Source organism: Rossellomorea sp. H136, assembly GCF_056838065.1.
Genome location: NZ_CM166371.1, coordinates 3,129,839 through 3,187,509 on the forward strand (window position 1 = coordinate 3,129,839; position 57,671 = coordinate 3,187,509).

At 42.1% G+C, this 57,671-nt stretch carries 51 protein-coding genes, 1 pseudogene and 1 other annotated feature (1 of these 53 cut by a window edge); of the genes and pseudogenes, 8 read left to right on the forward strand and 44 right to left on the reverse strand.

The window, feature by feature from the left end:
• Positions 1-46 precede the first annotated feature (46 nt).
• Together ACYH0O_RS16050 and ACYH0O_RS16055 are read right to left on the reverse strand one after the other, a co-directional pair.
• The gene (locus ACYH0O_RS16050) at positions 47-832 is read right to left on the reverse strand and encodes a glucose-1-dehydrogenase (protein WP_482629503.1); all 786 of its coding nucleotides are present in this window, start codon (positions 830-832) and stop codon (positions 47-49) included.
• A 12-nt stretch (positions 833-844) separates the two neighbouring features.
• Positions 845-1,696 (reverse strand): GRP family sugar transporter, encoded by an 852-nt coding sequence (locus tag ACYH0O_RS16055; protein WP_482632588.1) that lies wholly within the window; start codon positions 1,694-1,696, stop codon positions 845-847.
• Positions 1,697-1,846: 150 nt separating this feature from the next.
• Between ACYH0O_RS16055 and ACYH0O_RS16060 the strand changes: the two genes are divergently transcribed.
• Positions 1,847-2,032: a YqzH family protein gene (locus ACYH0O_RS16060; RefSeq protein WP_482629504.1), complete on the forward strand. Its 186-nt coding sequence runs from the start codon at positions 1,847-1,849 to the stop codon at positions 2,030-2,032.
• A 195-nt stretch (positions 2,033-2,227) separates the two neighbouring features.
• Here the strand turns inward: ACYH0O_RS16060 and ACYH0O_RS16065 are convergent, their stop codons facing one another.
• Genes ACYH0O_RS16065 through ACYH0O_RS16075 form a run of 3 tightly spaced genes read right to left on the reverse strand, consistent with a single transcriptional unit; the run spans position 2,228 to position 4,572 of the window.
• A complete protein-coding gene (locus tag ACYH0O_RS16065) occupies positions 2,228-2,752 on the reverse strand; it encodes a DUF3221 domain-containing protein (RefSeq protein WP_482629505.1) in 525 nt (174 codons plus the stop codon).
• A gap of 49 nt (positions 2,753-2,801) precedes the next feature.
• The gene (locus ACYH0O_RS16070; RefSeq protein ID WP_482629506.1) at positions 2,802-3,596 is read right to left on the reverse strand and encodes an SDR family NAD(P)-dependent oxidoreductase; all 795 of its coding nucleotides are present in this window, start codon (positions 3,594-3,596) and stop codon (positions 2,802-2,804) included.
• A gap of 16 nt (positions 3,597-3,612) precedes the next feature.
• Complete coding sequence (locus ACYH0O_RS16075; RefSeq protein WP_482629507.1) at positions 3,613-4,572, reverse strand: MBL fold metallo-hydrolase; 960 nt, start codon at positions 4,570-4,572, stop codon at positions 3,613-3,615.
• A gap of 257 nt (positions 4,573-4,829) precedes the next feature.
• Positions 4,830-5,052, forward strand: a binding site (T-box leader).
• A gap of 50 nt (positions 5,053-5,102) precedes the next feature.
• On the opposite strand from ACYH0O_RS16075, the gene proC reads away from it, so the two are divergent.
• The 3 genes from proC (at position 5,103) to namA (ending at position 8,262) form a co-directional block, all read left to right on the forward strand.
• On the forward strand, positions 5,103-5,921 hold the full coding sequence (gene proC, locus ACYH0O_RS16080; protein WP_482629508.1) for a pyrroline-5-carboxylate reductase: 819 nt from the start codon (positions 5,103-5,105) through the stop codon (positions 5,919-5,921).
• Positions 5,922-5,994: 73 nt separating this feature from the next.
• A complete protein-coding gene (locus ACYH0O_RS16085) occupies positions 5,995-7,146 on the forward strand; it encodes a glycosyltransferase (protein WP_482629509.1) in 1,152 nt (383 codons plus the stop codon).
• A 99-nt stretch (positions 7,147-7,245) separates the two neighbouring features.
• A complete protein-coding gene (gene namA, locus ACYH0O_RS16090) occupies positions 7,246-8,262 on the forward strand; it encodes an NADPH dehydrogenase NamA (protein ID WP_482629510.1) in 1,017 nt (338 codons plus the stop codon).
• Between the two features lie 56 nt (positions 8,263-8,318).
• On the opposite strand, the gene ACYH0O_RS16095 is transcribed toward namA, so the two are convergent.
• From ACYH0O_RS16095 to rnz, 3 genes are read right to left on the reverse strand one after another with little or no spacing between them, the layout of a single operon-like run.
• Positions 8,319-9,074: a GNAT family N-acetyltransferase gene (locus ACYH0O_RS16095; protein WP_482629511.1), complete on the reverse strand. Its 756-nt coding sequence runs from the start codon at positions 9,072-9,074 to the stop codon at positions 8,319-8,321.
• 26 nt (positions 9,075-9,100) lie between these two features.
• The gene (locus ACYH0O_RS16100; protein ID WP_482629512.1) at positions 9,101-9,640 is read right to left on the reverse strand and encodes a histidine phosphatase family protein; all 540 of its coding nucleotides are present in this window, start codon (positions 9,638-9,640) and stop codon (positions 9,101-9,103) included.
• A 10-nt stretch (positions 9,641-9,650) separates the two neighbouring features.
• Positions 9,651-10,577 (reverse strand): ribonuclease Z, encoded by a 927-nt coding sequence (gene rnz, locus ACYH0O_RS16105; RefSeq protein ID WP_482629513.1) that lies wholly within the window; start codon positions 10,575-10,577, stop codon positions 9,651-9,653.
• Between the two features lie 309 nt (positions 10,578-10,886).
• Between rnz and zwf the strand changes: the two genes are divergently transcribed.
• Positions 10,887-12,395, forward strand: a complete 1,509-nt coding sequence (gene zwf / locus ACYH0O_RS16110) for a glucose-6-phosphate dehydrogenase (protein WP_482629514.1) — start codon at positions 10,887-10,889, stop codon at positions 12,393-12,395.
• Positions 12,396-12,411: 16 nt separating this feature from the next.
• On the forward strand, positions 12,412-13,032 hold the full coding sequence (locus tag ACYH0O_RS16115) for a cyclase family protein (RefSeq protein ID WP_482629515.1): 621 nt from the start codon (positions 12,412-12,414) through the stop codon (positions 13,030-13,032).
• Positions 13,033-13,223: 191 nt separating this feature from the next.
• Here the strand turns inward: ACYH0O_RS16115 and ACYH0O_RS16120 are convergent, their stop codons facing one another.
• From ACYH0O_RS16120 to mce, 10 genes and pseudogenes are all read right to left on the reverse strand, one after another.
• Positions 13,224-14,060 carry a DUF2935 domain-containing protein gene (locus tag ACYH0O_RS16120; RefSeq protein ID WP_482629516.1) on the reverse strand — a complete coding sequence of 279 codons (837 nt, stop codon included), beginning with the start codon at positions 14,058-14,060 and terminating at the stop codon, positions 13,224-13,226.
• Between the two features lie 133 nt (positions 14,061-14,193).
• Positions 14,194-14,757: an ATP-binding protein gene (locus ACYH0O_RS16125; RefSeq protein WP_482629517.1), complete on the reverse strand. Its 564-nt coding sequence runs from the start codon at positions 14,755-14,757 to the stop codon at positions 14,194-14,196.
• A 98-nt stretch (positions 14,758-14,855) separates the two neighbouring features.
• A pseudogene (locus tag ACYH0O_RS16130) lies at positions 14,856-15,014 on the reverse strand (N-acetyltransferase); the annotation flags it as partial.
• Positions 15,015-15,141: 127 nt separating this feature from the next.
• The gene (locus ACYH0O_RS16135; RefSeq protein WP_482629518.1) at positions 15,142-15,705 is read right to left on the reverse strand and encodes a GNAT family N-acetyltransferase; all 564 of its coding nucleotides are present in this window, start codon (positions 15,703-15,705) and stop codon (positions 15,142-15,144) included.
• Between the two features lie 212 nt (positions 15,706-15,917).
• Entirely contained in the window at positions 15,918-17,324 is a 1,407-nt protein-coding gene (gene gndA, locus ACYH0O_RS16140) for an NADP-dependent phosphogluconate dehydrogenase (RefSeq protein ID WP_482629519.1), read from the reverse strand.
• Between the two features lie 199 nt (positions 17,325-17,523).
• Positions 17,524-18,777 carry a DNA polymerase IV gene (locus ACYH0O_RS16145; protein WP_482629520.1) on the reverse strand — a complete coding sequence of 418 codons (1,254 nt, stop codon included), beginning with the start codon at positions 18,775-18,777 and terminating at the stop codon, positions 17,524-17,526.
• A gap of 21 nt (positions 18,778-18,798) precedes the next feature.
• Positions 18,799-19,269, reverse strand: a complete 471-nt coding sequence (locus ACYH0O_RS16150) for a chemotaxis protein CheW (protein WP_482629521.1) — start codon at positions 19,267-19,269, stop codon at positions 18,799-18,801.
• Positions 19,270-19,432: 163 nt separating this feature from the next.
• A complete protein-coding gene (locus ACYH0O_RS16155) occupies positions 19,433-20,557 on the reverse strand; it encodes a tripeptidase T (RefSeq protein ID WP_149157712.1) in 1,125 nt (374 codons plus the stop codon).
• 76 nt (positions 20,558-20,633) lie between these two features.
• Positions 20,634-22,181: an acyl-CoA carboxylase subunit beta gene (locus ACYH0O_RS16160; RefSeq protein WP_482629522.1), complete on the reverse strand. Its 1,548-nt coding sequence runs from the start codon at positions 22,179-22,181 to the stop codon at positions 20,634-20,636.
• A 4-nt stretch (positions 22,182-22,185) separates the two neighbouring features.
• Positions 22,186-22,599, reverse strand: a complete 414-nt coding sequence (gene mce, locus ACYH0O_RS16165; protein WP_482629523.1) for a methylmalonyl-CoA epimerase — start codon at positions 22,597-22,599, stop codon at positions 22,186-22,188.
• A gap of 190 nt (positions 22,600-22,789) precedes the next feature.
• Here mce and prli42 point away from each other — a divergent pair, with 190 nt between their 5' ends.
• Entirely contained in the window at positions 22,790-22,885 is a 96-nt protein-coding gene (gene prli42, locus ACYH0O_RS16170; RefSeq protein ID WP_148969555.1) for a stressosome-associated protein Prli42, read from the forward strand.
• Positions 22,886-22,934: 49 nt separating this feature from the next.
• On the opposite strand, the gene ACYH0O_RS16175 is transcribed toward prli42, so the two are convergent.
• From ACYH0O_RS16175 to ACYH0O_RS16260, 18 genes are all read right to left on the reverse strand, one after another.
• The gene (locus tag ACYH0O_RS16175) at positions 22,935-23,438 is read right to left on the reverse strand and encodes a L,D-transpeptidase (RefSeq protein WP_149157715.1); all 504 of its coding nucleotides are present in this window, start codon (positions 23,436-23,438) and stop codon (positions 22,935-22,937) included.
• A 20-nt stretch (positions 23,439-23,458) separates the two neighbouring features.
• On the reverse strand, positions 23,459-24,445 hold the full coding sequence (locus tag ACYH0O_RS16180) for an aromatic acid exporter family protein (RefSeq protein WP_482629524.1): 987 nt from the start codon (positions 24,443-24,445) through the stop codon (positions 23,459-23,461).
• 107 nt (positions 24,446-24,552) lie between these two features.
• Entirely contained in the window at positions 24,553-25,269 is a 717-nt protein-coding gene (locus tag ACYH0O_RS16185) for an amino acid ABC transporter ATP-binding protein (RefSeq protein WP_149157717.1), read from the reverse strand.
• Positions 25,262-25,921 (reverse strand): amino acid ABC transporter permease, encoded by a 660-nt coding sequence (locus tag ACYH0O_RS16190; RefSeq protein WP_149157718.1) that lies wholly within the window; start codon positions 25,919-25,921, stop codon positions 25,262-25,264. Before ACYH0O_RS16190 ends, ACYH0O_RS16185 begins: the two co-directional genes overlap by 8 nt.
• Before the next feature lie 76 nt (positions 25,922-25,997).
• The gene (locus tag ACYH0O_RS16195; protein ID WP_482629525.1) at positions 25,998-26,780 is read right to left on the reverse strand and encodes a transporter substrate-binding domain-containing protein; all 783 of its coding nucleotides are present in this window, start codon (positions 26,778-26,780) and stop codon (positions 25,998-26,000) included.
• A gap of 387 nt (positions 26,781-27,167) precedes the next feature.
• Entirely contained in the window at positions 27,168-27,605 is a 438-nt protein-coding gene (locus ACYH0O_RS16200) for a BrxA/BrxB family bacilliredoxin (protein WP_148969561.1), read from the reverse strand.
• 104 nt (positions 27,606-27,709) lie between these two features.
• Entirely contained in the window at positions 27,710-28,759 is a 1,050-nt protein-coding gene (meaB, locus tag ACYH0O_RS16205; RefSeq protein ID WP_482629526.1) for a methylmalonyl Co-A mutase-associated GTPase MeaB, read from the reverse strand.
• Positions 28,759-30,915, reverse strand: coding sequence for a methylmalonyl-CoA mutase (gene scpA, locus ACYH0O_RS16210; RefSeq protein WP_482629527.1), 2,157 nt, complete (start codon positions 30,913-30,915; stop codon positions 28,759-28,761). Before scpA ends, meaB begins: the two co-directional genes overlap by 1 nt.
• Positions 30,902-32,683, reverse strand: a complete 1,782-nt coding sequence (locus ACYH0O_RS16215) for a methylmalonyl-CoA mutase family protein (RefSeq protein WP_482629528.1) — start codon at positions 32,681-32,683, stop codon at positions 30,902-30,904. The genes scpA and ACYH0O_RS16215 overlap by 14 nt, the downstream gene beginning before the upstream one ends.
• A gap of 211 nt (positions 32,684-32,894) precedes the next feature.
• Complete coding sequence (locus ACYH0O_RS16220; RefSeq protein ID WP_482629529.1) at positions 32,895-37,244, reverse strand: S8 family serine peptidase; 4,350 nt, start codon at positions 37,242-37,244, stop codon at positions 32,895-32,897.
• A gap of 515 nt (positions 37,245-37,759) precedes the next feature.
• Positions 37,760-39,079, reverse strand: coding sequence for a dihydrolipoamide acetyltransferase family protein (locus tag ACYH0O_RS16225; protein ID WP_482629530.1), 1,320 nt, complete (start codon positions 39,077-39,079; stop codon positions 37,760-37,762).
• Between the two features lie 45 nt (positions 39,080-39,124).
• Positions 39,125-40,108 carry an alpha-ketoacid dehydrogenase subunit beta gene (locus ACYH0O_RS16230; protein ID WP_149157725.1) on the reverse strand — a complete coding sequence of 328 codons (984 nt, stop codon included), beginning with the start codon at positions 40,106-40,108 and terminating at the stop codon, positions 39,125-39,127.
• A gap of 14 nt (positions 40,109-40,122) precedes the next feature.
• Positions 40,123-41,121: a thiamine pyrophosphate-dependent dehydrogenase E1 component subunit alpha gene (locus ACYH0O_RS16235; RefSeq protein ID WP_482629531.1), complete on the reverse strand. Its 999-nt coding sequence runs from the start codon at positions 41,119-41,121 to the stop codon at positions 40,123-40,125.
• Positions 41,122-41,346: 225 nt separating this feature from the next.
• Positions 41,347-42,771 (reverse strand): dihydrolipoyl dehydrogenase, encoded by a 1,425-nt coding sequence (gene lpdA, locus ACYH0O_RS16240; RefSeq protein WP_482629532.1) that lies wholly within the window; start codon positions 42,769-42,771, stop codon positions 41,347-41,349.
• Positions 42,772-42,790: 19 nt separating this feature from the next.
• Entirely contained in the window at positions 42,791-43,912 is a 1,122-nt protein-coding gene (buk, locus tag ACYH0O_RS16245; RefSeq protein ID WP_282138834.1) for a butyrate kinase, read from the reverse strand.
• A gap of 135 nt (positions 43,913-44,047) precedes the next feature.
• Entirely contained in the window at positions 44,048-45,145 is a 1,098-nt protein-coding gene (gene bcd, locus ACYH0O_RS16250; protein WP_148969571.1) for a branched-chain amino acid dehydrogenase, read from the reverse strand.
• A 41-nt stretch (positions 45,146-45,186) separates the two neighbouring features.
• Entirely contained in the window at positions 45,187-46,095 is a 909-nt protein-coding gene (gene yqiS, locus ACYH0O_RS16255) for a phosphate butyryltransferase (protein ID WP_482629533.1), read from the reverse strand.
• A 136-nt stretch (positions 46,096-46,231) separates the two neighbouring features.
• Complete coding sequence (locus ACYH0O_RS16260; RefSeq protein ID WP_482632589.1) at positions 46,232-48,301, reverse strand: sigma 54-interacting transcriptional regulator; 2,070 nt, start codon at positions 48,299-48,301, stop codon at positions 46,232-46,234.
• Between the two features lie 133 nt (positions 48,302-48,434).
• Between ACYH0O_RS16260 and ACYH0O_RS16265 the strand changes: the two genes are divergently transcribed.
• Positions 48,435-48,674: a DUF2627 domain-containing protein gene (locus ACYH0O_RS16265; protein ID WP_149157731.1), complete on the forward strand. Its 240-nt coding sequence runs from the start codon at positions 48,435-48,437 to the stop codon at positions 48,672-48,674.
• Between the two features lie 14 nt (positions 48,675-48,688).
• On the opposite strand, the gene ACYH0O_RS16270 is transcribed toward ACYH0O_RS16265, so the two are convergent.
• From ACYH0O_RS16270 to dxs, 8 genes are all read right to left on the reverse strand, one after another.
• A complete protein-coding gene (locus ACYH0O_RS16270) occupies positions 48,689-49,423 on the reverse strand; it encodes a glycerophosphodiester phosphodiesterase (protein WP_482629534.1) in 735 nt (244 codons plus the stop codon).
• Between the two features lie 181 nt (positions 49,424-49,604).
• On the reverse strand, positions 49,605-49,796 hold the full coding sequence (locus tag ACYH0O_RS16275) for a hypothetical protein (RefSeq protein WP_482629535.1): 192 nt from the start codon (positions 49,794-49,796) through the stop codon (positions 49,605-49,607).
• 230 nt (positions 49,797-50,026) lie between these two features.
• Positions 50,027-50,806 (reverse strand): sporulation transcription factor Spo0A, encoded by a 780-nt coding sequence (gene spo0A, locus ACYH0O_RS16280; protein ID WP_299738282.1) that lies wholly within the window; start codon positions 50,804-50,806, stop codon positions 50,027-50,029.
• Between the two features lie 369 nt (positions 50,807-51,175).
• The gene (spoIVB, locus tag ACYH0O_RS16285) at positions 51,176-52,465 is read right to left on the reverse strand and encodes a SpoIVB peptidase (RefSeq protein ID WP_482629536.1); all 1,290 of its coding nucleotides are present in this window, start codon (positions 52,463-52,465) and stop codon (positions 51,176-51,178) included.
• Positions 52,466-52,591: 126 nt separating this feature from the next.
• Positions 52,592-54,301, reverse strand: a complete 1,710-nt coding sequence (gene recN / locus ACYH0O_RS16290) for a DNA repair protein RecN (protein ID WP_482629537.1) — start codon at positions 54,299-54,301, stop codon at positions 52,592-52,594.
• Positions 54,302-54,423: 122 nt separating this feature from the next.
• Positions 54,424-54,873, reverse strand: a complete 450-nt coding sequence (ahrC, locus tag ACYH0O_RS16295; RefSeq protein ID WP_044340153.1) for a transcriptional regulator AhrC/ArgR — start codon at positions 54,871-54,873, stop codon at positions 54,424-54,426.
• A gap of 267 nt (positions 54,874-55,140) precedes the next feature.
• On the reverse strand, positions 55,141-55,974 hold the full coding sequence (locus ACYH0O_RS16300; protein ID WP_482632590.1) for a TlyA family RNA methyltransferase: 834 nt from the start codon (positions 55,972-55,974) through the stop codon (positions 55,141-55,143).
• A 2-nt stretch (positions 55,975-55,976) separates the two neighbouring features.
• Positions 55,977-57,671, reverse strand: partial view of a 1-deoxy-D-xylulose-5-phosphate synthase gene (gene dxs / locus ACYH0O_RS16305; protein ID WP_482629538.1) — the 3' portion only. Its footprint extends 198 nt past the window's final position; the window shows 1,695 of its 1,893 coding nt (coding positions 199-1,893); its start codon lies beyond the right edge, outside the window; its stop codon occupies positions 55,977-55,979.

A 57,671-nucleotide genomic window follows, 5' to 3' on the forward strand; every position in this document is an offset into this window, starting at 1 on the left:
AAAGAGCAAACATCACATTATGATATTGCCTCCCCCTATACATACATCAACCTCTCCCGGCTTGGAATCCTGGATATTTCGTCATGCCCCCATCAGCGATGAGGGTAGTCCCTGTGACATAACTTGCTTGCTCTGAAGCCAAAAAGGCTACACAGGAAGCAATTTGCTCCGGTTCCCCGATATAGCCTATTGGAATGAGCTTTTCCACACCTTTTTTCTTTTCGGGATCGGAAAATTTCTCGGCATTGATGGGAGTATCAATGGCTCCGGGAGCAATATTGTTTACCCGGATTCCATCGGGTGCGAATTCTAATGCAAGACTTTCCATTAATAATTTTACCCCACCCTTACTGGCCGCATAATGAGCAAAGTGAGGCCAGGGAATGATTTCATGTACAGACGAAACGTTGATAATCGAGCCTTTGATTTTATGATCAAGCATGTATTTCGCTGCTTCACGGCACCCGAGAAATGTACCGGTCAGATTGGTGTTGATGACTCTTTGCCAATCTTCAATGGGAAGGTTTTCAGAAGGGACTTCATTTTCAATCCCGGCGTTATTCACGTATATGTCGAGGCGGCCATACGTATCATGCGCCAATTGGACAAAGCTTCGAACGTCTTCTTCTTTTGAAACGTCGCCTTGAATAATGGAGGCAGTCCCCCCTGCTTCTTCCATCTCCTTTACTAATTCTTCCGGATTTTCTTCTTCTTTGAAATAGTTAATGACCACTTTACAGCCTTCCTCTGCAAATCGTTTCGCAATGGCCTTTCCGATACCCGTAGCACCACCTGTTATGATGACAACCTTACCTGTTAAATCCGAATACATGTCCATTCCTCCTTAATCTTTTGTAAAGCCCAGTAATACACCACCGATAATGATCATAATACATCCTGCAATGACAAGAAGAATCTGCTTCCTGGATTTCTTTTCACCTAAGAAAAACAAACCTCCAAGGGTAGAAATAACGATCCCTGTTTGAGATAGGGAAAAGCTCGTTGCCACCCCGATGCGTGGAAGAGCAAGCAGCAAGCCCAGATTCCCCGATGCCCACATCAGGCCGGTTAAGATATTTCTTACCGTATATTTGGTAAAGGGCTTATGCCTGAAAGTAATGACAGCCGCCCCGATAAACATACCAATCGCCTGTGGCAAAATCGCTTCCCATCCATCAATATCAAACCATCTTAAAATGACGACATAGGCTATGTATCCACAACTGGATAGCAATAAAGTGAGTAGACCCTTTTTCAGTTGGGACTCTTCGTCTCCCTCGGATTTTTGTGTGAATGATGTTAACACCACACCGATAATCAGAGCTAAAACGGCTCCGCTACCGAGGAGAATCGTTTCTGTCGTTTTCCATTCCTTAAACACTAAAACGCCAAAGAGAGTCGTTCCGATCAGCTGCATTCCAGTTGAGATCGGAACGGTTTTCGAAACACCGATGTATTTCACACTCGCTAACTGATTCACTTGTCCGACTGCCCAGAAGACGCCGGAAATAAAGCCGATTCCCCACACAAATAACGTCAACTCCGGGGATTTGATGAAGAAAACGCCTACCGCAAACAACAATGACCCAATGGTGATCCCCACCGTTTGACTGTAGGCGTTCCCTCCTAGTTTTACACTTACAAACACAAGACTTCCCCATGCTACTGCGGGGATCAGGGCTAAAAGAATCCCTATCATATAGCCACATCCTTTTTCCAACAATAATCATAGTTTTCCTCTGAAAAGAACATTCTAGCCATATATGCCAGGAAAACCACTGTTTTTCCCACTCTCTGGTGCATACCCTCATTTTGTCGATATAATCTCGGAGGGTGAGGTGGAAATATGGATAGGCAAAGGATCATGAAGATGATCGACAGGACGATTCAACAATATGAACATACGAAAGAAACCGTCCCCCTCAATCATAGGGATTACGAAGCCTTTACGGCAGAAATTGAGCTCCGATACCAAGTAGAACCCGATTCGGAGCTCCATGAAACATTGAAGACGTCATATATGAGTTTCTAGTCGGTTAAACCTCTCTATAAATTAGAAGGTTTTTTCTGTTTTTGTTGAAATATGGATAATCAGTATGCGAGGAGAGAAGTACATGGGCACATGGATACAATATGCCATTACAGCATCCTTAATCAAATAGAGAAATTAAAGGTAATTGAAAACAAATAAGAAAGCGTTGGTATATAATCAACGCTTTCTTATTTGTCATTTTGTAGAGGTATGTATCGGCACAATCACTCTTTCATTCTCGACATTCACAATGACATGTACATCTCTGTCGATGGAAAGATCCTTGAATCGTAATGAATATAAGCCGGTGGGATTTTTTTCAATGGACTGGATGACGACCTGTGAAAACCGGGGATCTTTTATGACTAATCTGACGGCACTTCCCTCGGTTTTACTTTGTTGATCCGTCAGAAATACCAATTGATTCGCGGAAGCTCTTCGGGGATAGGATTCCTGGAGCTCACCATCAAACGTCACATTCACTTTTTTGCCCATCTCTATATCATCTCTATGCAATTTTTTATCTTTATCTGTCTTTATGACGGTTTGGTCACTGAAAGAAAACCAAACATCATTAATAAGCACTTGATTGCCTTCAAGCTGGGTAACAAAGCCTATGAAATTTGCGGTGGCTTGTGATGAATTTACAGATGTTGAAGGTCCGCAACCGGTAAACAGAAAACAGAAACTAAGGATCAGAACAGTCAAACACTTCTTCATAGACTCCCCCCTTATTAGATTAGACGAATGAGAGCATGATTTGGTTTCACTATTTTTTGAAGAAAAGGTTATTCCCTACTTTTTCGACAAAAGATGGGAATAATTGATAGATGACACTCCCCATATTCATCCATCGCGGCAGATTGATTTCCCTCCTATTTGTAAAAAGGGCTTCCACGACTTTTTGAGCGACATATGCCGGATCAAGCATAAATTTTTCTACATTCTTCACATACGTCCCGGATTCATCGGCAATGGAGAAAAAGTCTGTGGCAATCGGCCCGGGATTCACCGCAGTAACCCTCACACCGTACCTTTTCGCTTCCATCCTTAAACTGTTCGTATACCCCAGTACAGCATGCTTAGAGGCAGAGTACGCACTCGACTTTGGTGAAGCGAACTTACCTGCCTGAGAGGCAATGTTGATGATATGACCAGATCCTTGTTGACGCATATAGGGAAGGACTTCTCCCGTACATGCCATAAGTCCAAGAACATTCACATCCATCATTCCCTTTACATCCTGGAATGACGTTTCGTGTGCTTCCTGAAATACTCCATAGCCTGCATTATTGATCAATGCATGAATCGCTCCAAAGTCCTTCAGGATGGCGTTGAAGGTGCCTGGGATTTCGTCATAATCCGTTACATTTAACGGATACACTTCCACCTTACAATTGTATTCGGTTATGAGCTTTTCTTTTAATGTTTCAAGCAGCTGGACGCGACGTGCAATCAAGGCGAGATTGCCGCCGTTTTCTGCTACTTTAATGGCCATCTGTTCACCGATTCCTCCAGAGGCACCGGTAATGACAATGGTTTTTCCTGTTATTCTACTGTTCATGTCTGGTCACATCTTTCTAGGCAAAATAATAATAGATTCCTTCATGACATTCTATCTTTATGTAGTGAAGTGACTCAAGATAATCCAATTGTCCGATTGTTTCAGAGAGTGTCAGGCCAAGTTCCTTTTGATAGACGGTAGGAAAAAGTGTCTTACAGATGTCGAATACGGTCAGACGGTTACCTTTGATCATTTCGAGTACACCACGTGCTCTTTCATCCTGTTTCCCTAACCGCTTGGGAATTAATCCATGAACATCCGTAATATTGTCCCCATGACCGGTGTAGGCAAGGGAAATAGGAATATCCAATAACTTTTTCAAAGACGCATTGTATTGTAGCAATGGCTTTGAACGTTCCAGCTCCCCTTCAAAAGGAGGTTCAATAAGTGGATTAGGGGAAATATTCGCGAGTATATGATCTCCGGCTATCAGAGTACCATCACTCTCCCTGTAAAAAGACAAGTGACTCTGGGCATGCCCTAACGTTTCAATGATCTTCCATTCTTCCATTCCGGGAATGACGTCCCCTTCCTTTATTTCAATATCCAGTTTTCGATTCCCCATAAATTTCAAAGGACTCTTGAATTTATGGATTGCCCGAACATACTCTTGAGGTAAACCGGATTGTATCGCCAATTGATGGAAGAAGCGATCATACACTTCATGAAAATGGTCGTTGCGATCCAACCAAAACTTGTTATAAGGGTGCCCATATATTTTGACCGAGGAAGAGAACCGATCAAGTAACCCCGCGTGATCGGGATGATGATGGGTCAAAACGATTTGTTCAATATCTTGAGGTGTATACCCCAAACGGGATAATTGCTCGGTCAACTGTACCCAGGCTGTGTCTGTAAGCGGCCCTGCATCCACCAATGTCAAGGCGTCCCCTTTCACCAAATAAACATTCACATCTCCAACGGCAAATGGAGTTGATAGAGTAATTTTTGCAATATCATTCACTAAGGTTGTCATAAATTCACCACATTCTTCATAATAAAAGGGGTAGGCAGCCAAAACGACATCCCCTTCCCTTACAGGCATTCATTTCTTTGATGTTAACAAAAAATGAATGACTCTTCATTTAATAGTGTACATTTTTTCCTAACAAATGTCATTTTTAAAATGATTGAATATACTGAAATAAACACTTGACAGATAAGCTGTCTTTCTATGATAATCACCTATAATATATGTTTACTATTGAAAAGTCACCTTACATAACAAAAAATGAAAAAGCGATGATAAAGAATAGTAATGAATAGATGATGATAGAGATCGGTGCCCACCGGCTGAAAGGCACCGTCATCCCCTCTATTTGTGAACCTGCCTTTTGAGCGTCTTGAATCAGAACGTTTTTCCAGCGTTACTTGGAAGTGAAGTGTGTTCATTTCGTCCATTGAGGAATGAACAAAACAAGGTGGTACCACGGAAGCAGACCCTTTCGTCCTTTATGGATGAGAGGGTCTGCTTTTTTTTTCGAAAAATGGAGGAGGAATGAACGAATGAAGACATTGTTTATTGGAGCAGGGTCAATGGCTTACGCTTTAATGAGTGGAGCACTGAAGGCAGGGGTCCTGAAGAATGAAAACGTACATGTCACCAACCGGGCCAACCAAGAGCGTTTAAACGAAATCGTGCACGAATTCGGTGTGCGTCATGTAGAACATGATTCACCATACGACGCCGTCATTCTGGTCATGAAACCAAAAGATTTTCATGAGGCAGCAGATTCAATCAGGACCCACCTTTCAAGGGATACAGTGGTCATTTCTGTTTTAGCAGGGATCACTATGGAACATATTAGCGATAAACTCTCCTTTAGCGGAGCCGTTGCAAGAGCCATGCCCAATACTAGTGCGGCCATGGGAAAATCAGCTACCGCGGTATCGTTCAACCCGTACCTCTCTGACTCCCAGAAAGAATGGACGACAACATTATTCCAATCCGTCGGCACAGCAGTGGAAGTAGCGGAAGAACAATTAGACCTTATAACGGCTTTATCAGGCAGCGGCCCTGCTTATATTTATTACGTAGCTGAATTACTTAAGAATGCGGCAGTAGAGTTAGGTTTGCAGGAGGAACTCGCTAAAAGCCTCGTTACCCAAACGATTGCAGGGGCAAGTGCGATGCTTGAAGAATCCGGTTTGGAAGCCCGGGAATTAAGGAGAAACGTGACCAGTCCAGGTGGAACGACAGAGGCGGGAATCACCATTTTGGAAGATTACCAGGTTAGAGATGCGTTTTTCCAATGTGTCTCATCTGCGAAAAGCCGTTCTGAAGTTCTTGGGAAGGAATTAAAAAAACAATCTTTGAAAAAATAAGGTGAAAACCCATCATCATTCGCAAATTTCATTTTCCATTGATACAATCAAAGCAAAAAAGAAGGTCGGCACAATGATTTCCCTACTCATTCTACTTTACACTGTACTTACTGTCTGGCTGGTTCTTACCATAGATGTGTGGAGGGGCTTATCAAAGCTCTCTTCCATACAAGACTTCTCCCCTACAGATCAAGGGCCGCTCCTATCTGTCATCGTACCGGCGAGAAACGAAGAAGAAACGATAACAGACAGCATCCTGTCGCAGCTGAAACAGGACTATCACCAAATTGAATGGACCGTAGTCAATGATCGTTCAACAGATGGAACTTCTGAAAAGCTTGAAGCTTTGGCCGAACTGGATAAACGAATCAGCGTCCTTCATAACGACTCACTGGAACAGGGATGGCTGGGGAAAAATCAGGCATTATATAAAGGGTATCAAATGGCAAAAGGAGACCTGATCCTTTTCACCGATGCCGACGTCATCTTTAAAGACCCCACCATCTTATCCAGAGCGGTGTCCTTTCTTCAATCACAGAAACTGGACCACGTTACCCTGGCTCCTTATATTCGATCGGAAACCTTTTGGCTAAAAAGCTTTGTGGCTTTTTTCTTATTCGGTTTCACTTTTTATAAAAGACCATGGAAAGCGAACGACCCCTCCTCTAAGACAGGTATGGGCATCGGAGCCTTCAACCTCATCACCCGACAGGCATATGAGGAAATCGGTACTCACGAAGCAATTAAGCATATGCCCGATGATGATCTGCAGCTGGGAGTTCAGTTAAAGAAACACCATAAAAAACAATTCTTCCTCACGGCCCTTCAGTCTCTGGAAGTGGAATGGTATCGATCCTTGAAAGAAGCCTTCAACGGATTGGAAAAAAACACATTTGCCGGCCTGCACTACTCCATGCTTCTCGTTGTGTTTGCCATGTTTGGGATCTTCTGCTCTACGGTACTCCCTTTCATCACGATTTTTTCAGCGTCACCCCCAATTCGAATCGTGAGTCTGTTGATCATTTTATTCATTGGCATCACTTATTTCAAAGTCATAAAGCAGATGACGAATGAGTCTTCTCTTCTTTTTCTTACATTACCCGTAACAGCCCTATTATTTATCTACTCCATTGGACGAGCTACGTTTTTAACCTTTAAACGAGGCGGAATCGAATGGCGTGGAACGGTTTATTCGTATAAGGAACTGAAGCAGAAAAGAAAGTAAAGCACATTACTTTTCTAACAAAAAAGGTGTTGTTATAATTCATGTGCAGTACTATTTAGCAACCCGAAACAAATACAACGTCATGGAAGGTGATCGGAAATGAACGCAAAGCTATTTCAACCATATGCACTTAAAGATGTAGAATTGAAGAACAGAATTGTAATGGCACCTATGTGCATGTATTCTTCTCATAACGGAGATGGAAAAGTCGAGAATTGGCATCGTACTCACTATACAAGCCGTGCAGTGGGTGGCGTTGGGCTCATCATTCAGGAAGCTACAGCTGTCACGCCCCAAGGAAGAATCTCCCCGCAAGATTTAGGGATTTGGGATGACGAGCATATTGAAGGATTAAAAGAGTTAGTCGGATTAATCAAAGAACACGGTACGAAGACAGGCATACAGCTTGCTCATGCAGGAAGAAAGGCCGTTCTCGAAGGAGATATTCTTGCTCCATCTGCGATCCCGTTCAACGATGAGATGAAAACGCCTGTTGAAATGACGAAGAATGATATTAAAGAGACCATCACTGCCTTCATCAAAGGAGCCGAAAGAGCGAAGAAAGCGGGCTTTGATGTGATTGAAATTCACGGGGCACATGGATATCTCATCAACGAATTCCTGTCCCCGCTTTCCAATAAACGTACGGACGAATACGGCGGATCTGCTGAGAACCGCTACCGATTCCTTCGTGAAGTCATTGATGGAATTCAACAAGTATGGGACGGACCTCTCCTTGTTCGTGTTTCCGCCAAAGATTATAACGAAGAAGGACTGGACGTTGAAGACTATGTGGTGTTCTCCCAATGGATGAAGGAACAAGGAGTCGATTTAATCGACGTAAGCTCCGGTGCCATCGTACCCGCGCGAATCCCTGTGTTCCCTGGTTATCAGGTGAAGCTTGCTGAAACCATTAAAAAAGAAGCGAAAATCGATACAGGTGCAGTCGGGCTGATTACGACAGGCATACAAGCAGAAGAAATCCTGCGAAACGAGCGTGCCGACCTCGTCTTACTCGCACGTGAATTACTTCGTGACCCATACTGGCCAAGAACGGCAGCCAAAGAGCTTGGTGTAGAGATCGAAGCTCCTAAACAGTATGATCGCGCCTGGTAAAAAATTTTGTCAGACTTAATAAGAGTTGCATGCCAACAGGCATGCAACTCTCTTTTTTATTCATACACTTTTTGTACTTCATACCTAAACCCTAAACAATGGTAGTTTTGTTTTTGATACATCAATCTCGGTGTATCCTCTCCATCCGCTACCAGAATCACGGTTTTTTCGGCGAATTGTCTCATGACGAACTGTTGCAGCCTGCTTGCGATCCCCTTCTTTTGAAACGATTCACGAACCACCAGTCCATCGATTTCTGCTGTCTCGTCTTCAACGATCACATCCACTGAACCGGCCGGAGTCCCCTTATAGAATGCGAGGAGCTGCATCAAACGGGGATTTTGAAAATTCCTCTTATGCATGTCGACCTTTTGATTTGCAAAGGCTTCACCGTACTCAAGATCATGCCGATATTGAAATGCCAGGTACGCATCCAATTCCCTGTCGGTCACCACTTTCACTTGAATATCAGAATTGTCTTCTATAGAAGGAAATTGACCAGGTTCTATACTGTATAGTTCATTAAATCCTGATTCATACCCTTCACGTTTAAAATAATCCATAAATTCCTCTGTTAGTTTTGTATCCTGGGGAAAATAAAATTTCACATACTTTTGCCCTTTTGATTGATGAAATCCCCTTAAAAAGAGAGCGGCCTCTTTAAATTCAACCAGGGTTGGATGTTTTTTGAATTCAAGAAAGTTGCTATCATACCTTGTTAGCATTTCTGGAAAATGAATATGTTTATAAAGATCATTCTCTCCTATTTCATGTCCTGGATTATAAATATGGTCAAATGTGATTTCCTTCATTCGTACTCCCCTTTTCCTCTATGAACTTACTCCCAGATCCGTTGAACACATGCTGCATCTTCTTCGACTTTTACTACATATACATCAGGATTGGAAAGTGCGAACAGCTCATCATATCCGTATTTCTCATCAAACAATCTCAAAAGTAGCGTCGTTAAGTTTCCATGACTCACACACACCACATGATCTTCTTCTTTTTCTAATACGCCTTCTATAAAAGACCTTGCTCTCCCCATTGCTTGGTCATTCGATTCTCCACCAGGTAAAACAAGTGAAAAGTCATCAAAGCTCTTCTTTAACTTCTCCATCCAATCAGGAAGTTCCCGATCACTTAACACTCTTTCTCCCAAGCGATCGTCTTCTTGAATCGTTAATCCGGACTGTTTGGCAAAGGGTGCTATGGTATCTATGGTTCTTGCAAAAGGACTGGAATAGATCGCCTCAATCGATCGATTTTCGAGAAATGCAGCCAATTGGACCGCTTGCTGTTTCCCTACCTCCGTTAACGGCGAATGAAAAGGCTGCCCTTCGGCTTTCGCATGGCGCACCAAATAAATCGTTTTCATTTGCTTCCCCTCACTTCTTTACTGGTATTACGTATTCCATGAAGTCTTTTGCGATATATGATTCTGGAAAAACGTCCCTTGCTTCCCTCTCCAACTCTTCCCATGACTCTTTTGCATATCGGGAGGAAATATGGGTCAAAAACAGCAATTTAGCTCCTGCTTTTAAAGCTGTCTCTCCTGCTTGCTTTGTCGTAGAATGGAAATATTCACGGGCCATTTCTTCCTGCTCACGATTGAAGGTCGCTTCATGAATGAGTACATCTGCTGACCTTCCTAAATCGACAGCACTAGAACAAACCCTGGTGTCTCCAAGGACCGTGACAACCCGTCCAGGAATCGAAGGTCCAAGAAAATCCTCTCCATTAAGTTCAGTACCGTCTTCCAGCTGGACGGATTCACCTAATTTCAATTTCTTGTAGACGGGTCCAGGTTGAATGCCTCTTTCCTGTAATTGATCAACTTGAAGGACACCCGTTTTATCCTTTTCCACCACACGGTATCCGAAGGTAGGCAAAGCATGATCCAGCTCCCTCGCCTCTACAATAAATCCTTCATCTTCAAAGATGGCCCCTTCTTTGATCTCGATCACTTCAAGGGGATATTGAAGATGCGTCCGGCTGACTGATAGAGACACCTGGATATACTCTTTGATTCCCTTAGGTCCATATACCGTAAGCTGGGACTCTCCACCTTGAAAGGAGCGGCTGCCTAATAATCCTGGCAACCCATAGATATGATCCCCGTGTAAGTGGGTGATGAAAATCTTCTCTATCCGTCTCGGTTTCAAGCTAGTATGTAAAATTTGATGCTGCGTTGCTTCCCCACAATCAAAAAGCCAAACCGCACCGCGTTCTTCTAATAATTTCAAAGCAATACTGGTCACATTTCGCAGTTTTGCGGGTACCCCTGCCCCGGTACCTAAAAATAATAATTCCAACTTATTCACTCCTATGATGAGCCATACTGCCATTATTTTAGCACATTCAACGATTATTTACCTTTCTCTCCCATCGTTCATACCGCATTATCTCCCCCTGAAATACAAATGAGTAATAAGGACGTGAATTAAGGCCAATATAATGACGTAGAGATTTTGCATAAAACGTTTTCATGTTTTTAATGAAGAAAAAGTCATCAGCATATAATTTGCTTATTGAACCATAAGTCTTTAAAATTAAGTAATTGTATAGGATATTAAATAAGAAGTCATACATTAAACAAGCTAGCAACAAGATAAAGTGAGGTCATGACATTGAATAATTCAACTGCACCATCATCTCTCATTACGATTTTTGGAGCCACTGGTGATTTAGCAAAAAGAAAACTTTATCCATCTCTTTATCACTTGTTCCGAAAAGGGAAAATTTCGAAGCGTTTTGCCGTTGTAGGGGTAGCACGCCGTGAATGGTCGAATGAAGAGTTCCAGGAACACGTCAAAACATCGGTACATAAAGCATTAGGCAGCAACGAAAACATAGATGAGTTCGTCTCTCATTTCTACTATCAGCCGAATGATGTTTCAAACAGTGACTCGTATAAAGCGTTGAAGAATCTTTCTGATGAACTGGATGAAACATATGAATTAGAAGGAAATCGCATTTTCTACCTGGCGATGGCTCCTGAATTCTTCGGAACGATTACAGAACAGCTGAAGAATCAAGGTGTAACTGATAGTAACGGTTTCCAAAGACTGGTCATCGAAAAACCGTTCGGTCACGACCTGCCTTCAGCCGAAAAACTGAATAGCCAGATCCGCGAATCGTTCTCTGAGGATCAAATTTACCGTATCGACCACTACCTTGGGAAAGAAATGGTTCAAAACATTGAAGTCATCCGTTTCGCCAATGCGATGTTTGAACCCTTATGGAATAATCGTTACATCTCTAACATCCAAGTCACTTCCTCTGAAGAGCTCGGTGTTGAAGATCGTGGACGCTATTACGAAAAAAGTGGAGCTCTCCGCGATATGGTTCAAAACCATCTGCTTCAAATGGTTGCTTTACTTGCCATGGAGCCCCCAATCAAATTGACGACAGACGAAATCCGCAGCGAGAAAGTCCGTGTATTACGATCCCTGCGTCCGTTTGAACATGAAGAAGTGAAAGATTATTTCGTTCGAGGTCAATATGGTCCTGGAACATCCGGTAACCAGGATCTACCAGGTTATCGCGAAGCAGAAAACGTTGATGATCAATCCAATACCGAGACTTATGTTGCAGGAAAACTGATGATCGATAACTTCCGTTGGGCTGGTGTTCCGTTCTATATCCGTACAGGAAAGAGAATGGAAACAAAGTCAACGAAAATCGTCATCCAATTCAAAGATATTCCAATGAACCTGTATTACAATCCGGACAAGCCACTGGCACCGAATTTATTGGTGATTCACATTCAGCCTGAAGAAGGAATCACCCTGCACTTAAACGTGAAAAAATCCGGACAAAACATTGAAACGACCCCTGTAAAACTAAACTTTGCTAACAACAGTGTAGACGGGATGAACACGCCGGAAGCATACGAAAAGCTTCTATTCGATTGCCTGCGCGGAGATGCAACCAACTTCACTCATTGGGATGAAGTGAAGTTATCCTGGGCATTCGTCGATAAGATTTCTGAAGTATGGGAACATACACGTGACGGAGAATTCCCGAACTACGAAGCAGGATCAATGGGTCCGAAAGCAGGCGACAACCTGCTGGCTAAAGATGGCTTCTACTGGTGGCCAATTGCAAATCTAGATGTAGACCAATGCTAAGGAAGGTGTGGAAACGATGAAAATTTATGATGTAACAGCTCCGATCTTTAACGGAATGCCGGTTTATAAGAACAAACCGGAAAAACAACCTACAATCGACACAAATACGAATGGTCATGTAACAGAGTCCCGCATCTCAATGGATGTTCATACAGGAACACATGTTGATGCTCCACTTCACATGATCAACGAAGGTGAAACAATCGAAACCATCGATATCGAACAGCTCGTTCGTCCCGTTAAAGTATTCGATCTAACAAAAGCAGATGAGAAAATCAGCCTGAAAGATATCAAAGGATTAGAAATTGAAGAGAATGATTTCATCCTCTTTAAAACAAAAAATTCATGGGATACCGAATTCAACTTTGAATTCATCTATGTAGCAGAAGATGCAGCGACGTACCTTGCAGACAAAAAAATCTCAGGGGTTGGAATCGATGCACTTGGAATTGAAAGAGCCCAGGAAGGACACCCAACTCACCGCAGTTTAATGGGAAGCGGAGTCATCATCATGGAGGGACTTCAACTGAAAGACATTGAAGCCGGTCAATATTTCATGGTTGCCGCTCCACTAAAAATTGAAAACACCGATGCATCACCTGCACGTGTGTTGTTGTTTGATGAATTGATTGGGTGATATCCGAAAACGACTCTCTAGTTTCTTGGGGAGTCGTTTTCATATTTAGGGGTCTACCATCTCACCCGAAGGATCAATCATTTCGAAGATAGAAAGGTCCATATTCTCTAAAATTCTAAACTTTCCTTTCGTAAGTCCTAAAACAGACATTAATTCTAAGAATGATACCTAAAAGCTTGAGGATTCACCCCTCAAGTTTTTGTGTTATTCCGTAATGTGGGTTTGGTGAGTTTACAATCCGGATAGTGAATGGAAGGAGCATAATACGAGAGCTTCTTCATGAAATAACATGCTTCAGGGAAATGATGCTCGAGAAACCGGAGTGTAGAATTATTCAGCACTTCATCCTTCACATACATTTGCAGCACTTCCTCGACCAGCTTAGTGAAGGCTACAACCTGTAATGAAACATCTTCTGCAAATCGGATTTGAGCCGGGAAACCAGGCTGAGTAAAGAGCAAATAGCCTTTGAACATATCATTTTTCACTATGAATTGTGAAAACTGCACCACTACTGCGTTAGCCCTTTCAATGAGATCAATTTCGACGCTATCCAGTATATCAATTAGCAAAGCCGCATGTCCCCGTTGATCGTCAAGCCACAAATCCAATAAATTCACAAGGGAAAGTGCCTGATACTCTATCCCTTTCATGTAGCTCTTCAAAATTCTTAAGTATTCCCTATTCTCTGCCAAAGTCCCATTCAAGTAGCTCGGGGACAGATTTAAATTCACCTGATTGAATAAGCGTAAATGTAATAGGTGGCCTTCGAACGTATAATATTGGTAGGAGACATCCTGTGCCCATTCTGAAAGCTGAATCATTTCAGAAGCTGAAGGAGGCAGATCCCTTGGGATTTTCATCATTTCCGCCTCAACATTTCCAAACCACTCAATGTAATACTCAGCCTGTTTGACCCATTTACCTTCTGTGGGGCTTAAATAATCACGGATAAAATAGGCATGATCTTTTAATATCCCCAACCAAAATTCATGCTCCTGCCAGGGTGTAATCTTCTCTAATCCCATAGAACCTACCCCTTTCATACTATACTTAACTTTATTAAGTGAAAGAGGCGTTCATGCTTAGAATAAAAAAGCATTGTTTAACTGATTCCATCATTAGTTTAAGAACCATGCATTTTTAAGTCTTATCATTCCATTACTCATATTCTTTGCGCTCATCAATTATCTTCCCAATGACATTCTGCACTTCATCCGAATGTCTGATGACATATAAATAATCAGCTTCTCCCTCAACAGGTGCCGCTACATCCTTGAAGTAAGCGTCAGTCTGTTGCCGGTTCAGTACTTCTTCAAAGGTGGTAGCATTCCTGAAGATGGCTGTACTCCGCTCACTGTTTACCACTCTGGCTTGAAGAATCCGGTCGGGGATATCCAAATGAACAAGGATGGTGGTAAATCCCTTCTCTTTGAAGTGATCCAACAGCTTCAACCGTCCACTGCGGCTCAGATTCGAATTACAAAGAATGAGGTGAAATGATGTCTCATTCATGGCATAGTCAACAATCGTTCTACTGACGGCATATTTGAGCTTATTTGGCCCTTCCATTGGAAGCAGGCTTCTATAAAAGGTGTTGATGAATTCAGCATGGGTATCCTGGTCGATCACAACGGAATTCAGCAATTGTTCTGCCAGACTAATGGCGAATGTTGATTTTCCGCTATGGGTCTTACCAACTGTCATGATTACTAGTCTTGTCATGAATGGACCTCCAATTCATAGTTTAAGCTCAATCCTTAGATTCCATAAAAGAAGGATCCCATTTTAAGAGAGCCCACTCTCGGTAAATTTCACGTGCCTTATCCATGTACCTTGATTTCTATTTTTCTCGCCTGTGTCTTCATTACCATTGCTTCGTAAAACTGAATAGCCGTATTATTAAACTCCCAAACACCAAGTTCCAGGCTCTCGGCCCCTATTTCCCTTGTAAATTCTACTGCTTTTGTAAACATTCGTTTTCCTAACCCTTTTAATCAATCAGCCTTGTACATGTCACCAATGATCCCTTTTACATCGCCGGCACACCAGACTTCCGATTATGTTCATGAAAGCTTCCTTCAGGAAATATGTTCCGGTCTAGTAAACTCACCATCTAAAGTTGATGGAAACATCATTCATCGATTTCTTCCAAATCATATGATCAGACCCGTTCCCCCAATAATCCTTCAGCCAATAATCTGGCTGTCCAAATTTTTTCATCCATATCTTCTGGGCATTACCATACCCACTATCCAAACAGAATTCCTTGATTCCCCTGTTTAGAAAAGTAAGGAACATGACGTTTAATAGTAATGTCCCTACACCATGTCCTTGATAATCGGGATGCACAAACACCGTTCCGATTTCATACACCTCATTCAATGTTCCATCTGTACAGGTGCGAATCAGATCATTGGCAGGGCCGTATTCAATGGTTCCGATGATGAGAGCATCTTTCTTTTCCGAAGCAATTAGAAAGTATCGGTTCGACCCATTAGTGTCCAAGTCACTTTTCAAGTATTGTTTCTTGCTTTCTATTTCATTGTCGATTTCATCAAGCAGATCCCCTAAACCTTCTCTGGCAAAAGTATGCTTAATAACTGTAGAAAAAAATTGATTCAGCTCATCTTTGTCTTCTATTTGTGGTCTTCTTATTTCAAAGTTAAGCACTGAAAATCACTCCTTGATAACCTGAAATTCATTACTTTATATTCTTTTATATTTTGAAGCATTCTTCATCCCTATCTTTTATGTAATATTATGGTAACACAACCTGTCTCTCTCCTACGATAAAATTTCGATAATTTAATTGCTTTTGTTTATAAATATCCTTTCAAAATAAAAACCCCTCTCCTAAAAGGAAAGGGGCTATACTCAATCGATTATTTCATCCACTCAGTATGGAAAATACCCTCTTTGTCCACACGCTCATACGTATGGGCACCGAAGTAATCACGCTGAGCCTGGATCAGGTTTGCTGGCAGGGTTTCTGTACGGTAGCTATCGTAGTAAGACAGTGCCGCAGAGAAGCCAGGTACCGGTACACCATTTTGGACGGCCACGCTGATGACTTCGCGAAGTGCGTATTGGTAACTTTCTACGATCTCTTTGAAATAAGGATCTAATAGAAGGTTTGAAAGACTTGATTCACGGTCGTAAGCTTCTTTGATCTTTTGCAGGAATTGAGCGCGTATGATGCAACCTCCACGGAAGATCATTGCGATATCCCCGTATTGAAGATCCCATTGGTACTCATCAGATGCAGAGCGCATTTGTGCGAAGCCTTGAGCATAAGAACAAATCTTGCTCATGTAAAGAGCTTTACGGATTGATTCCACCAACGCTTTTTTATCGCCTTGGAATGGTTTCGTGTCAGGTCCTTTTAGCATTTTGCTGGCTTTCACACGTTCATCTTTAATGGCTGAAATGAAACGGGCAAAGACAGATTCTGTGATGATCGGTAAGGAAACGCCTAGATCTAACGCACTCTGGCTTGTCCATTTTCCAGTACCCTTTTGCCCTGCTTTGTCCAGGATGACATCGACCATGGGTTTTCCTGTTTCCTCGTCCTTCTTCGTGAAGATATCTGCAGTGATTTCGATGAGATAGCTATCAAGCTCGCCTTTATTCCAGTCGGCAAACACTTCATGCAGTTCCTCGGCACTTAAGCCCAGGACATTTTTCATCAGGAAGTACGATTCTGCAATCAGCTGCATATCCCCGTACTCGATGCCGTTGTGCACCATTTTCACATAGTGACCCGCGCCATCAGGACCTATATACGTCGTACAAGGGTCTCCATCGACTTTCGCTGCAATGTCTTTCAAGATAGGAGCGACAAGGTCGTACGCTTCCTTCTGTCCACCAGGCATGATGGAAGGACCAGTAAGAGCACCTTCTTCTCCACCGGAGACACCCGTTCCGATAAAGTGAATGCCTAAATCGCTTAATTCGTGATTGCGGCGGCGCGTATCTTCGAAGAACGTATTTCCTCCGTCAATCAGAATGTCCCCTTTTTCCAGGAACGGCTTTAATTGTTCAATGGTTGCATCAGTTGGATTTCCTGCTTTCACCATCAAGAGGATCTTTCTAGGCTTTTCTAGAGAATTAACGAATTCTTCAATCGTATATGTAGGAACGACATTCTTTCCTTTAGATTCGCTTATCATTTCATCCGTTTTTTCACGGGAACGATTATATACAGATACAGAGTACCCTCTACTCTCAATATTCCAAGCTAAGTTTTTACCCATTACGGCTAAACCGATAACACCAATTTCTTGAGACATGCCATTAACATCCTTTCAATTATAGAATACTGGTTTTTTCTTTTTAAATTATCAACATTATGTAGGAAAACTTCAGTTGATTAGTTTTTCTAAACCTGTTTTCTCACTCTATTTCAATCTAACAAGAATAGTGTGGTGATGCAAATAATCCGTTTGAAGTGTTCTTTATCTACCTTAAGGTGTCCTCTTTCTTCCTGGGTCATTCCCTTAGAAAATCCTTGTTGAAGCTTGTGTCCTGTTTCGAGTCAAAGGTTTTCTTCTTATTCTTTCCTTTTATTCCTTGAGAGATGGAATCTTTCCCGAACTTTTCCTGAAGCTGTGATAAAACATTGTAAAGTGGTTCCTTTTCTGCAGCCTTTTTATAAGAGAATAGGTCCAGTTGTTCGGTTGCTTCACTCTTTTCCACTATATCCTGGGCGGTGACACCCAAAAGTCTAACGGGATCTCCATCCCAGTGCTTCAACAATAAGTCTTTAGCATAATGAAATAAATCTTCTTTTTTATATATCGGATTTTCCAGCTTCTTGCTTCTCGTAATGGTTTTTCTGAATTTATCCCTGATCATGAGTTGGATCGTCATCCCCAGAACGTCTTTCTGCTGAAGGCGTGACGACACTTTTGCACATAGTTTCTCTACAATCGTTAATAGCTCGTGTTGGTTCGTTGTATCCTTTGGTAAAGTAGTGGAGTTTCCAACGCTTTTATAATCATAGATCGAATCAGGGTCCACGCTTCGCCTATCGATCCCGTTGGCGCGTTCTTTGAGACGAAGACCATTGATTCCAAGCAGTGATTTCAGCTGTATATCATTGGCATGAGCGAGATCATGGCAGGTATGAATACCAAACGAATTGAGCTTTTCTGCGGTCTTTTGTCCAATGCCGTGCATTTCTATGACAGGAAGGGACCAGAGCTTTTGAGGGATATCACGTTTTCTTAATACGGTGATTCCCATAGGCTTTTTCATATCTGAGGCGGTTTTGGCCAGGAATTTGTTAGGGGCCACCCCGATGCTACAGGGAAGATCGAGTTGACTTTTAATTTGGGATTGAATGTCTGACGCAATTTGTAACGGGGTGCCTTTTTCAAAGGAGTCCGTGATATCCAGATAACCCTCATCAATCGAGACGGGCTCCACTAATTCTGAATATTGTCTGAGGATATCAAATATTCCTTTGGAGGCTGCGCGGTAACGGTCAAAGTTAGGCGTCATGATAATGAGCCCAGGGCACAGTTTTTTGGCTTCCCAAAGAGGCATTGTTGTTTTCACTCCGAAGCTTCTCGCCTCGTAGCTGCATGTCACGATAATGCCTCTTCTCTCTTGGGGATTCCCGGCAATAGCTAATGGTTTGCCCCTCAATGTTGGGTCAAAAGCCATTTCAACAGAGGCATAAAAGCTATTCATATCAACATGAAGGATCACCCGTCCGTTTTTTGGATAATGTGAGTTCATTTAAATCGCGGCTTTCTTTGTCTAATTTTGATGGGTTTTTTGCTCGTTCACGTAATCCTTTATCTCTCTAATACCTTCTAGACTCTCTACTAAAACATCGGGGTCGATCTGGGTGATGAACGAATCTTCAAGATTGATGATTCCTGAGAAATAGTTTGTTTTTGAATACGCAAGTAAACCTACGTTTGTAAAGGAGTCATTCGGTACTTCGAGAATTTCTTTCGCTTCCTTAACGACCAAACCGATCTGCATTGTTTCTGTGTGAACGACGAGAAGAAACATTCCTGTTTCTGCACCTGCATTCGTGTCATAAAGGATATTTGCTAAATCAAGGACAGGGATCAGCTCTCCCCTGACCTTTACAAGTCCCAGGACAAATGAAGGCAGATGAGGGATGGCTCTCACTTCTTCCACTTTTTCAATCGAAACTACGGTCTCAATCGGTAGAGCATATTCTTCTCTTCCAGCATGAAAAACGACTACTTTCGGCATTGTATAACGTCCCCTCTTAAAACTTCTGATATGTATACTTCTAATGTACCATATTTTAGAAAGGTTAGGTGCTGGTTTTGAAAGAAGAAAATGTCCACGAACGAAGGATGAACTTCGGTTCATGGACATTTGGATGATTAGATGATCTGTCTAGCTCCGGCGGCTATTCCCCCGCTACTTCCTGAATGATCGCTACAACCATTTCAGAAAGCTTGTTCAGTTCTTCAACAGGCATTCTTTCGCTCTTCGTATGGATTTCTTCGTATCCTACTGCCAAGTTGACTGTCGGCACTCCGAAACCTGCGATGACGTTGGCGTCACTTCCGCCTCCGCTTGTAAGAAGCTCGCTTGGACGACCGATTTTCTTCGCGGCGCGTTTTGCCACTTCGACTACTTCGTCACCGTCTTTGAACTTGAAGCCTGGATACATCACCTGTACTTCAACTTCTGCTTTTCCACCCATTTCTTCTGCTACGGATTCGAATGCAGCTTTCATCTTCTCTACTTGAGCTTCCATTTTTTCAGGGACGAGTGAACGTGCTTCTGCCAGAATATCCGCTTGTTCACATACGATGTTCGTTGCTTTTCCACCTTCAAAGCGTCCGATGTTTGCTGTCGTTTCTTCATCGATGCGGCCGAGTGGCATTTTGGAAATCGCTTTAGCCGCAATCGTTATGGCAGAAACGCCTTTTTCGGGAGCTACACCTGCATGTGCTGTTTTCCCATATATCGTTGCTCTCACTTTCGCTTGTGTAGGAGCGGCCACGATGATATTACCGACTTTCCCATCACTATCAAGGGCGAAACCGTATTTCGCTTTTACGAGAGAAGAATCCAGTGCTTTCGCTCCAACTAATCCTGATTCTTCCCCTACCGTAATGATGAACTGAATATCTCCGTGAGGGATATTGTTCTCCTGAAGTACTCGAACAGATTCAAGCATCGTTGCAAGTCCCGCTTTATCATCGGCTCCCAAAATGGTCGTGCCGTCTGAGTAAATATAGCCATCATCTTTAAGCGTTGGCTTAACCCCTTTTGCAGGAACAACTGTATCCATATGAGAAGTGAAGTAGATGGTATCTACGCCTTCTTTATTCCCTTTCAGCGTACAGATGAGGTTTCCGGCACCATGGCCCGTTTCACCCATCGTGTCATCTTCAAATACCTCTACGCCAAGATCAGAGAATTTTTGCTTTAATACTTTCGCGATTTCCGCTTCTTCCTTCGTTTCAGAATCGATTTGGACCAATTCCAGGAATTCATTTAGTAAACGTTCATGATTAATCATTTAGTCGACCTCCACAATTATGTATTCACTTCTATAGTATAGCGTGAATAGGCCGGTTCAACAAATGGTATCGCTTCTACAATGGAATATTTCCGTGCTTTTTCTTTGGTCTCTCTTCCCGTTTATTTCTCATCATTTCCAATCCTTGAATCAATTTGATCCGGGTTTCACGGGGATCAATAACGTCATCCACCATTCCACGGGAAGCTGCCACATATGGATTAGCGAATTTCTCACGGTACTCTTCAATCTTCTGCGCCCGGAGCTGTTCCGGATTCTCACTGCCTGCAATTTCCCTTGCAAAAATAATATTCGCTGCTCCCTGCGGACCCATGACGGCAATTTCTGCATTAGGCCATGCAAAAACTAAATCAGCCCCAATGGACTTACTGTTTAGTGCAACATAAGCACCTCCATAGGCTTTTCGTAAAATCACCGTCATTTTTGGAACTGTCGCTTCTGAATAGGCATAGAGGATTTTCGCACCGTGACGGATGATCCCGCCATGTTCCTGCTTGATTCCAGGGAAGAAGCCAGTTACATCTTCAAAGGTGATCAATGGAATATTGAAGGAATCACAGAAACGGATAAAACGGGCTGCTTTGTCTGAGGAATCAATGTCGAGCCCTCCTGCCATGAATTTTGGCTGATTACAGACAAGGCCAACGACTTCTCCTTTGATACGGGCCAGTCCAACGACGATATTTTTCGCAAACTCTTTCTGAACCTCCATAAAGCTGTCTTCATCCACAATTTCATTGATGACCGTGCGGACGTCGTAAGGACGGACAGCATCGAATGGAATCAGGTCCGTTAAATTCCCACGATAATCATCTTCTTCATCCACTTCCAAACGAGGAGGCTTCTCCCCATTATTTTGTGGTAAATAAGCTAATAGTCTACGAACCTCGAGAAGGACCTCTTCTTCAGTTTTCCCTCTGAAATGAGCATTCCCGCTGATGGAGTTATGGACCTTCGCACCGCCTAAATCTTCTGAGCTGATTTTCTCACCGGTAACTGTCTCAATTACTTTGGGTCCTGTGATGAACATTTGACTTGTATCATCTACCATAAACACAAAATCCGTGATGGCAGGGGAATAAACCGCTCCTCCTGCGCAAGGTCCCATAATCACGGAGATTTGTGGAATCACTCCGGAATAAATGGAATTTCGATAGAAGATATGTCCGTATCCATCTAAAGAAACGACACCTTCTTGAATTCTTGCACCACCTGAATCATTTAAACCAATGAAAGGTGCACCATTTTTGACTGCCAGATCCATGACATGTGAAATCTTCTTCGCATGCATTTCCCCCAATGCGCCGCCAAATACCGTGAAATCCTGAGAAAATAAGTAGATGGGGTTTCCATTTACTTTTCCATAACCTGTAACGACTCCATCTCCAGGGCCCTGAACCCCGTCCAGTCCAAAGTCTGAACAGCGATGCTCAATGAATGGATTCAGCTCAACAAAGCTGCCCGGATCCACTAAAATATCGATTCGTTCTCTCGCAGTCAGTTTTCCTTTTTCGTGCTGCTTATCTATTTTTTTATCTCCGCCGCCTAATTCCACTTCTCTTCTGCGATCATACAATTCATTAATCTTTTCATAGATATCCATTATGTTACTCCCCTTTGATGTTTGATTTATCACATAGTTCATATAGTACACCGTGCGCTGACTTTGGATGCATGAAGGCAACTGCAGCCCCACTAGCCCCCATTTTTGGTGTTTCGTTGATCATCTGGACTCCCTTTGCTTGCAGTTCCTTGATCCGTTTTTCAATTCCTTCGACACCAAAGGCAATATGGTGAATGCCTTCTCCCTTTTTCTCAATGAACTTGGCAATCGGACTTTCTTTATGTAGTGGTTCAAGTAACTCAAGCTTAATATTTCCACCATCAATAAATGCTATTTTCACACCTTGATTTCCCACTTCTTCGACCTTGACTAGTGAAAGCCCAAGAGTATCTTGGTAAAATGGAAGAACATTGTCTATTGATGATACTGCTATTCCGATATGGTCTACCTTTTTCATCCCTATCATCCCCCTGTTGTTTACATATTCCACCCGTATAGTATTCGATAAATGTTGTCGAATTCCCTCCTAATCCGGCGAATAATTAAAGCGTTTTCTTTTATACCAATGGTTGTTTTCTCTCACTATTCACGATAAAATAGAGTTGAAAATCGCCTCTTTAAGGTGAGATGAAGAATGGAGAGATACAATGGGTAATAAAAAATTACAAAAAATAATTGTATTTGTCATGTTGTTTGCAATGATTGCATCGACGATCATGGCAGGACTGACTTTCTTATTATAATAAAAAACAAAGGATCTGCTTTTCGACTGAGTCGATTAGCAGATCCTTTTTATTTTATCGCACCGTGATCTTTTCCCAGCTGATAGAAGCTTTTGTTTGTTTTGACGACTAGAACCTTTGTTCCGACAGGTACCTGATCAAACAGAAATTCAACATGTTTATTGTGCATTCTTATGCATCCATTCGAGATATATTTGCCTATACTTGAAGGTTGATTCGTACCGTGGATTCCATAGATCCTTCCGTCTGTCCCCTTGGCGTCAAATCCGATCCACCTTGAACCCAATGGATTCCGTGGGTCTCCACCGGGAATGTTCTTCTTACGGTAATAAGGGTTCTTGGCTTTAACTGTAACATTAAATAGTCCTTCCGGGGTGAGGGTCGTCGTTTTCCCTGTTGCTACCGGGAATGTGTGCTGAACCTTCCCGTCGTCGATGTAAGCTAATTGATTACTTTCCTTGTTCACGATAATAAACGGATCCCCGGGCAGTGGATTCCTTCCAAGTGGCCATATGGGAGAAGCGAACAAGATAATGGCAAGAAGTATACGCATCCTATCACCTTTTTCGTGTTTTAGGTGTAGTTTACTTCCTTTTGATCATTTTCATCCTTCTTTATTCCTTTAAACGAGCTTTTCAGAAGAAGATACTGCTCCATCTCTTGAACAAATTGATAGAGAGCGGCGCGGGTTTCAAATTCTTCCCTCGTCTTCGGTAAATCCATCTGTTCAAACTCCACTTTCATATCGTACAATTTTTTCAAATAAAACAGGGCCGTGTTTCCCGGGTGTATGTGATCACTAAGCTCATCCAGGAATTCTGCAATCCGATGCCCCTGTTCTACCGTCAATGATATCGATGTCGCAATCGGTAAGATACGTTGTAGGATTTCGAACTGTTTTTCCCTCATTTTAAAATACAAATAATATAAGTTCTCATCACGTAAAAAGTGATTTTCAACATCTTTGAATGCTATGGTCTTCGCTTCTTTAAGTAATTGTTCTGTATCAGTGATTTCTTTTCCATCCCATTGGCTATCATTTGTTCGTAGGTAGTTGATCATTTCACAAAAAATTTTATAGAAGTTGGATTCTATCTTCTCCTGATATTCGATCATCTTTTTATCAACGCTCGGCATGTAAAGGTTCATGACAAGAGCAATTCCTATCCCGATGACAATGATACCTAATTCATTCTCGAAAAGTCCAAGGGTTACCTTACCTGCCGAATAAATATGTAAAATGATAACGGAACTGGTGACTATTCCTTCTTTGATATTCAGGGCTACCGTTATCGGAATGAACACCAGTAATAACATGCCGATTACGGCAGGATGATAGGCAATGAACTCAAAGAACGCAGCAGAAATCACCATGGCAATTACACAGGCCAGGAAACGGCTCCATGAAGCGTTAACCGATTTTTTCTTCGTGTTCTGAATGCACAGTATCGTCAAAATCCCGGCTGATACAAAGTTATCCAGGTGAAACCACTGTGCAATGCTGATCGCAACCGCTGTGCCGATCCCAGTCTTAAGTGTTCGATACCCGATTCGAAACATTCAGTTTTCTCCTAACTCTTTCTTTTTTTAGCTACTTTAGAATACCATAATTCCCCTTGAACATAAAAAGGAGGATTAACGAAACTGTTCGCTAATCCTTCCATCGTTTAAAGTATTTTCTCTAAGAACTCTTTTCCCCGATCGCTTTGCGGGTTCGAGAAAAAAGGAAGAGGCTCTCCTTCTTCGACAATCTTTCCATCATCCATGAATAAGACTCTGTCTGCCACCTCTCTGGCAAAGCCCATTTCATGGGTTACAATGATCATTGTCATCCCTGAATGAGCGAGTGACTTCATGACTTCCAGCACCTCTTTGACCATTTCCGGATCCAGTGCAGATGTCGGTTCGTCAAAAAGCATCACTTTCGGTTCCATTGCAAGTGCCCTTGCAATCGCTACACGCTGTTTTTGGCCACCTGATAAACGGTTTGGGTATTCATCACTTTTTTCTTTCAAACCGACTTTTGTTAGAAGGTCTGTCCCTACTTTTTTAGCATCTGTTCTGTTTAGCCCCTTCACTTTCACTGGAGCGTAGATCACGTTTTCCAACGCTGTCATATGAGGGAAGAGGTGGAAATGTTGAAATACCATCCCTATATCTTGTCTCACTTTGCTTATATTCTTGCCTTTCACAACAGCTTCTTCAAAGTATATCGATCCTGAAGTCGGCTCCTCTAAATAATTCAGGCAGCGGAGTAGAGTGGATTTCCCGGAACCCGAAGGACCGATCAATGCAACAACCTCCCCTTTTTCCACGGAAAAATCTATACCTTTTAATACTTGAAGCTTCCCGAACGACTTGGTGATTTTTTCTGCTTTAATCATTCCCACGTAGTCTCCCTTCCAGCACTTTCCCTAATAAGGTTAGAATCATGACAAGCACATAATAGATCAGTCCTGCAAATAATAGTGGTTCGAAAAAGGAATACAAATCACTACCTACCATATACGAACGTCTCATCACATCGGCCGCTCCGATAACAGTGACGATGGCAGATTCCTTCGTAAGGGTGATAAATTCGTTCATTAAGGCAGGTAAAATGTTTTTAATGGCCTGAGGTAGGATCACATCTTTCATCATTAAACGATATGGAACCCCAAGAGCCATGGCCGCTTCCTTTTGCCCTTTATCCACTGCATTGATTCCCGCACGGATGATCTCAGATATATAGGCAGCTGAATTAAGTGAAAAAGAGAGGATGGCTGCTGTATACGGTTCGATCTGAGTTCCAAAAAGCTGAGGCGAACCATAAAAGATAATCATTAATTGCAGAACTAAAGGAGTCCCCCGAAAAACCGATGTATAAATATCTGCAAGTAATGTTAAAGGTTTGATTGAACTTATTTTACAAAGAGCAAGCAGAATACCGAAGGCAAATCCAAGTATTCCTGCTAATCCGACAATTTTAAGAGTGACCTTCAATCCTTCCAAAATAAAAGGAATCGAAGGGATCAGTTGTTGAAAATCAAGTGGCACTGTATTCTCCTCCAATCATGCTGTTGACTGTTAAATAGGAAGGGCTAACCGATAATGGGTTAGCCCTTCTATCAATCTACTGTTCTCCGTCAAACCACTTTTCAGCCAGTTTATCCAATTTTCCATTTTCTTCGAGCTTTTTCAATGCATCGTTGAATTCACTTGTAAGCTCACTATCCTTTGGAAGTGCAACAGCAGAACCTGCCTCTTCTTCGTTCACGTCCATTGTATTTCCTTTAAGCTCTTTATTTTTATCCAAATAACCGTTTGCTACTGTATTCTCTATGATAATGGCATCAAAACGTTCATTTTGCAGATCCTGTATCAGCTCAGGAATACGGTCACGGGTCTCTACTTTTAATGGGATGGATGTGGAAAGTTCTTCTGCAGCATCCTGTTGGATAGAACCTAACTGAACACCAACCGTTTTCCCATCAAGATCCTTTTCGCTTTGAATTCCACTCTCTTTTGTTGAGATGATCATATCTTTTGCTGTGTAGTAGACATCACTGAAGTCAACGTTCTTTTGTCGTTCCGGCGTAGGGGTCATAGCTGAAAGCACAAAGTCCACCTGGCCGGTTTTAAGTGCTGAAATTAATCCGCTGAACTCCATATCTTTGATCTCGATTTCATACCCAAGCTCATCTGCCAGCATATGAGCCAAGTCAATGTCGTACCCGATAAATTCATCACTATTTGCCGTATCGACGTATTCAAATGGTTTATAGTCAGCCGACGTACCCATAATCAGCTTCTTTGATTCACCTGAAGCGGTTCCTGCATTCTCTTCTCCTGCACCACATGCAGCAAAAATAGTAGAAACGATTAATACTAATATAATAGATAATATCTTTTTCATTGTAATTCCTCCTCGATTGTAATGAATAAATATAATATATAATGTATATTAATTACTATATTCGTATTGTAGCAGAGATAAATATTTATGCAATAGTTTTTATAGTCACCCATAAATGTTTATATATTCTGAAAATACAAGTGCCTCTTTACAAGGTTTTAGCATTGATTGGAAGAAAGAATGAAATACGAAGGGGATTTTTATTCATAATATATGCATGCTTACATATGGAGATTTTGAAGGAAGTGATGATTCTTGCATTTCTGGATTACCAAACATATGGTATCCCCTTTTTAATCAAAACAAAAAACCCGTCAAGCTCCTCACACAAACATCCACCTAAAGCAGATATTCATGTAATGAACCTAACGGGCCTCACTCTCTTACTTACACTTCTTCACAATATTGATCGAAGTAAGATTGAATTTTGTTCACAACCGACATTGGGTCGTGACCTTCAATTTCATGTCTTTCTACCATGGTCAATAGCTTTCCGTCTTTTAATAGAGCAAATGACGGTGAAGATGGCGGATAGCCGGTAAAGTAGCTGCGCGCTTTCGCAGTGGCTTCTTTATCTTGGCCGGCGAAAACCGTTACCAATTGATCTGGTCGTTTATCATAATGAATGGAATGAGCTGCTGCTGGACGTGCGATTCCTCCGGCGCAACCACAAACGGAGTTGATCATCACGAGTGTTGTACCTTCTTTAGCGAAAGCTTGATCTACTTCTTCTTCTGTTGTTAACTGAGTATAACCGGCTTGTTCGATTTCTTGACGAGCCTGGCGAACAACATCATTCATAAATAAATTGAAATCTATATCCATGCTTGAACTCTCCTTTTAATCGCTGACTTAATCATTCTCCATAAAAACAGGAATTTTGATATACCCCTATCATAACAATTTCAAACCCTATGTTTCAATTAAAATTAACTAAACCCGTTAAGAATTGCACCCTTATATCGCTTTAGCAATTCTTCTACTGCCTGAGTAGTGGTATAGTCCCCTTCCTTCACACGACTTTCCATGTGTGGAAGGGCAGACTTTATATCCTGATGGAAAAAGAAATCTGACAAGATTCTTTCTTTCAACATCGTATGAAACCATTCCTGTTTTTGGAGAAGTCGTCTTTCTTCAAAGACTCCCTGTTCTTTTGATTGCTTCTCAAACTGTTGAATCACATTCCACATTTCTTTTAATCCCTCATTTTTCAAGGCAGAACAGGTATAAGCCTTTGAGCTCCACCCTTTAGTTGCGGGAGTCAAGAAGTGGAGGATTTGGTTCAGCTCTCTTCTTGTTTTCTCAGCGAGAGGTTTATTTTCTCCATCTGCTTTATTGACAAGTAATGCATCGGCAAGCTCCATGATCCCCTTTTTCATTCCTTGAAGCTCATCCCCGGCTCCTGTGATGACGAGCAGGAGGAAGAAATCCACCATTTGCCTCACCATCACTTCACTCTGACCCACTCCAACGGTTTCAATGATCATCAGATCATATCCGGCCGCTTCGCATAAGAGAAGCGTTTCACTGGTTTTCCGGTGCACTCCACCAAGTGTTCCTGCAGTGGGGGAAGGTCTTACAAAAGCACGGGGATTTTTCGATAATTGTTCCATCCTTGATTTATCCCCAAGAATACTGCCACCGGAAATGGAAGAGCTGGGATCAATCGCAAGGACGGCAACCCGGAGGCCCTGCTCACATAACATCTCCCCGAACGCTTCTATAAATGTGCTTTTACCGGCTCCCGGCACACCTGTAATGCCGATCCGGAAGCTTTTACCCGTATAGGGCAGGAGTTCCTGCAACAGTTCCTGTCCCATGGCATAATGCTGTTCTGCATTGCTTTCAATCAGCGTGATGGCCTTCGCCAAGGAGCTACGGTCGCCATTCAAGACCCCGTCCTTTAATTCGGTAATCGATACAGAATCCTTTTTCTTCTTCACAAACCGCTTCTTTCGCACTGAATCATGCTCTGCCATTACTCAGCCACTTCCTCATAGCCCAGCACTTCATAAATTTCTTTGATGACTTTTTGTGCAGCAACAGGTATGATTGTCCCGGGTCCAAAAACGGCTGAGGCTCCGTTATTCAATAGGAAGTCATAATCCTTAGCCGGAATCACTCCACCAATGACAACGAGAATGTCTTCTCTGCCTAATTTCTTTAGTTCCGCTACCAGTTGAGGCAGGAGTGTTTTATGTCCTGCGGCTAATGAACTTACACCGATGACATGTACGTCATTTTCGACTGCTTGCAGAGCCGTTTCTTCCGGCGTCTGGAACAATGGTCCGATATCCACATCAAAGCCAAGGTCTGCGAACGCCGTGCTAATCACCTTAGCACCTCTGTCATGCCCGTCCTGTCCCATCTTCGCAATAAGGATACGCGGTCTTCTTCCTTCGTTTTCCAAAAATTCTTCTGTCATCTCTTTCACGACGTTGATTTCTTGTTCATTTGAAAAGTTCGAGCTGTACACCCCACTTATACTCCGGATCGTTGCTTTATGTCGTCCTGATACTTTTTCAATGGCATCGGATATTTCTCCCAATGTCGCCCGGGCTCTCGCTGCCTCCACCGCTTTTTCAAGTAAATTCCCTTCTCTTGTTTCTGCTACAAGTGTTAATGACTCGAGCGTTTCGGTTACTCGATTTTCATTTCGTTCCTCTTTAAGCATTTGAATTCGCTCAATTTGCTTTTGTCTTACAACTGTATTATCAATGTCCAGCGTTTCAATCGGATCTTCCTTGTCCAGGCGATACTTATTTACCCCGACAATCGCTTCATCCCCCGAATCAATCATTGCTTGTCTTCTCGCAGCCGCTTCCTCAATCCGCATTTTCGGCAATCCGGTTTCAATCGCCTTGGTCATTCCGCCAAGCTCTTCGATTTCTTCGATATGCTCCCAGGCCTTCTCCATCAACTGATTGGTCAAGGATTCAACATAATGTGAACCGGCCCATGGATCAATCACTTTCGTAATACCGGTTTCCTCTTGAAGGTATAGCTGTGTATTACGCGCGATCCGCGCAGAGAAGTCTGTCGGCAGGGCAATCGCTTCGTCCAACGCATTGGTATGAAGCGATTGCGTATGACCCATAGCAGCCGCGTGTGCCTCAAGTAATGTACGAATGACATTATTATACGGGTCCTGCTCAGTTAAGCTCCAGCCGGATGTTTGGGAGTGGGTTCTGAGCACCAAGGATTTCGAATTATTAGGACTGAATGTTTTCATCATTTTCGCCCAGATTCTCCGCGCCGCCCTCATTTTTGCCACTTCCATGAAATAATTCATGCCAATCGCCCAGAAGAATGAAAGTCTTGGTGCAAAGGAATCGATATCGATCCCTGCCTGGAGACCTGTCCGCACATACTCAAGACCATCTGCCAGCGTATAAGCCAACTCAATATCGGCAGGCGCTCCCGCTTCTTGCATATGATACCCGGAAATACTGATGCTATTAAACTTCGGCATGTGTTTGGACGTATACTCAAAGATATCAGCAATAATCTTCATGGATGTTTCAGGAGGATAAATATAGGTGTTCCGCACCATATACTCTTTTAAAATATCATTTTGAATCGTACCAGACAGTTTCTCCTGCGAAACGCCCTGTTCTTCTGCCGTGACTATATAAAATGCAAGGATGGGCAGCACCGCTCCGTTCATCGTCATGGAAACAGACATTTGATCAAGAGGTATTCCATCAAACAGAATCTTCATATCCAGAATCGAATCGATGGCCACTCCCGCTTTTCCTACATCTCCTACCACCCGGGGATGATCGGAATCATAGCCACGATGAGTAGCTAAATCAAAAGCAACAGACAGACCCTTTTGACCCATACTTAAGTTTCTTCTATAAAAGGCATTGCTTTCTTCTGCTGTTGAAAAACCTGCATATTGCCTTACCGTCCAAGGGCGATTCACATACATCGTCGGGTACGGCCCCCTTGTATAAGGAGCCAAGCCTGGAAGGTCTTCTCCATGAGATATATCCTTTGAGTCCTCTTCTGAATAAAGAGATTTAATGACAATCTTCTCATTTGTCTCATAGGTGCTACCTGTTAGAGAACCATCATTCGTTCTTGCTTCTTTCGAATAAGGGTCGATTTCTTGCCAATCAGGATTTGTCATTGTCAGTTCCCTCCTCCCAGATGGTTAATAGCTCATCTACTTTTTTAAGTATGTTTTGCTTATTGTAAATGGATCCATTCAGTCCTAAACGAACCCACTCATGCTCATCAGGTATTTTCCCTGCTACATCAATCACAATGGTCGAATCAATATGATGAATGGACTCAATCAGCATGGGCAATTTGTCTTGATATTCTTCCTCTGTTCCACAAACCACATAGTATGGATAACGGGTTTCTTCCACAAATTGGAGTACATCTTCCTTAGAGAAGCACTCTTTACTTTGATTTGTATGAATGCCCCCCGTCGCTAAAAATCCTTTTACAAAATCAGCCCGGGGCTTATGGGTTTTTAGCTTCCCTAACCCTATTAAACCTGCCACCGGTTTACTTGCCAGCTTATGTGTCCTTTCTCTAAATCTTTCAAAAGGAAGTGACAATCGCTCACCCACATTAGATGCTGGAGTTCGAAATGTCTCCTCAAGATTTGAATAGATATTCGTCCCGATCATCGAGTTTTTTCTTGTGGCTAAATCATGAATACGTGACTCTCTCACTCTATTTATTTTTTCATGAATGGAACCATTTTTCAGACAGACAAGGATTCCCCCATCTCCATCGACCTGTTGAAATTCCTTCCATGCAAGCTTACCTACCTCTTCTGATAACCATTCCACATAATAAGAACCGCCTCCAGGGTCAACCACTTTATCCAAATGAGCTTCTTCCCCAAGGATCAGTTGAGTATTCCGGGCAATTCTCTCAGAAAATGCGTTCACTTCCCCACTCACTTCATTGAACGGAGCAACAAGAAGATAATCCACCCCTGCAAGAATGGCAGAAAAAGCTTCTCCTCCCCCGCGAAGCATATTGACATACGGATCGAGTGTGGATTTGTTCAACTGAGACGTTTCCGCACTGCAGCTGACCGAATGAGCGATCGCTTGTTCGGAAAGTCCATAGGACGATAATACTTCTTGCCACAATTTCTTAAAGGCTCTGATTTTGGCTATTTCCATAAAGAAATGGCTGCCTACTGAAAAGTGAAAATGCATTTTCCCGGCAATCTTTTCTATCGTCCATCCTTTTTCCTGAAGTGTTTCAATATAAGTGACCCCTTCACTCAGTCCGTATGCCAATTCCTGCGTGGCACTTCCTCCACTATTATGATACTGGGCAGAATTAATGATTATGGTCTTCAGATTAGGCAGATGCTGATCTACTTCTTTTACAACCTCCAACCAATCTTCAAACAAATGCTCCCGATTTTCATTTATTGGATCAAAGCCCATCACACCTTTGATTTCCTTCAGTTCAGGAAATTTCATCATTCGCTGGATACAGAAAGCTGTCTTTTTTTCAATGGAAAAGACAGGGGCCTCTAACTCAATGACTTCTTTAATAAATTGATCGAAGCCTTCTATTATATCTAAATTACCTACTTGAAATGAAACACAGTTCTGTCCCCGGGATAACGCATCCTTCATTGCAGAGGTGAGTTCCTCCCAGGATCCCCGTTTGACCGGTTGAGCGATGAACCATTTTGAAGCCCTCTTCAACTTCCCTTCCACATTAGGGATATAAGCATTCACTCTATCTACTCCAGGTAAATCTACTTTCGTGTATAACGGTTTAAGTTCAATATTTTCATAGGTGTTTGTATGTAAGGAACGAATCCCTTTCCCCTTTAACGCTATTTCAGCTGCTTCTTGCCATTCTGTAAGTGTTCGTCGACTGAATGATTGTTCTTTCATATCACTAAGCTTCATAATACCCCTCTTTCGACCTACAAGATTGTAATCGTTTTCATTTACATCTGAAGAATCTCACTAAACTAGCATGAGTGCTCATTGAAAATTCGAAATGTTTATACTAATACTATTTTAGTATATAAAAAAAAACGCATTTCTTCAATCTCTCTGGTAAATGTGCAAAAAAAGAAAGAAGAGTCGACGGGATCGACTCTTCTTCCCTTAAGCTTTATTTTTTTGTGTTGATATACAATTTTCCTTCTGCACGTTTCGTTGTGACATTTCCATAATCATCGGAAATCTTCACTTCAATAAGTGCTCCAGGTGCTTTTACATTTGAAGTGGCTGTATAATAACCGACGTAGTGACCTTCTGATGTTTCCATCATTGGCAGCTCATTTGCGTTTGTTACTTGGGATCGTGCATTTGTCAGTGGCATTTGGATGACAAATGTGGCATCTAAACCAGGCTCACTGTCAAATTCGATTTTTACCGATTCACCCTTCTTCAGCTCTTTATCTTCAGCAGGAAGAAGATTTTCAACAGCGATGTCACCAAATTTAGCAAAGACTGTTACTTTTTGTTTCTTTTTGTTACCAGCTTTATCTTTCGCTACTACCTGGATGACATTTTCTCCTTCATTCAGAAGCAGTCTATGACTGAACTGTCCATCACTTACAGAAGCTTTCTCGCCATTTACTTTTACCCAAGCGAGGTTTTCATCGACAATCGTTCCTTCTACGGTGATGGCTTCACGATTTGTTTTCATGCCTTCTTTCGGAGAAGTGATGGCAAGCTCAGGCTTCACTTGATCAAGGTTAATGGATACAGGCTCAGATGGTCCCGTCATCCCTTGTTCGGTTGCTGCCTTTGCTGTAATCGAATTCTCCCCGTCGTGTAATGAAACATCCGCAGAGAAGGTACCATCCTCCATTGTTTCTGCTGTTGCCACTTCATCGTCACCATTAAAGAGGTGAACCGTTGTGGTCGGGGCAGAAGTACCTTCAACGGTAACCGAATCCTTATTTGTAAATGATCCATCTTTTGGTGATGTGATGACTGGTGAAGTGACTTCATAGTTCACTGTTGCACGAATCATGTAGTTCCCTTCCTCTTCTGGTGCTTGAGACCATGCGCCTCCAACAAATTGCCAGCTTTTTGCGGCATATTCGCCATCTTCATCTGTTCCAAGTCCAGGTGCATTCGGATTTGGAGCTGATTGAATGTAAAACATGTAGAAATCACCGTCTACCATGATGCCATGCTGGCTTAGATCTACATGTGTCCATTCCCCGTTACGTAAAGCCGTTCCATCAAACGGTCCGGCTATTTTCTTACCTGGCGCGCCATCAGGACCAGATGCATCGTAAACGGCAACTTGGAATTCTGTTCCACCTGGAACTGGCCATTCTGTATCCCAGAAGCGGAATAGCCCACCTGTAACCAATGCTGTTTCATTACCTTCTTCAAGAGACATTTTCACAGCCCAGCCATTACCTGCATCATAGAATGCACGGGCGTTTTCAGCTGTTCCATCATCGTAACCAATTTCACCAGGATACCCGATGAAAGGCTCTAATGAAACATCGGCGTTTGTGACTTCTCCACCTTCAACCGTTACAGTCGTTTCCTTACTATAGTAGTAAGGTGCAACTACTTTAATGGTGTATTCACCTTCATATGCCTCCAGTTCATACTCACCATTTTCATTCGTTTCTACCGGCTCCACAACGGCATCTTCAAGTAAGAAGACAGTGGCTCCCTCAACCGGTTCTCCAGAAATTTCATTTGTGACGGTTCCCTTAATATTTCCATGGGGAATTTCTTCAAGTGTAAAATTGGCGTTAGATGTTTGATCTGCTTCAATCGTTACACTTTGTGTTTCTGATCTGAAACCATAGGTTGATGCTTGTAGCGTAAACTCACCGGCTGCATGATTGATTTCGTACGATCCATCGGCAGGGTTCGTGTATACCGAACGTCCTGATTCCAGTATGCTTACTTCTGCTTGCAATGGAAGCAGCACTGGCCCGGGTACGTTTCCTTCTACCGGTGTTTCTTTACTTACATGTTTAGCCATTTTAATTTTATTCGGATTTACACTCGGTTTCTTTGAAACAGATGATGACTTCTCATCCTTCGATTTCAATCCAAGGTTCATCTTTTTAGCTGGAAGAATCGATTCTCCACTTAGTTTCACATCATCGACATACCAGCCCTGTTTCACAACACTTCCATCTGATGTAACATTGAAAGCGATGTAGATTCGCTGACCCGCATATTGACTTAGATCCACTTCCCCGTCGATCCAGCCATCCGTATTCCCATTGACACGAAGGGCCTGCGTCCACTCTTCACCATCAGTGGATACAAACACATGACCATAATCATAGTTACTTTCAAGCTCATACCATTGCTTAAATTGCAAGAAACTATCCCCTTCAGGTAAATCGATCGGAGGCATTTCTAGCGACATGTTGGCGCTGTTGTCATAAGTACCATCCAGACTTGTTGCATATACCTTTTCTCCAGAAGTAGCTGCCCCTGGACCATTTACAGGTACACCCCACTCCCAGCTGTTTCCTGGGCCATAAGAATTCCAGCCACTTGGAGAAGACTCAAAGTCCTGCTCATATCCAACGGTGATACCTGGAAGAAGAGTGACGGAATACGTATCCGTTTCTACCTCATTTCCACCAAAGTCCACTGCCAACCATTTATAAGTAACACTCTCACCTGTCAGTGCTTCTCCAGGAATGGTTGCCTCATAAGTTCCTGATGTATAGTCACCTGCAGATCGTGTTGCTTCAACAGATTCCCAAGCTCCATCCTGATTTTGATAATGTAACGAAACATTCGTTACGCTCACATTATCACTTGCTTCCGCTTGTAGTGGCAAATTCATTCCTTCAAATGCTTCACCAGGGGCTTCGTGATTGATTACTGGAGCTTCAGTGTCATCCCCTTCTTTTGAAACTTGCCCTTCAACTTTTCCAATTCCGCTCATTACGGAAGAAACGGCATCGAATGCGTTAACCAATCCATGACCATATCCATTATTAGGCGTTTCAGGGAAGGTACCGTCAGTCAAAGGAACAGCCGTTGACATTAAGATTTCTTCCATTTCGTCAACCGTCAAACTTGCATCCACTTGTCTCAACAATGCTGCGACTGCAGAAACGTGAGGACCCGCCATTGATGTACCATTCCATCCACCTTCATAGTTACTTCCTGGTACTGAAGATCGAATATTCACTCCCGGTGCGGATATTTCAGGTTTAACTTCCTCGTATGGAGAAGGACCTTGTAGTGAGAAGCTTCCAAGGTTGTCATTAATATCTGTTGCGCCCGTTGCAAATGACTCAGGGTAATTTGCAGGTGTAGCAATTGAACCTGGGCCACCAGGATTAAATAATGTTGTATTACCAGCAGAGAACTCAGGGAATATTTCGGCCGCTCTCCAGGCGTTCACCATATCCCGGTACCACTCGTCAAGACCGGCACCGCCACCCCATGAGTTATTGACTACATCTGGAGCCATTTCCGGATGAGGGTTGCCCTCAGCATCCTTAGGAGCAAGAATCCATTCTCCCGCTTCTAATAAATCAACATCTGTTCCTCCATCAGCCGTGAATGCTTTTACAGCAATCCACTTTGCTCCCGGAGCGACGCCGATCTGATTGCTGCCATCAGGTTCGGAACCAACCATTGTTCCTGTTACATGCGTACCGTGTCCTTGATCATCATAAGGTGCACTTTGCCCAGCTGTTGCATCAAACCAGCTAAACTCATGATCAGGGGCATCAGGATTTTGAGGGTCATAACCTCTGTATTTTTCCTGTAAAGCAGGATGATTCCATTGAACGCCTGTATCAATCGACGCTACAACGGTTCCTGCTCCATCAATTCCCATATCCCAAACCGCCGGTGCACCAACTCTGTCGATATTCCATTCAATGGATGCCGGACTGTTTTTTACTTCTTTTTCTGCATCGCTAGCTGAACCTTCAGCTTTTGCCGGTTGAATGAGCTGACGTGTTTCATTCGGCAAGATTTTCTCAACTTCCGCAAATGTTGAAATTTTATCCATTACCTCTTTTGTGGAAGTAACGGCCATTCCGTTTACAACATAGAAGTCTTTTATTTCTTTTACTGCACCGGACTTCTTCTGTTTCGTTAAGTATTCTTTCACTTCTGCTTGAGATTCAAATGCTGTGGCACGAAGCTCGGAAACGACCATATTTCGTTTCAGTAATTTTTTGCTGTTAGCAGACAACTTCTGCTTTTTAGCTTTTTCAGTCGCCTTCTTAGCTACAGCCTTCGTATCAAGCTGCTCCTTGAATTTCACTAAGTATGTGACGTGCTTATCTTTCTTGAATTGATCATTTAGTTTCGATGTGATCTTTGATTGTGGACTTACCTTTGCGCTTTCGCTTGCTGAAGTGGATGGTTTTTCTTTAGCCAGAGCTGATTGTGAGGTATTCGCTGCCCCAGCATTGAATGGAAATAGTAATGGGACAAACATTACTAAGGTGAGTACGATGGATAACCATCTTGCCTTACGCTTTCTACCTGTCATCTAATTCCCTCCCAGTAAATTTAGATTCCGTCAGTAAACCCGACACCTCCCTGAATCCCTACTTGGTAAAAAGTAGTTGTTAACCCAAAGATAACCAACTATTGATGTAAAATGTTGTAAGTTTATGTCGGATTAAATCTGAATATTCGGAAATTAATAGAAAAGTCACCCTCTCTCATATTTCATGCATGCATATAGTCACACAGATAATATAACTACAGGAATATTTTGGATTACAATGCACATCTCATAGGTTAAAAGGATGAAGTACCCCTACCATTTTGGATTAAGTAGGAAATAAATGAGAGAGAAGACATAGGAGGGAATTTTATCTTGAATGCATTCGGAAAACTACCTATACATAGTAAAAATTTTATTGACAGGATATTCTTCCAGTTATAATTTTCCTTTATTTCCTGAATCCTTGGACCTGCGATTTATTTTTTATAATCCTTTCTATCCAGAAGCAAAAAAAAAACAAGGACTAACCACCCAGGGTCAGTCCTTGCCACAAATTAATATACAGATGTATTTTCTTTTGATGTATTTTCTAAGATTTCTTTCACCCGCTGCAGGAATCTTCCGCATACCAATCCGTCAAGCACACGGTGATCAAGTGACATACACAGGTTCACCATGTCACGTACTGCGATCATTCCGTTATTCATGACAACTGGACGCTTCACAATCGATTCTACTTGAAGGATCGCTGCTTGAGGATAATTAATGATCCCCATCGATTGTACTGAACCAAATGACCCGGTGTTGTTAACCGTAAATGTGCCTCCCTGCATATCTTGAGAAGTTAATTTACCGCTGCGGACTTTTCCGGCAAGCTCGGTAATTTCTCTTGCAATTCCTTTGATCGTCTTTTCGTCTGCATTTTTGATCACAGGCACATATAGTGCATCATCTGTGGCCACTGCAATCGAAAGGTTGATGTCTTTCTTTTGAACAATCTTATCCCCTGCCCACATAGAGTTGATTTGCGGATACTCTTTAAGAGCTTGCGCTACAGCTTTCACAAAGAATGCGAAGAATGTCAGATTAAAACCTTCACGCTGCTTGAATTCCGTTTTTAGTGAGTTTCTGTAATCAACTAGGTTTGTAACATCCATTTCCATCATCGTCCATGCGTGAGGAGCTTCATGCTTGCTGCGAACCATGTTGGATGCGATGGCTTTACGAATTCCCGAAACAGGGATTTCGATATCACCAGGTACAACAGGAACGTTCGCAGCAGGTGCAGATTGCTTGGCCGGTTGTTGAACTGCTTTCTCTTTCACTGGCGCTTGCTGAGGAGCCTGATCTTCAGCCTTAGGCGCAGGATCCTCTCCTGCTTTAGGAATATTACCTGACTCAATGACCTTCTTTAGATCTTTACGAGTGATACGTCCGCCGTTTCCAGTGCCTTCTACTTGATTCAGATCAATATCATGCTCTTGAGATAACTTTAATACTGCAGGAGAATATCTTGCTTTATTCCCACTATCTTTACTTGGAACCTTCGTTTTAGTTGCTGTTTGAGGTGTTTCATCCACTTCTTTCTTTGGCTCTTCTTTCGGAGTTTGTTCAACAGGTGCAGAACCTCCACCTTCCACTTCAATCGAACAAATGATTTCTCCGACTTCAAGAGTGTCTCCTTCGTCAGCAATTAAATCTTTAATGGTACCCGTAAAGGACGATGGTACCTCTGCATTTACTTTATCCGTTTGTACTTCCGCAATCGGATCATATTTATTGACGGTATCACCAGGTGAAACCAACCATTTACTTATTGTGCCTTCTGTAACACTTTCCCCTAGCTGAGGCATTTTCATATTTTCAATACCCAATGAGGAACCCTCCTTACTGTTGAGTTTAATTGGTATTTATTCTGATTAAAATTCTGCAAGTTCACGCATTGCTTTTTCTACTTTGTCCGGGTTAATCATAAAGTATTTTTCCATTGTTGGTGCATATGGCATTGAAGGAACGTCAGGACCAGCAAGGCGTTTGATTGGAGCATCGAGCTCGAATAAACAATTTTCAGCGATAATCGCAGAAACCTCACCCATGATGCTTCCTTCTTTATTGTCTTCTGTCACAAGCAGAACTTTACCTGTTTTAGAAGCTGCTTCAATGATCGCTTCTTTATCTAATGGATAGATCGTACGTAAATCGAGGATGTGCGCCTCAATTCCGTCTTGGGCAAGCTTTTCTGCTGCTTGAAGAGCAAAGTGAACACATAAGCCGTAAGTGATAACTGTGATGTCTTCCCCTTCACGCTTCACGTCTGCTTTTCCGATTGGAAGAGTATAATCATCCTCAGGTACTTCTCCTTTAATTAAACGGTAAGCACGTTTGTGTTCGAAGAATAATACTGGGTCTTCGTCACGGATTGCCGCTTTCAGCAAGCCTTTCACATCATAAGGAGTAGAAGGCATCACTATTTTCAATCCTGGCTGATTAGCGAAAACGGCCTCAACGGATTGAGAGTGATAAAGTGCTCCGTGGACTCCACCACCGTATGGAGCACGAATAACCATCGGACAGCTCCAATCATTATTCGAGCGATAACGAATACGTGATGCTTCAGAAATGATTTGGTTCACAGCAGGCATGATAAAATCAGCGAACTGCATTTCTGCAATCGGTCTCATACCATACATGGCAGCTCCGATTCCAACTCCGGCAATAGCTGATTCTGCAAGTGGTGTATCGATGACACGGTCTTCTCCAAATTGATCATATAATCCGTGAGTCGCTTTGAATACTCCACCTTTTTTTCCTACGTCTTCTCCAAGAACGAATACTTTCTCATCACGTTCCATTTCTTCTCTAATAGCCATTGTTACAGCATCAATATATGAAATTACTGGCATGATTGAATTCCCCCTTACTTCTCTTCTGCATAAACATACTTCATCGCTGATTCTGCTTCAGCATATGGAGCGTTCTCTGCATAATCAGTTGCTTCGTTCACGAGCTTCATAATGCGATCATTGATTTCTTTCTCAATGTCATCGTTCATAACGCCTGTCTCTTTCAGATAAGCACCAAACGTGATGATTGGATCGTTTGTTTTCGCTTTTGCCACTTCGTCCGGAGAGCGATAGCTTCGATCGTCATCATCAGAGGAGTGAGGAGTTAAACGATAAGAAACTGTTTCAACAAGGGTTGGACCTTCCCCACGACGGCCACGATCCGCTGCTTCTTTGACCGCTTTATATACTTCGATTGGGTCATTTCCGTCAACCGTGATTCCAGGCATTCCATATCCAATGGCACGATCGGACACTTTCTCACAAGCTAATTGTTTTTCAATCGGAACCGAAATCGCATATTTATTGTTTTCACACATAAAAATGACAGGAAGTTTATGTACACCTGCAAAGTTTGCGCCTTCGTGGAAATCTCCTTGGTTGGAAGACCCTTCACCGAACGTCACAAACGTCACAACATCCTTCTTCTCCATTTTACCTGCAAGAGCGATACCAACGGCATGTGGCACTTGAGTGGTTACAGGAGATGAACCCGTTACGATATTATTTTTCTTTTGACCAAAGTGACCAGGCATTTGACGTCCACCTGAGTTTGGATCTTCTGCTTTTGCAAAACCTGATAGCATTAATTCCTGGGCCGTCATCCCGAATGTTAATACAACACCCATGTCACGATAGTACGGAAGTACATAATCTTTTTCACGGTCTAAAGCAAATGCAGCACCAACTTGAGCCGCTTCTTGACCTTGACATGAAATAACAAATGGGATTTTACCCGAACGGTTCAGTAACCACATGCGCTCATCGATTTTTCTGGCAAGCAGCATGGTTTCATACATTTCTAATACTTTATCATTGGAAAGTCCTAACTCTTCATGACGATTCTTTGCCATTTTATTTACCTCCTACACAATCTAATGGTTGGAAAGGTAGAAATAATCTCTACCTTATAATATTTTTTTGATGAATACATCCAAAAAGCCACCTACGCTATTCTATTTGTCCAGCTGCGCCTCCTTGTCCCTCGAGGTCACAATGGATAAATCCCATAAGGCAAAGTACGCCTTTTGGGATTTCCCCATTGTGCTTGTCGGGCCAGAACAGTCGGCTTCGCTCTTCTATGAATGAATCGCTTTTCCATCTACTGCAAGTGCGGCTTCTCCGATCGCTTCTGACAGGGATGGATGAGGGTGGATTGTGTGCGCGATTTCCCATGGGGTTGCGTCCAATACTTTAGCAAGTCCCGCTTCTGAAATCATGTCCGTTACATGCGGACCAATCATGTGCACGCCAAGAATATCATCGGTATCTTTGTCTGCAATGATCTTGACGAACCCATCGGATTCACCATAAACAAGTGCTTTCCCGATTGCTCTGAAACTGAATTTTCCGGTCTTCAGGTTATATCCCTTTTCTTTCGCTTCCTGCTCCGTGATCCCTACGCTTGCAATTTCAGGATTACTGTAGATGCATTTTGAAATTAGGGAATAGTCAATCGGATGAGGTTTCTCATTCGTCATATGTTCCACTGCTGTGATTCCTTCGTGAGATGCAACATGAGCTAATTGAAGTCCACCGATGACATCCCCGATCGCGTAAATATGAGATTCCTTTGTTTGGAAGAAGTCATTCACTTCAATAAAGCCTTTTTCCACTTTAATATCTGTGTTCTCTAAGCCAATGCCTTCAACGTTAGCTTGTCTACCAACAGATAAAAGGATCTTATCTGCTGTAAAGGCTTTTTCTTCTCCTTTATGCTCAGCTTTAATGGTAACCTCTCCGTCTCCTTTTTCTAAAGATTCAGGAAGCACCTTTGCACTCGTCACGATTTTGACGCCTTTTTTCTTCATTAAGCGCTGCATTTCTTTAGAAATCTCATGGTCTTCGGTTGGTACGATTTTATCAGCGTATTCCACCACGGTTACCTCTACATCAAAGTCAGACAGCATGGAAGCCCACTCAATACCGATGACCCCTCCTCCAACGATGATGATCGATTTTGGAAGAGCTTCAAGTGAAAGCGCTTCATCTGAGGATAATACGTATTCTCCATCAATATCAAGTCCCGGTAATGAACGAGGTCTGGAACCTGTTGCAACGATCACATTCTTAGGGATCAACATTGCATTATCTTCCCCATTGTTCATTTCAACAGAAATCGTCCCAGGCATCGGAGAGAAAATAGAAGGTCCTAAGATACGTCCAAGTCCTTCAAAGACATCGATCTTGCCTTGTTTCATCAAGTGTTGAACTCCTTTGTGAAGCTGTTCAACGATCCCGTCTTTTCTAGATTGAACTTTTGTGAAATCTAACTCTACTCCATTGATTTTCACACCAAAGTCTTCACTGTGTTTAGCTGTAGCATATACTTCAGCACTGCGAAGAAGAGCTTTACTAGGTATACATCCTTTGTGTAAGCATGTCCCCCCCAGTTTTCCCTTTTCAACGATTGCTGTTTTTAATCCAAGTTGAGAAGCACGAATGGCGGCTACATAGCCACCTGTGCCTCCCCCTAGAATGACTAAATCATATTCTTCTGCCAATCTTGAGTCCTCCTTGCTCTTATACTCTTGCTTCTTCTTTTACATTTCCAGGGTACACCTTATAGTCTTCTTCACTTCGTAAGACCCTTAATGCCCCTTCCGCAAGAGCTTGTAGTTCATTTTCTCCTGGTTGAATCACGACATCTGCTATCCAATTGATTCGATTGCTTATCGCTTTTACAAACTCTTTACCGTAAGCAAGACCACCAGTTAACACAATGGCGTCTACTTTACCATTAAGGACGGCACTTGCTGATCCGATCTCTTTCGCAATTTGATACGCCATCGCATCGTACACGGCTTTGGCATTTTCATCGCCATTTTCGATCATCTTCTCTACTTTTACCGCATCGTTTGTTCCAAGATAACCGACTAAGCCACCTTGACCAACGAGTTTCTTCATGATTTCATCACGGTAATAATCACCTGAGAAGCATAGGTCAACTAAATCACCCGCTGGAACAGTACCTGCTCTTTCAGGACTGAATGGGCCATCGCCATGCAAACCATTATTTACATCCACCACTTTCCCATTGCGGTGGGCACCTACGGTAATACCACCACCCATATGAGTGATGATCAGGTTTAGGTCCTCATATTTCTTTCCGAGTTCCTTTGCGACTCTTCTTGCTACCGCTTTCTGATTTAAAGCATGGAAAATACTCTTTCTTTCAATGAGTGAAAATCCTGAAACCCGGGCAAGCGATTGTAGCTCGTCCACTACAACAGGGTCGACAATATAAGATGGAATGTTTAATCCAGAGGCAATTTCAAATGCTAAAATCCCACCAAGGTTTGAAGCATGCTGACCTGAGAATCCTTCTTTAAGGTCCTTCAGCATATCATCATTCACTAAGTAAGTACCGCCTTCAATAGGTCTAAGAAGGCCCCCACGACCACAAACAGCACTTAGTTTTGAAATGTTGATCCCTTCTTCATCTAACGTTTGAAGAATGGTATCCTTTCTGAATTCATACTGATCGATAATAGTTGGAAATTCATTAATCTTTTCTGTATCATGACGAATCGTCTTTTCAAAGATAGATCGATCATCATCGAAAACACCAATTTTGGTTGATGTCGATCCAGGGTTAATGACTAATATTCGATGTTTGTTTTCTTGCACTGTTGTTACCTCCATTTGGGCAGCTATATTGTATTGTTTGCACGTAGAATTTCCCCCCTATGATAGATAACCCCTTAATCTGTTCGATGTTCGCATTAACAGGGAAGAAACGCTCTACTCTTGTTAGAAGTAAAGCGTTTTTTCTTCTAATTATCCACGTCTGCTTAAAATATGTTGACCGTTTTGTAAGAACTGGCTTCTTGAACGGCGCATTTTCTCGATTCTTTCTTCCGCCATACGATCAGCAGCTACGTAAGTTGGAACATTATCACGTTTAGCGATTTCTATAACACGCTCAACGTTATTGTATACTTGCTCGACTTTTTTCATCGCTCTTTCACTATTGTAACCGTATAATTCATCCGCTACGTTGATGACTCCACCTGCATTGATGACATAGTCAGGTGCATAAACGATACCCATTTCATGAATCGCGTCACCATGACGAGTTTCTTTTAATTGGTTATTCGCAGCCCCTGCAATGACTTTTGCTTTTAGCTGAGGAATGGTTTCGTCGTTGATGATCGCTCCTAGAGCACATGGGGCAAAGATGTCACAGTCAACTCCATAAATTTCGTTGATATCAACAGCTTTTGCTCCGAATTCATCTACAGCACGTTGAACAGCTTCTTTATTGATATCTGTTACGATCAGATTCGCTCCTTCTTCGTGAAGGTGGCGGCACATATTGTAAGCAACATTACCAATTCCTTGAACGGCGATTGTTTTCCCTTCCAGTGAATCTGTTCCAAAGGCTTCTTTCGCTGCAGCTTTTATTCCACGGTATACTCCATAAGCCGTAACGGGAGATGGGTTACCAGAAGAACCAAATGCTGGAGAAATACCTGTAACATAATCTGTCTCTTCATGAATCAAGTCCATATCAGCAACTGTAGTACCAACATCTTCTGCAGTAATATAACGTCCGTTTAATCCTTGGATGTAGCGACCAAACGCACGGAACATTTCTTCATTCTTATCTTTGCGAGGGTCACCGATGATAACCGTTTTCCCCCCACCTAAGTTAAGTCCGGCAGCTGCATTCTTGTACGTCATACCCTTTGCAAGACGTAGAGCATCTTCAATCGCTGCTTCTTCAGATTCGTATGTCCACATACGAGTTCCTCCAAGTGCAGGTCCAAGAGTCGTATCATGAATCGCGATAATCGCTTTCAACCCTGATGCTTCATCTTGACAGAATACCAATTGCTCATAATCATATTGTTCCATATAGCTGAAAATTTTCATTTTTATTTCCCCCTAAAGTCTAATTATGTTTGATGTATTTATTAATTATTTGAAGCAGAGCATATTGCCAGCGCCAATGAAAATAATTTACTTTCTGCACTGTCTGCTCTGGATGTTAATACGATTGGTGCTTTTGCTCCCGCAATCACAGCCCCAACTTTCGCTTTCGCAAAATAGATCAAGGACTTGTAAAGAGCATTACCCGTTTCGATATTCGGAACGAGCAGGATATCTGCTTGTCCTGCGACTTCACTTTCAATCCCTTTATGTTCAGCAGCATGATGAGAAACCGCATTATCAAGGGCTAATGGTCCATCGACGGCACAATTACGAATCTGACCTCTTTGATTCATCATCGTAAGAGAAGCGGCATCCACTGTTGCCTGCATGGCCGGATTCACTACTTCAACCGCGGCAATCGGGGCAACTTTCGGATGGTTAACACCGATTGATTGGGCAATCTCAACGGCATTTTCAATAATTTGCGCTTTTTGCTGCAAATCAGGTGCAATGTTCATAGCTGCATCCGTAATAAATGTCAACCTATCAAACCCAGCCACCTCAAAAGCTGCAACATGTGATAATACATTCCCTGTACGAAGTCCCCACTCTTTATTTAGCACTGCCTTTAAAATGACAGCAGTAGGAACATTCCCTTTCATTAAAGCACTTGCTTCATTTTCCTTTACAGCCTTCACAGCAAGTTCCGCTGCTTTCTGTGGAGAAAAAGCATGCTTGATTTTAATGTTGCCGTGTGACCGAAGCTGTGGCGCAACCTCTTCTAAAAGAGAGAGTATTTCTTCTTTATCACCAAACAATAAAAATTTGGCCATATTTTTTTCAACTGCCATTGCGACAGCCCCAAGGACTTCTTTATCTTCTGCAGCTGCAACCGCTACAGTGGAATTTTCTATCTGGGTTGCTTTTTCCACCAAAGATTGTAGATTCATGTATGTCGTTTCAACCCCTTTTTTCTGTTATTATGTTCCCATTAAACTATATGCAAGAACCGTGCCAACTTTTAAAGTGTTGAAAACGCTTCATTTCCACATATTTAACCATGAAATTTTTTTCATACCACGCAAATTATTTCATGCTAGTTATTTCAATGTTATATTTTTCAATTTTGTAATACAAATTTCGCACTGAAACACTCAATTCTTTGGCTGCTGCCGTTTTGTTACCATTATTCTGCTCTAAAACCTTCTGAATTATATTTTTTTCATATTGTTCTACTTGAGTTGCCAAATCTTTGATTTTTCCTGAGGCATCAGCAGCAACCTCTTTGACATGGCTCTTAGATGTATTCTCCAGTTGAGGTAAATGCTTGCTATCTATCTTTACTTCGTTGTAGTTCATAAAGATAATTGCTCTTCCCAATACATTCTCGAGCTCTCTAACATTCCCCGGCCAATGGTATTTCATTAACTTGTGCATCGCTTCCTCTGTAACACCTTCAACATTTCTACCGTAGTCCTGGTTGATCTTGGTAATCAAGGTTTCAGAAATGAGCGGAATATCTGATTTACGATGTCGCAGCGGAGGTATTTGAATGGGCATTCGGTTGAGCCGGTAGTAAAGATCTTCTCTGAAAGAACCGTCGGCAATTCCTTTTTCCAAATTCACATTCGTTGCCGCTATGACCCGGACATTAATCTGGATTGATTTTGTCCCCCCAACCCGAACAATTTCGTTCTCCTGCAGGACCCTCAGTAATTTGGCTTGAGTGTTGGCACTCAACTCTCCAATTTCATCCAGGAATATACTGCCATTATTGGCTTCTTCAAATAATCCTCGTTTCCCTCCTCGCTTTGCTCCAGAAAATGCACCTTCTTCATATCCGAATAATTCACTTTCCAATAGATTCTCCGATAATGCAGCACAATTGACCCGCAGGAATTTGTTGAACTTTCGATCACTCGCATTATGTATCGCGTGTGCAAACAATTCTTTTCCCGTACCGGATTCACCCCGAAGAAGAACAGTCGCAGGCGTTTTCGCCCCTAACTTAGCCTGTTCAACGGCAATCATCATTTCCTCTGAGTCCCCTATGATGTCTTCAAACATATACTTCGCTTCAAGGGTCCGAATGATTCTTCTCGCACGATCTAACTCCTGGGTGAGTGACTGAATCTCAGACATATCATGGATGACACCGACACTCCCCTTGAGCTTATTATTCACTATGATAGGAGCTACATTAACGATCACTTCTTTACGTTTCGGACCAACCCGCATTCTTGTTCCCCTGATGGCTCTTCTTGTCTGCAGGACTTTCAAGTGAATACTCTCTCCTTCGGAAATATCTGCAGTTGCCGGTTTACCGATTACTTCTTCTTGGGTGAGTCCTGTGATTCGTGTGTAGGCAGGGTTTATTAATATCCCTTTCCCCTCTTCGTCTACTACAGAAATTGCATCATCGCTGGAATGAATGATGGCCTCAAGCATGGTTTGGATCTCTTTGAGATTCGTTATTTCCTCTGCAAGATTCACGACCTCTGTGATGTCTTTAAACACAGAAAAAGCCCCGATGATCTCATCATTTTCGGTAATCATTGGAATACGATTGGAAATGATCTTCAGTCCATTGTCTAATACCACTTCTTGATTGATTTCAGTACGCCGTGTTTCCATCGTGGTCGTTAATTTACTCTCAGGAATTACTTCAGAAATATGCATCCCGATAACGTCTTCCTCATTCTTTCCAATCATTCGCTCTGCGCTTTTATTATAGAGCATCACATTTCCATGTTCATCGATCCCTACCATACCATCATCAGTCGAATTAAAAATAAGATCTCTTTTAAACGACTCACTTGTTAATTGATAAATCAGATCTTCCTTTTCTTCCAGTAGCTTTGAAATAAGAAAGGCAACACTGCCTGGAATAATGACTGTACTCTTCCCCCGTCTATCCCTAATATCTTCAAACACTTTTTGTTCACCGGTCACTTCAATGACGATATCAACAGAATCATTCAGGAACTGTCGCCATTCAGTACCAACTGGTATCCCAAGCTCTTTAGCCAACAAAATACCTGAAGCGTTTTCATTTAGGTCTACAACTGCAATCACTTTCATAACGGAAGCTTCGTGGAGGATTTTTAAAATCGCTGTTCCACCTTTACCCCCACCGACAATTAGAACCTCTTGCAACATTTTTCACCCCGACTATCAATACCTGCAATTTTTTTCACAAACTTAATGTTACACTACTTTTCTAAACTTGACAATTTTCTAGTTGGAGTTAGAATTTTAGTATGGAAGCGAAAAAGGAGTTATGCACCTCATGGTCCGACTAATTGCCCTTATTATAATGTTGATTCCTGGCGCACTTGCAGCACTGGGGATTAAGTTGATGAGAGATATGTTATTTGGTATTCTGCAGTCACCCATTCCTTATTTATGGCTGCAATTCGTTATCGGGTTGGCATTCTTTATCTGTGGTCTCGGTTTTATTGCGGGATTTGTTTTACACCGTGATCGAAAGCGGAATAAAGTACAGTCCCGATTCACGAAAAAAAGCTAGCGTAATTTTCTACGCTAGCTTTTTTTATGATTTCTTAACTTCAATGCCCGATCAGGAAAGTCCGTCACAATCGCTGAACAGTCAATTCTCAGAAGTCTCTCCATCTGATCTATCTTATTTACCGTATAGGGTCTGACAGCTATCCCATTTTTCATGGCTTCCACAATGATTTCATCGGGTGCAGCCTTTAAATTGGGATGTATCGCTTTCGCCCTGATGGACCTGGCATAAATCCAGGGCATATATAGACCCGATGAGTACAACGGAGCAATCTCAACTGCAGGCTCCAATCGGTAGCAGGCCACGATCGAATAATGATTAAATGAAGAAATGATGATTCGATCCTCAAACCCAAACTCCCTTATCAACCCGATCACTTTTTCTTCAAGGCCCTGATAGTCCATAATGCTGTTTTTCAATTCTATATTACAATGCATATCATTGCCCTTTAACCACTGAAATACCCCTCTCAATGAAGGCACACGATTTTTTTTAAACAGCTTACTTTTAAATTTAAAATTCGCCTGCAGCATTTGTATTTCCTTAAGCGTATAGTCTTTGACAAACCCTTTTCCATTGGTTGTGCGATCAACCGTTTCATCATGAATCACGACGATTTCTCCATCTTTTGTTAGCTGAACATCTAATTCAATACCGTCCGCCCCTACTCTTTCTGCTTCATAAAATGCGTCCATCGTATTTTCCGGGTGAGTCCCGGCTGAGCCACGGTGAGCAAAGATTAGCGTCATGAGTGCACTCCCTTTTCTTAAGTTAATCTAATCCTATATGTACTTTTTTAGCGGTCCTTATGAATGATTGTCTCTACTCATATTATATACTTATTTTAAACCTGCTCAAAGGATGAAACCTTTTAAAAAAAATCCTGAGAAGCTCAGGATTTTTTTATTTCAATTGTAAGGCTGACAACTATTAAAACCAGCAGCATCTTCTTCTGCGGCGACGGTCTTCAATACCTCTTACATCGTCTCTATCACAACGGCGTACAGCTCTACAGAAATCCTCTCCTCTAATAAAGGCTCTTACAGGGACTCTAAAGTCGTCTCTGTCTCTGTCTCTGTCAAATGCACCAAATACATCATCTCTATCACGGAAGCATCCCATTCTCTCACCTCCCTTTAGTTGTTTTTGCATTACATTATATCTTATGTATGACTGGACAAGCCGTTAGGGCGCATCCCTACTTTTGAAAAAAGAGGCGATTGTTACTGAGAAAAAGGAAAAATTTCCGGTTGATGATCTTTAAACCAAAAAACCCCACGAATCCACCTGGGCTCATAGGGTTTTAAATCGTACTATTCTATTATGAAATGATTGTACTAGTCCTTACCCTTTCATGAAGCCATATGCTCCAAACGAAGCTTGTCAGCCACCATGGCAATGAATTCTGAGTTTGTTGGCTTCGCCTTGGACATACTCACTGTGTATCCGAATAAAGAAGAAATGGAATCGATATTCCCTCTGCTCCATGCCACTTCAATTGCGTGACGAATGGCCCGTTCTACTCTTGATGCTGTAGTGTTGTATTTTTTTGCAATATCAGGGTAAAGTACCTTTGTAATTGAACCAAGTAATTCGATATCGTTATAAACCATAGAAATCGCTTCTCTTAAATATAAGTAACCTTTAATATGTGCCGGAACGCCAATTTCGTGGATGATGCTTGTAATACTTGCATCTAAATTTCTTGGTTTCTGCTCTGTATGCATTCTGGATGAGGAAGGTTTTTTGATGATTGAGTTTGATTTACCGCTTACTTGCCTAATGTGACTCACTAGATTTTCCATATCAAATGGCTTTAGGATAAAGTAAGAAGCTCCAAGGTCGACGGCTTTCTTCGTAACATCTTCTTGACCGAAAGCTGTCAGCATAATGACATTAGGAATGCTCTTCTTTTCACGAAGTCGTTCGAGCACAGCGAGCCCGTCCAAATGAGGCATAATAATATCCAATACCAGGACATCAGGATCCACTTCTTCTAACAAATCTAAACAATCTTGGCCATTATGAGCAATTCCTACCACTTCCATATCATTTTGTGAAGCAATATAGTCCTCCAATAATGACGTAAGTTCACGATTATCATCCACAACACATACTTTAATCGATTTCACTACAGGTTTCCTCCTCAATCCTAATTAATTCATCTCTGTAATTTTATTCTAAATTACTTTTTCGACAATGCAACCTAAATTCCTTTTATTTTTGAAAAAAACTTGAAAAATATTATATTTTCTTTGATTTTCTAAAGATTTCTTTATATTTCGACCCCATTCGATATTCACTCATCAGTTTGTCGAATAATCTTTATATTAACAAGTTTAACATGCTCTTGGCAAACCTTCCTTATTTTCTAATGTCCTTCTTCTTGTATCATATCTTACAAATGCTTGTAATGGTTAATTTCTCATAACCCCTTCATAGGATAAAAAAGAACCCTTATAAGCACCCACGATCGGGACTTTAGTAAGGGTTTTCCACTTTTAGCTTGCTCGGTCATGATTTTTCTTGTAAATATCGATTCCTGCTTCACTCAGCATCCATTCAATATGAACGCCATAGCCACTTGTAGGATCATTTACAAACACATGTGTGACAGCTCCAATGACTTTGCCGTTTTGAATAATGGGACTTCCACTCATACCTTGGACGATTCCACCGGTTTTATCCAATAGCTTGGGATCTGTTACTTTCAAAACCATTCCTTTTGTTGCCGGATATTTCTGTGGAATGGTGCTGACAATTTCAATATCATACATTTCTACATCTTTTCCATCTACCACAGTCAATATCTGAGCTGGTCCTTCTTTCACTTGGTGGGAAAGAGCGATAGGCATTGGTTTATCCATTAGATCGTTATCTATGGATTGATTTAATTCACCAAAAATCCCGAATGGACTGTTCCTTGTAATGTTTCCAATTACATTGCGATCAGAAGAAAAACGGGCTAATTTTTCACCTGGTTTTCCGTCCGCCCCTTTTTGAATGGACGTTACTTCTGAATGAACAATTTCACCGTTTTCAACGACAATCGGTTTTTTTGTATCCATATCAGAAATGACATGGCCAAGCGCCCCATACTTCTTGGACTTCGGATCAAAGAACGTCATTGTGCCGATTCCAGCTGCAGAATCACGAATATACAACCCTAATTTATAGTTCTTTTCCCCTTTTTCTTTTAACGGGAGCAATTGAGTTTTAACGGTCTTCTGTTCACGCTTGATCACAACGTCTAAAGATCGGGATTCTTCTCCTGCCTTTTGAACAAAAGGTGCAACATCCGCAAGTTCTTCAATTTTGGTTCCGTTTATTTCTGTAATCATATCCCCTACCTGAATTCCGGCTTTTTCGCCGGGAGACATCTTACCTGCATCTGTTTCAACCAGATGATGACCTACGACTAACACCCCGACAGTATTTAATTTCACCCCGATGGATTGACCACCCGGGATCACCTTGAAATCTTTCAGTACTTCTACATTGACTTTTTTAATGGGTAATCCAGCTAACTCAAATACCACTTCATCCTTGCCTACAGAATTTCCTTGGATTGAGAGCTGACCTTCCTCTTCTTTCAATTGAACATGTTGATTATCAGACGAACCCATCGTCGTAATAGATGCAGCCTTAGGGAGAGCAACTTGATCCCCTTCCATTACCCTTACAGAGTTCGGAGTATTGATAAACTGTTGAACAGGTTTGTAGAAACCAATAAGACAAAGCGAAACAAGGAGAATTCCACCTATACATTTTCTTAACCAATCTAAACTCAATATATTCACTCTCCTCGCTTCTAATCCACACACACTAACTATTGGCTACAGTTTTAATTTTGCCTTTAAAAGCCACATTTATAACTGGTAATCATGAAAAAAAAGCTACCCGAATTGGATAGCTTTTCATGTTTCTTTAATGGAACCTGCTAACTGCAACAATTCCTTTGCATGTTCCAATGTTAAATCTGTAATTTCAACTCCTGAAATCATTCTGGAGATTTCTTTGATCTTTTCCTTCTCTTGAAGACGTTTAACCATTGTGCTCGTTCTGCCGCCTGAAAGTTTTTTCGAAATAAACAAGTGACAATCCGCCATCGCAGCTACTTGTGGTAAGTGAGATATACACATCACCTGGGAATGAATGGCGACCTGATAAATTTTTTCAGCGATGGCTTGTGCCACTCTACCACTCACTCCCGTATCCACCTCATCAAAAATGATGGAGGTAATTCCCTGGTGCTTGGAAAAGATCGTCTTCATGGCTAACATAATGCGGGAAAGTTCTCCACCTGAAGCCACTTTGGACAGCGGCTTTAAAGGCTCCCCTGGATTGGTGGATATGTAAAACTCCACTGTATCCCAACCATCCTTTTTAAAACGATGGAAGGAAAACGATTCATTTTCCCCACTTTTTACAAAACGAACTTCAAACTTCGTTTTATCCATGTAAAGTTGCTTTAACTGCTCATGAATACTTGCGGTTAATTTTTTCGCCCACTGCTTTCTCGTTTGCGACAGATTTCTCGCCTCTAATGATAAGTCTTTCTCAAGTGATTGTAATTTACTTTGTAAATGTTCTACATGGGAATCTTTGTTCATGATGGTTTCAATTTCTTCTTCAATCTTTGAACTATACGCGAGAATTTCTTCTACAGAGGATCCATACTTTCTCTTTAAACCGTTAATCTCGTTCAATCTCGTCTCGATAAGATCCAAACGATTCGGTTCAAATTCCAGTTGATCTAACTCCCCTCTTACTTGTTGAGCAGCATCTTCAAGCATATAAAAAGCATTCGAAACAGATTCCAGGGTCTTATCATATTGAGAATCCACCTCTGCAGCTGTCTCAAGATGACTCATGGCAAGGCCTGTCCAGTCCAGCCCTTTTCTCTCACCTTGAATGCTGTCATAAGAAGTCTGCAGCGCTTCAAAAAGCTTTTCAAAGTTCATAAGCTTCCGCTTCTCTTCCATAAGCTCATCATCTTCGTTTAATTGCAGATCCGCATCATGAATTTCTTTCAGCTGGAACTGAATAAGATCTAATCGATGCGCCATCTCCTGCTCGTTCTCATTAAGCCTGTTTAGTTGCTTATAAATGGAAAGGTACTCCTTGTATACTTCTCCGTAACTCGAGAGACCTGAAGTAATCTCTTTTCCGCCGAATTGATCCAATAAGGAAAGATGCAGGCTTTCATTCATCAGCTCTTGATGCTCATGCTGTCCATGAATATCAATAAGTGAAGCCCCGATTTCCCTCATGATCGCAATCGTCACGAGCTTACCATTGATCCTGCAAACACTTTTCCCTGTACTCGAGATATCCCTTCGAAGGATGATCATGCCTTCTTCGATCTCTATCCCGAAACTCGCAGCTTTTTCCATGCAAGGATGCGTTTCATTATCAAGAATAAATAACCCTTCAATTTCAGCCTTTTTCTCCCCGTGCCGAACGTATTCCGAGGATCCTCTTCCACCAACCAATAAGTGAATGGCATCAATGATAATCGACTTCCCAGCTCCAGTCTCCCCTGATAGAACGGTCAGACCTTCTTCAAAAGAAAGAGAGAGGGATTCAATTATGGCGAAATTTTTGATTGATAGTTCTTGTAGCAAAACATTCACCTCAAATAAAAAGGAACTTTTCCCTCAAACAATTTAAAAGAAAAGCTTCCTATTGGATTTTGTATGAAGGGCTGCTAATACCCAGCCCATTAAATTTGAATTGATCCTACAATTTATAGCATATCTAAAAAACGTTCTGATACAATCTTTGTCTCTTCTTCAGTGCGGCAGATGATCAAACATGTGTCATCTCCACAAATGGTTCCCAAAATCTCTTCCCAGTCCAAGTTATCAATTAAAGCACCGATAGCATTTGCATTACCAGGTAGAGTCTTCATGACCAGCATATGCCCGGCCTGGTCCACTTTGACAAACGCATCCGTCAGGGTACGCTTAAGTTTTTGCAGAGGATTAAAGCGCTGATCAGCAGGCAGACTATATTTGTATCTGCCATCCATCAACGGCACTTTAACTAAATGCAATTCTTTAATATCCCTCGACACGGTAGCCTGGGTCACATTAAAGCCAGCATTCTTAAGACTTTCCACGAGCTCATCCTGTGTTTCCACATCTCTATTCGTAATGATTTCTCTGATTTTTATATGTCTTTGCCCTTTGTTCATCATAGAACATACACCTCTTACATTTGATTAAAACCTGTATAAATATACCTCTACGCTTATGTTAGCCTATTTTGTATGGAAGTACAATAAAAAAGAAAAGCGGAGGCGGCTTGGGTAGGTCCGACAAGCATATGGTAACCCCTTAGAAGCTTCGAATAGTGTAGTTCAGAAAATATTATCGACTTTCCTTCTAGCCCATTGTCAACATTCATTTAAAGCCCTTCCCATATGAAAAAAGCCACCCTTCAAAAAAGAGCAGCCCATTCCTTATTGCGAATTCGCTTTTAACTGATTATGTGCTTCCTCTATAACCTCATCCGGCGTATTCCTTAAGAAAGACTCCCCTCTACCTGCATCCCCGGACCATTTAAGATGGATCAGGAATTCGATATTCCCATCTCCTCCTGTAATAGGGGAATAGGACAAACCGGCGATATCATAGCCTTCTTTAGTAGCCAGCGTCATAATCTTCTCGATCACCATTTTGTGCACGGACGGATCCCTTACAATTCCTTTTTTCCCGACTTGATTCTTACCTGCTTCGAACTGTGGCTTAATTAAAGCGATACAGTCCCCACCCGGCACCAATAGGGTTTTAAGGACAGGTAAAATGAGTGAAAGGGAAATAAAGGACACATCAATGGATGCGAAACTCGGCATTTCACCTTGTAAATCAGCCGGCGTTACGTAGCGGAAGTTGGTTCTTTCCATCACGACGACCCTCTCATCCTGTCTAAGCTTCCAGGCAAGCTGATTATACCCTACATCAAGTGCATAGGACATCTTTGCACCGTTTTGCAGAGCACAATCGGTAAATCCTCCAGTAGACGCCCCGATATCAATCATCACTTTATCGTTGACGTCTACATCAAAGACTTGTAAAGCCTTTTCCAGCTTTAAGCCTCCCCGGCTGACATATGGGATCACTTTTCCTTTCATCGTCAGTGGGATGTCTTCACTCACTTTTTCCCCAGGCTTGTCCAATCTCACTTCATTTGAGTAAACAAGTCCTGCCATGACAGCTCGTTTTGCTTTTTCTCTTGTATCGATTAATCCTCGTTCTACCAGGAGTACATCTACGCGTTGTTTTTTTACTTTCATCATTAAGCCCTTTTTTGTTTTTTTGGTGTTATGGTTAAAATACGGTCTACGACATTTTCTTTAGTCATGCCGATTTCGTTCAGCAATTCCTTCACGCTTCCATGCTCGATGAAGTAATCGGGAATTCCTATGCGGTCAATCACAGCGTTATGGTACCCCTGTTCTTGTGCGAACTCAAGAACACCGCTTCCGAATCCCCCTTGGAGAACCGCCTCTTCTATCGTTAAAATAGGCATTTCTTCTCCAAGGATACTCTTTAACATCGCTTCGTCCATTGGTTTAATGAATCTCGCATTCACGACCCTAACGGAAAGCCCTTGTTTCTCAAGCTCCTCCGCCGCTTCCATCGCCATTGGGATCGTGGTACCAAACGTCAGGATAGCAGCATCTTTACCCTGCTTTAACACATCCCATTTTCCGATTGGAATGTTTTTCAGCTCTGAATCCATTGGCACTCCATATCCGTTTCCACGAGGATAACGTAACGCAATTGGACCATCATTATACTGTAGAGCCGTATTGACAAGGTGTTGACCTTCATTTTCGTCCTTCGGCATCATGATCACCATATTCGGTAAATGCCTTAAAAAGGCAATATCGAATACACCTTGATGCGTTTCACCATCGGCACCGACTAATCCGGCACGGTCAATCCCGATGAAGACATTTAAGTTTTGTCGGCAAATATCGTGAACCACTTGATCATACGCTCTTTGCAGGAATGTTGAATAAATAGCCAGGAATGGCTTCATATCCTGGGTGGCAAGACCCGCTGCAACAGTAGTGGCATGCTGCTCGGCAATCCCTACATCAAACATTCGATCGGGGAATTCTTCAGCGAATCCAAGCAGTTTGGACCCTACCGGCATGGCTGGAGTGATCGCGACAATTCGTTCATCCTCACGGGCAATTCTTCTGACGGTCTCACTTACAAGCCCACTCCAGGATGGTGGTGCATTTATAGGTTTAATTAGGTCTCCTGTGTCAATCTTGTATGGACCTGTACCATGCCATGTGCCCTGCTTGTCTGATTCCGCAGGATGAAACCCTTTTCCTTTTTTCGTTATGACGTGTAAGAGGACAGGACCTTTTGTTTTCTTCGCATACTGGATGTTTTCAGATAAATCATTATAATCGTGGCCATCGATTGGCCCAAGATAAGTAAATCCTAATTCTTCAAAGAACATACCTGAAACGAATAGGTACTTTAAACTGTCTTTTACCCGCTCAGCCGTACTTGCTAATTTTCCGCCGACCGCAGGGATTCGTTTAAGAATGTATTCCATTTCATCCTTCACCCAGTTGTACTTCCCAGCAGTGCGCAACCGGCCAAGAACACTGTGAAGGGCTCCAACATTTGGGGCAATGGACATTTCATTATCATTTAAAACAACGATCATATCTTTCTTTTCATGACCGATGTGGTTAAGTGCCTCGAGTGCCATACCGCCCGTTAAAGCACCATCTCCGATCACAGGGATGATGTATGAATCTTCTTTTTTGACATCCCTTGCGATTGCCATACCCATGGCTGCGGATAGTGAAGTAGAGCTATGTCCCGTTTCCCATACATCATGCTCGCTTTCATTACGTTTAGGGAAACCACATAACCCTTTGTATTGTCTCAACGTATCAAACTGACAAGCACGGCCAGTCAAGATCTTATGTACATACGACTGATGACCAACATCCCAAAG

Excerpts from the sequence above, each read along its gene's own strand:
- ACYH0O_RS16050 (WP_482629503.1), bottom strand. The coding sequence starts at position 832 with ATGTATTCGGATTTAACAGGTAAGGTTGTCATCATAACAGGTGGTGCT.
- ACYH0O_RS16060 (WP_482629504.1), top strand. The coding sequence starts at position 1,847 with ATGGATAGGCAAAGGATCATGAAGATGATCGACAGGACGATTCAACAA.
- ACYH0O_RS16065 (WP_482629505.1), bottom strand. The coding sequence starts at position 2,752 with ATGAAGAAGTGTTTGACTGTTCTGATCCTTAGTTTCTGTTTTCTGTTT.
- ACYH0O_RS16070 (WP_482629506.1), bottom strand. The coding sequence starts at position 3,596 with ATGAACAGTAGAATAACAGGAAAAACCATTGTCATTACCGGTGCCTCT.
- ACYH0O_RS16075 (WP_482629507.1), bottom strand. The coding sequence starts at position 4,572 with ATGACAACCTTAGTGAATGATATTGCAAAAATTACTCTATCAACTCCA.
- proC (WP_482629508.1), top strand. The coding sequence starts at position 5,103 with ATGAAGACATTGTTTATTGGAGCAGGGTCAATGGCTTACGCTTTAATG.
- ACYH0O_RS16085 (WP_482629509.1), top strand. The coding sequence starts at position 5,995 with ATGATTTCCCTACTCATTCTACTTTACACTGTACTTACTGTCTGGCTG.
- namA (WP_482629510.1), top strand. The coding sequence starts at position 7,246 with ATGAACGCAAAGCTATTTCAACCATATGCACTTAAAGATGTAGAATTG.
- ACYH0O_RS16095 (WP_482629511.1), bottom strand. The coding sequence starts at position 9,074 with ATGAAGGAAATCACATTTGACCATATTTATAATCCAGGACATGAAATA.
- ACYH0O_RS16100 (WP_482629512.1), bottom strand. The coding sequence starts at position 9,640 with ATGAAAACGATTTATTTGGTGCGCCATGCGAAAGCCGAAGGGCAGCCT.
- zwf (WP_482629514.1), top strand. The coding sequence starts at position 10,887 with ATGACATTGAATAATTCAACTGCACCATCATCTCTCATTACGATTTTT.
- ACYH0O_RS16115 (WP_482629515.1), top strand. The coding sequence starts at position 12,412 with ATGAAAATTTATGATGTAACAGCTCCGATCTTTAACGGAATGCCGGTT.
- ACYH0O_RS16120 (WP_482629516.1), bottom strand. The coding sequence starts at position 14,060 with ATGGGATTAGAGAAGATTACACCCTGGCAGGAGCATGAATTTTGGTTG.
- ACYH0O_RS16125 (WP_482629517.1), bottom strand. The coding sequence starts at position 14,757 with ATGACAAGACTAGTAATCATGACAGTTGGTAAGACCCATAGCGGAAAA.
- gndA (WP_482629519.1), bottom strand. The coding sequence starts at position 17,324 with ATGTCTCAAGAAATTGGTGTTATCGGTTTAGCCGTAATGGGTAAAAAC.
- ACYH0O_RS16145 (WP_482629520.1), bottom strand. The coding sequence starts at position 18,777 with ATGAACTCACATTATCCAAAAAACGGACGGGTGATCCTTCATGTTGAT.
- ACYH0O_RS16150 (WP_482629521.1), bottom strand. The coding sequence starts at position 19,269 with ATGCCGAAAGTAGTCGTTTTTCATGCTGGAAGAGAAGAATATGCTCTA.
- ACYH0O_RS16155 (WP_149157712.1), bottom strand. The coding sequence starts at position 20,557 with ATGATTAATCATGAACGTTTACTAAATGAATTCCTGGAATTGGTCCAA.
- ACYH0O_RS16160 (WP_482629522.1), bottom strand. The coding sequence starts at position 22,181 with ATGGATATCTATGAAAAGATTAATGAATTGTATGATCGCAGAAGAGAA.
- mce (WP_482629523.1), bottom strand. The coding sequence starts at position 22,599 with ATGAAAAAGGTAGACCATATCGGAATAGCAGTATCATCAATAGACAAT.
- prli42 (WP_148969555.1), top strand. The coding sequence starts at position 22,790 with ATGGGTAATAAAAAATTACAAAAAATAATTGTATTTGTCATGTTGTTT.
- ACYH0O_RS16175 (WP_149157715.1), bottom strand. The coding sequence starts at position 23,438 with ATGCGTATACTTCTTGCCATTATCTTGTTCGCTTCTCCCATATGGCCA.
- ACYH0O_RS16180 (WP_482629524.1), bottom strand. The coding sequence starts at position 24,445 with ATGTTTCGAATCGGGTATCGAACACTTAAGACTGGGATCGGCACAGCG.
- ACYH0O_RS16185 (WP_149157717.1), bottom strand. The coding sequence starts at position 25,269 with ATGATTAAAGCAGAAAAAATCACCAAGTCGTTCGGGAAGCTTCAAGTA.
- ACYH0O_RS16195 (WP_482629525.1), bottom strand. The coding sequence starts at position 26,780 with ATGAAAAAGATATTATCTATTATATTAGTATTAATCGTTTCTACTATT.
- ACYH0O_RS16200 (WP_148969561.1), bottom strand. The coding sequence starts at position 27,605 with ATGGATATAGATTTCAATTTATTTATGAATGATGTTGTTCGCCAGGCT.
- meaB (WP_482629526.1), bottom strand. The coding sequence starts at position 28,759 with ATGGCAGAGCATGATTCAGTGCGAAAGAAGCGGTTTGTGAAGAAGAAA.
- scpA (WP_482629527.1), bottom strand. The coding sequence starts at position 30,915 with ATGACAAATCCTGATTGGCAAGAAATCGACCCTTATTCGAAAGAAGCA.
- ACYH0O_RS16215 (WP_482629528.1), bottom strand. The coding sequence starts at position 32,683 with ATGAAGCTTAGTGATATGAAAGAACAATCATTCAGTCGACGAACACTT.
- ACYH0O_RS16220 (WP_482629529.1), bottom strand. The coding sequence starts at position 37,244 with ATGACAGGTAGAAAGCGTAAGGCAAGATGGTTATCCATCGTACTCACC.
- ACYH0O_RS16230 (WP_149157725.1), bottom strand. The coding sequence starts at position 40,108 with ATGCCAGTAATTTCATATATTGATGCTGTAACAATGGCTATTAGAGAA.
- ACYH0O_RS16235 (WP_482629531.1), bottom strand. The coding sequence starts at position 41,121 with ATGGCAAAGAATCGTCATGAAGAGTTAGGACTTTCCAATGATAAAGTA.
- buk (WP_282138834.1), bottom strand. The coding sequence starts at position 43,912 with ATGGAGGTAACAACAGTGCAAGAAAACAAACATCGAATATTAGTCATT.
- bcd (WP_148969571.1), bottom strand. The coding sequence starts at position 45,145 with ATGAAAATTTTCAGCTATATGGAACAATATGATTATGAGCAATTGGTA.
- yqiS (WP_482629533.1), bottom strand. The coding sequence starts at position 46,095 with ATGAATCTACAATCTTTGGTGGAAAAAGCAACCCAGATAGAAAATTCC.
- ACYH0O_RS16265 (WP_149157731.1), top strand. The coding sequence starts at position 48,435 with ATGGTCCGACTAATTGCCCTTATTATAATGTTGATTCCTGGCGCACTT.
- ACYH0O_RS16270 (WP_482629534.1), bottom strand. The coding sequence starts at position 49,423 with ATGACGCTAATCTTTGCTCACCGTGGCTCAGCCGGGACTCACCCGGAA.
- ACYH0O_RS16275 (WP_482629535.1), bottom strand. The coding sequence starts at position 49,796 with ATGGGATGCTTCCGTGATAGAGATGATGTATTTGGTGCATTTGACAGA.
- ahrC (WP_044340153.1), bottom strand. The coding sequence starts at position 54,873 with ATGAACAAAGGGCAAAGACATATAAAAATCAGAGAAATCATTACGAAT.
- ACYH0O_RS16300 (WP_482632590.1), bottom strand. The coding sequence starts at position 55,974 with ATGAAAGTAAAAAAACAACGCGTAGATGTACTCCTGGTAGAACGAGGA.